A 55,490-nucleotide genomic window follows, 5' to 3' on the forward strand; every position below is an offset into this window, starting at 1 on the left:
GACGGCGGGGACGGCGGGGACGGCGGGGAGGACGACGGCGCTCCCGGGGCCGGGGTCGGTGAGGACGGCGGGGCCGGGGCCGGGGGGATTCAGGCCGACGTGCTGCTGGCGGCCGTACGCGAACCGCTGGCCTCCGGGCTCGCCGACGACGGCCGGCTGACCCTCGGCGTCAGCGCGGCCGTGCGGTCGGCGGAGGGGCTGCGGGGCGCGCTGGAGGAGGCGCGGCACGCCCGCCGGGTGGCCGCGGCCCGACCCGGCCGGGTGTGCGCGGCCGGGCACCACGAGCTGGCCTCGCACGTCCTGCTGCTGCCGTTCGTCCCGGACGACGTACGGCGCGCGTTCACCGCGCGGCTGCTCGACCCGCTGCGCGACTACGACCGGCGCCACCGCGCCGAGTTGGTCCCCACCCTGGAGGCGTTCCTCGACTGCGACGGCTCCTGGACCCGCTGCGCCGCCCGTCTGCATCTGCATGTGAACACGCTGCGGTACCGGGTGGGCCGCATCGAACAGCTGACGGGGCGCGACCTGTCCCGCCTGGAGGACAAGCTCGACTTCTTCCTGGCGCTCCGGATGAGTTGAGCCGGATCCCGGTCCGATCCGGTGACCGTCACCCCGTGCCATGTTGACCGCCGTCACCCGAGGCGGTCACCGGGAGATCCAACTCTCCCGCGCGGACCGGGCGGTGGCCGTCCTCGTGGTGAACTCCCCACCGCCGGGCGGCTGATGGCTCTCCCAGGTCAGCCGGGTGACGGCGGTCCCGGCGGGTCTGCCGGGAGGGGTTTTCGACCATGCTGACGGGGCGTCGAACGGCCCGTTGTCGACCCCTTGTTGACCAAGGCATTGTGAATTTTTTCACCTGACCTATTGGCCCGGCGTGCCGATCCGTGCTGAGATGCGGGAGAACTCAACAGCACAATGGCGCGCTCGGGGAGGGCAATGTGGCGGATACCGCCATGTCTGGTTCCGGTTCCACTGCCGGGGACGACCCACTCCAGACCGCGGTATGGCGGTTGCGCTCGCGCGGCTGTTGGACCGACGCAGCCGCTCTGCTCGCGCCCCATCCGGGAGCCGCCCCCTCTCTCCAGCGGGCGTCGTTGCTGGTGGAGCGCTGTCTGTTCACCGGTGTGGGCTGGCCCGAGGCCGAGGACGCGCTCCGGGTCGCCGAGGCCACCGCGCGGGAGGACGACGAGCGCGGCGGCGCCGCCAGCGAGCGCGGTCATCTCGCGTACGCCGCCACGATCCTCGGTGTGCGCGACCGCGCCGACGAGGCGCGTGCCGCTCTCGGCAGGGCCGCCGCGCTGCTCGCGCCGACGGCGCTCGGCCGGCCGCTGCTGGACTTCCGCCGGGGGCTGATCGCCGAACATCTCTCGGACTCCCCGCAGTCGGCCCTCGCCGCCTACCGGCGCGCCCACGCGGGCGCCACCGCGCACGGACAGACGCTGCTGCTCTCCTTCACCTGGCGCCATCTGGCCGGACTCGCCCTGCGTGAGGGCGAGTTGGCGGAGGCGCGGCACGGTTTCGGCGAGTCGCTGCGGATCCGCGAGGAGCTGGGCTATCTGGTCGGTACGGCTCCGGCGCTCGCCGCGCTGGCCGACGCCGAGCCGGAGCCGGAGGCGTCGCGGCTGCGCGCGGAGGCGGGGCGGCTGTTCCGGCTGCTGGACGGCGTACCGACATGGCTGGCCGCGCAGCTCGCGCCGAGCACCGCCGCCTGAACGCGTCCTGGCGGGGCCCGGTGCTCGGGACGGCCGGAGCCGGGCCGCCGGGCGGGTCGCTCAGGGCTGGGAGATCGAACCGGACGTCGCGGGGGCGGGACCGCCCACCCCCGGCTCCGCCGGCCTGCGCGCCTGCGGCCCCGCCTTCCGCAGCAGCCGCTCCAGCGGATGCTCCACCCACTGGTACGCCAGCCCCGCGAGGGCCAGGCTGAGCACGATCGCCACCAGCCAGAACCCGGCGGTCCCGGCGAGCGACTCCGGGCGGTCGTAGCGGGCGAGCAGCGCGCGGATGACGATCTCGTGCACCAGGTACCAGGCGAACGACCAGTGCCCCAGCCGTACCGCCCACGCCCCGCCGAGCCCCGTACGGCTGCCGCGCTGGTCCGCCTGCGCCGCCGCGCACACCAGCAGGGCGAAGATCGGCGCGGAGAGCAGTTGGGAGGCGCTGTACGGGCTGTACCAGAGGCTGTCGGGCACGGCGTCGCGCCACGGGACGAGCGCCAGATGCCAGAGCACGACCAGCCCGATCGCCGCCGGCAGTCCGACCGGTGAGCGCCACCCTCGCTTGATGGCGAGACCGGCGGCCACGCCGATCACGAACTGGAGCATGCGCGTGGGCGGGAAGTAGTCGAGCAGCCATACGCGGGTGGAGCCGGTGCCGATCAGCGCGCTCGCGAACCACACGCCGACGAGCGCGACGGTCATCGTCACCGCGACCCAGAAGCGGCCCCGGCCGGACTTCAGCAGCGGCAGCAGCATCAGGAGCGGGAAGATCAGATAGAACCAGGCCTCGTCGCTGAGCGACCAGGCCGCCGGGTTCGCGCCCTTCTGGATGACCGCGTCGGGGAACCAGGCGTGCACCATCAGCAGCGTCGCGAGGACGGCCTTCGTGGACACCTCCTTGCCGATGGCGATCCAGACGGCGACGGAGGCCGCCGATGTGACCACGAGCAGGGGCCAGATGCGGGCGAAGCGCCGCCACAGGAAGACCTTCGCGGGCACCCGCTGCCCGTCGTAGGTCCAGGCGAGCACGAAGCCGGAGAGGACGAAGAAGAACGTGACGCCGCTACGCCCGTACCAGGTCGCCTCGCTGAGTCCGGGGATCTCGCCGACCTGCCGCGACAGGTGGTAGAGCACGACGATCAACGCGGCCCAGAAGCGCAGCCCGGTCAGGGACGGCAGCCTGTCCCGGCCCGCGAGACCTGACCGATCGGCAGTGGCGGTGGGCTGACGAACACTGCTGTCGCGCATGACGTCCCGTGGTGTGGGTGGCCGGAAGATGAAGAGTGGATGACGCTACCCGTACACGTGCGCGGTGCCAAAGCGGGGGATCCGTCCCGCGCGCGCCGGTCGCACGACCCGCTCGGGCGCCGGGGCTCCCCGGGGGCCTTTCGGGTACGAGGGGATGTCCCCCGTCAGACACGGGCCAGGGACCCAGGCGCCCGGCGGCCCGGCGGACCGGCGGCCCGGTGGTCAGCCCGCGCCGCCCGTGAAGTGTTCCCGTACGAGCGAGCGCACGACCGGCAGATCCCCCGCGGTCAGCGCGTCCAGCAGGGCGGAGTGCTCGGCGGCGTCCGCGACGAGCGCGGCTCTGACGGTCCTCGGGGCGCCGGCGCGCGGCCACTGCGCACGGCGGTGCAGGTCGTCGGCGACCATGACCAGCTGCCGGTTGCCGGAGAGGCCGAGGAGCGCGCTGTGGAACGCGCGGTCGTGGTCGGCGTACGCGGCGAGATCGCCGGCCGCCGCCGCCGTGACGGTCGCCTCGGCCAGCGGGCGCAGCTCCGCCCAGCGCTCGGCGGCGACGGTACGGGCCAGCCCCAGCACCACCGGGACCTCGATCAGCGCCCGTACCTCGGCCAGCTCGGCGAGGTCGCGGGCGGTGCGCTCGGCGACCCGGAAGCCGCGGTTGGGCACCACTTCGACGGCGCCTTCGAGTACGAGCTGCTGCATGGCCTCGCGTACGGGGGTGGCGGAGACTCCGAAGCGCTCACCGAGCGCGGGGCCGGAGTAGACCTCGCCGGGCACCAGCTCGCCGCTGACGAGGGCGGTGCGGAGCGCTTCGAGGATCTGACCGCGCACTGAGTGACGACGCACCGCACGGCGTACGCCCGGCTCGGACGGGGTGGCGGGCGTGGCGGGCGCGGCGCGGGACTCGTCGTGGGTGTGCTCGCCGCGTGCCTGTTCGGGGACCCTCGGAGCGCCGCCGACCTGCGGCCGGCCGGTGCCGGAGGGCGCCGAGGCGTCGTCGTGCGCACTGCCCCGCGCCATGGCGCCTCCTCCTCCGGTCTGTCGCGTTCGTCCAGCTCATCGCGGTCCGGCTCGCGTGAATCCGGCCTCCGGAGCACCATAGGCGGACAGGGAGACAGTTCACACATCTGTCGTGTCGGGTAAGGTAAGCCTCACCTTCAAACGATCGCGATTCGGTGGTCCCCACGAATGTCTGCGCACGCTCTGCTGCCCGGCCGGTTCATCTCTCCGGTCGCCGATGCCTACCGGCGACTGACCGAGGTGTTCCCCTCGCTGCGCATCGAGGAGCTGACGGACGGTGAGCGGCCGGCGACGGACGACGGCTGGGTCGGTGCCATGGATCTGGCGGCGGGCGGCCCCGCCGTCGACACCTTCCTCGCCTGGGACGAGGCGCAGGTGGTCCGTGACTACGGGCAGCGGGCCCGCCCGGATGTCGTCGCGACCTTCGGACTGCACCGATACGCCTGGCCCGCCTGCCTGTTGATCACGGTGCCGTGGTTCGTGAGCCGCCGGGTGCCGCGGGTGCCGGTGGAGCACGTCTCCTTCCAGCGGGCCCATGGCCGGATGGCCGTGCGGGTCACCGAGTTCGCGTGTCTGCCCGACGACCCGGCCGCCGCCCTGCCGGGCGCCCGGGTCGTACCGGACGAGGAGGCGCTGCGCGCGGAGGTGCGGTCGGCGGTGGCCGAGCATCTCGGCCCGGTGCTGGCCGGGTTCGGGCCGCGCATGCGGCGCCGCAACCACGCCCTGTGGGGCATGGCGACGGACGAGATCGTCGAGGGGCTCTGGTACGTCGCGCATCTGCTGGGCGAGGAGCGGCGCGCGATGGCGGAGCTGGAACTGCTGCTGCCGGGCACCACGAAGCCGTACGTCGGTACGGCGGGCTTCCGTGAACTGCGCGGCCCCGGCGGCGAATCGCTGCCCACCAGGGACCGGGCGAGCTGCTGTCTCTTCTACACGCTGCGACCCGAGGACACCTGCGTGACCTGCCCGCGTACGTGCGACTCCGACCGCGTCCGCCGACTGAGCGCAAACAGCAACTGACGCTCCCGCGGGGTTCGCCGAACCATGCCACTCGTCCGGGTGGCATGAGACCGCGTCATATTCGAACGCAACTCTGCTCCTTCGCCGCTTCGTTCGAGTGGAACTCTCCAATTCGCGTATCCTTGCGCCTCGTTGGCGTTCTCTTGTCCCGAAACCCTCCTGCGCGCAGCCGTGGTTCGGCCAATATGGCGCCCGAGACGCCCCACTGCGATGCAAGGGACACCGCATGCGACTGACCGAATCTCCGCTCAACTGGCTGCTTCCGGGCGGCGTGATGCTCATCGGCGTCCTGGTGGCGGTGGCCTTGATCGTGCGCGGCAAGAACGCCGCCGCCAAGACCGCGGCCGAGGACTCCTGGGAACGCAGCGAGGAGCGCCGCAGAAGAAAAGAAGCGATCTACGGCAGCGCGTCCTATCTGCTGCTGTTCTGCTGTGCCGCGGTGGCCGCCGCGCTCTCCTTCCACGGCCTCGTCGGCTTCGGCCGGCAGAATCTCAACCTCACCGGCGGCTGGGAGTATCTCGTCCCGTTCGGCCTCGACGGTGCGGCGATGTTCTGCTCCGTGCTGGCCGTGCGCGAGGCCAGCCACGGCGACGCCGCGCTCGGCTCCAGGCTGCTGGTCTGGACGTTCGCCGGGGCCGCCGCCTGGTTCAACTGGGTGCACGCGCCGCGCGGTATGGAACACGCGGGAGCGCCGCAGTTCTTCGCCGGCATGTCGCTCTCGGCCGCCGTGCTGTTCGACCGGGCGCTGAAGCAGACCCGCCGGGCGGCGCTGCGCGAACAGGGCCTGGTGCCCCGTCCGTTGCCGCAGATCCGGATCGTCCGCTGGCTGCGGGCGCCCCGTGAGACGTTCGGCGCCTGGTCGCTGATGCTTCTCGAAGGCGTGCGCACGCTGGACGAGGCGGTCGACGAGGTACGCGACGACCGCAGGCAGAAGGAGCAGAAGAAGCACCAGCGGCGCGAGCAGGAGAAGCTGGGCCGGGCGAGGATCAAGGCGCTCAACCGGCAGCACCGGGCCTGGGGGCGCGGCCGTGGCCGCCAGGTCGAGTTGCCCGCGGCGGCGACCGTACCGGCCGTGGGCGCCGGGACCGGCTCACCGCCCGCCGTCGGCGCCGCCTCTCCGGAGCCTGTTATAGGCGGGATCTACGACCCCGGCACCGATCCGTCGATCGTCCGGTCCCAGCCTTCGCTCCAGCCGGTGAAAGGGTACGAGGGGCGCACCGTCGACCTGACCGCCGAGGACGACACCCAGGCGCTGCCCCGGCTCGATTCGCTGGAGCGCAAACTCAAGCATCTGGAGCAGCAGTTCGGCTGAGCACCGCCTGAGCATCGCCTGAGCGGGAATTCCACGACCGGCGTGACGGGTAACCGTCGCGCCGGTCCGCCGTTCAGGTTCAGGGCGGCCGGCCCTCGGCTCAGGCGGCCGTCCCGGCGTTCAGCTCGAACCAGACCATCTTGCCGAGCCCCTGCGACCGTACGCCCCAGGCGTCGGCCAGGCCCTCCACCAGCACCAGCCCGCGCCCGTGCGTCCCGTCGTCCTCGGTGGGCTCGTTCGGCGTCGGCGGGGCATCGACGAAGTCCCTTACCTCGACTCTCAGTTGGGAGTCGGCGACGATGGCCTTGACCACGGCGCCGTGCTCGGTGTGCACCAGCGCGTTGGTCACCAGCTCGCTCGTGAGCAGCTCCGCCACCTCGGCCGATTCCCGGGTGCGCCAGTGGCTCAGCAACTCGCGCAGCGCGTGCCTCACCTCCGGCACCGCCGTGAGATCGGCGCTCTCCACTCTGCGGAGCAACTGCCTCCGCAGCAGTCTCGTCTGCTCCCCCGTGCCTCTCATGTCTCCTGTCCCCCCATGCCGCTCTTGTCTGACCGGGCTCCTTCAGCTGAATGCTCTCCCCGAGATGCATGCCCCACTCGTCACCGGCCACGCATGGCGACCGGGATGGTGTGACAGCGAGTGCCCGGCGCTCCTCGTGGGAAGTGAGGGGTTGCGAGATCGGCGGGACCCCTGGAGTCTGCCGTTCCGGAAGGCTGAGCCGTATAAACGCCGTAGATCTGAGGAGCCTTGATGCACGACGACCGCAGCTTGGTGGAGGGCCGTCTGGAGCGCGCCCTGCGCCAGTTCATCCGCCCCGCGCAGTACGCGGCCAGGACGCCGCTCGCGCTGTCGGTCTGGGAGGTGCCGGGCGAGCCGGTGCCCGTGGGACAGGCTCTGCAAGGGACGTACGCGCCGTTCGAGACCGGCACGCCCTGGGGCCCGCCCTGGTCCACCAGCTGGTTCCGGCTGGAGGGGATCGTTCCCGACGAGTACGCCGGGCGGCGCGTGGAGGTCGTGATCGACCCGGGCTTCACCGGCGAGGGGCCCGGCTTCCAGGCGGAGGGGATGGTGTACGACGCGGCGGGCGTGCCCGTCAAGGGAATCCACCCGCGCAACCGGCACATCCCGGTCGGCTCCCCCGCGGCCGGCGGCGAGGCGGTCCAGCTGCTTCTGGAAGCGGCGGCGAACCCGTCGATGCCGGGCGATTTCATGCCGTCGGCCCTCGGCGATGTGACAACGGCCGGTGACAGCCCGTTGTACACGTTCGCCGCCGCCGACATCGCCGTGCTGGACGAGAACGTGTGGCATCTGGTGCTCGACATCGAGGTGCTGTCCGAGCTGATGGCGGAGCTGCCCGTCGACCGGTCGCGCCGGCACGAGATCCTGCGCGCGCTGGAGTCCATGCTGGACGCGCTCGACCTGCACGACGTGTCCGGTACGGCGGTGGCGGCGCGCGCCGAGCTGGCGGGCGTGCTGGCGAGTCCGGCCGCGCCCAGCGCCCACCGGGTCTCGGCGGCCGGGCACGCGCACATCGACTCGGCGTGGCTGTGGCCGCTGCGCGAGACGGTGCGCAAGGCGTCGCGGACGTTCGCCAACGTCACCGCGCTCGCCGAGGAGTATCCGGAGCTGGTCTTCGCCTGTTCGCAGGCGCAGCAGTACGCGTGGGTCAAGGAGCACCAGCCGCACATCTGGGAGCGCATCAAGAAGGCGGTGGCGGACGGCACTTGGTCGCCGGTGGGCTCGATGTGGGTGGAGTCGGACGCCAACATGCCGGGCGGCGAGGCGCTGGCCCGGCAGCTCGTGCACGGGACGCGCTTCTTCAGGGAGGAGCTGGGCGTCGAGACGGAGGAGATCTGGCTGCCGGACTCCTTCGGCTACACGGCCGCGTTCCCCCAACTGGCCAAGCTGGCGGGGGTGAAGTGGTTCCTCACCCAGAAGCTGTCGTGGAACCAGTCCAACAAGATGCCGCACCACACCTTCTGGTGGGAGGGCATCGACGGGACCCGGGTCTTCACGCACTTCCCGCCGGTCGACACGTACAACGCGCAGTTCCACGCGTCCGAACTGGCTCACGCCGAGCGGAACTTCGCCGACAAGGGACGCGCGTCGCGCTCGCTGGTCCCGTTCGGCTGGGGGGACGGCGGTGGCGGTCCCACCCGCGAGATGCTGGAGAAGGCGCGCCGGCTGAAGTCCCTGGAGGGCTCGCCGCGGGTGGAGATCGAGAAGCCGTCCGCGTTCTTCGCCGCCGCCGAGGAGGAGTACGGCGCGAAGGCACCGGTCTGGTCGGGCGAGCTGTATCTGGAGCTGCACCGGGCGACGTACACGACGCAGGCGAAGACCAAACAGGGCAACAGGCGCAGTGAACACCTGCTGCGGGAGGCCGAGTTGTGGGCGACGGCCGCCGCGCTGCGCACGCCGTCGTACGCGTATCCGTACGAGGAGCTGGACCGGCTGTGGAAGACGGTGCTGCTGCACCAGTTCCACGACATCCTGCCGGGCTCGTCCATCGCGTGGGTGCACCGGGAGGCCAGGGACACCTACGCGGCGGTGCGGGAGGAGCTGACGGCGATCACGGCGACGGCGGTCGAGGCGCTCGGCGGCAGCGGTACGGCGGTGCTCAACTCCTCGCCGTACGAGCGGACCGAGATCGTCGAGACCGACACGGCGGAGATCGCGGAGGGCGCGGCGACGCAGGCGCTGAACAGCCATGGGCGGTCGGCGGCGCTGGTGCGGGTGCCCGCGCTGGGCGCGACGGGACTGGCCGCCGTCGAACCGGTGGGCGGGACCCCGGAGGTGACCACACGCGCCGCGGGCTCCGACATCGTCCTCGACAACGGGCTGCTGCGGGTCACCGTCGACCGGGACGGTCTGCTCAGCTCCGTGACCGATCTGCACGCGGACCGTGAGGTGCTGGCGCCGGGCAGCCGGGGCAATCTGCTCCAGCTGCACCCGGACCACCCCAACCAGTGGGACGCCTGGGACATCGACCGGCACTACCGCAACCGGCACACGGACCTCACGAAGGCGGAGTCGGTGCAGCTGGTCGAGCAGGGTCCGCTGCGGGCGACGGTGCGGGTGGTGCGTACGTTCGGCTCGTCGTGGATCGTGCAGGAGATCCGGCTCGCGGCCGGCAGCGGGCGGGTGGACATCGTCACCGAGGTCGACTGGCAGGAGTCGGAGAAGGTGCTCAAGGCGGCGTTCCCGCTGGACGTGCACGCCGAACGGTCCACCGCCGAGATCCAGTTCGGGCATGTGCACCGGGCCACGCACGCCAACACCAGCTGGGACGCGGCCCGGTTCGAGATCTGCGCGCACCGCTGGCTGCGGGTGGCGGAGCCCGGTTACGGCGTGGCGGTGGTCAACGACTCGACGTACGGCCACGACGTGACGCGCTCCGCGCACGAGGAGGGGCTGGGGACGACCGTACGGCTGACGCTGCTGCGGGCGCCGCACAGCCCGGACCCGGAGACGGACCTGGGCACGCACACGTTCCGCTACGCCCTGGTGCCCGGCGCGGAGGTGACGGACGCCGTCCGGGAGGGGCTGGCGCTCAATCTGCCGCTGCGGGTCGCGGTGGCGCCCCCGACGGCGCCGCTGGTCTCGGTGGACCATCCGGCGATCACGGTGGAGTCGGTGAAGCTCGCCGAGGACCGCAGCGGTGATGTGGTGGTACGGCTCTACGAGTCGGCGGGCAACCGGGCCTCGGGGATGCTGCGGACCGGCTTCCCCGTCGTACAGGCCCATGTCACCGACCTGTTGGAGCGCCCGCTGCACGAGGCGGGGACGGGGGCGGCCGGTCTGCGGGTGGCGCTGCGGCCGTTCCAGATCCTGACGCTGCGGTTCACCTCCGCGTAGTCGAGTGGGGCGGGAGGGGTCAGGGCCGTGGCACGTTGCGCAGGTTGGAGCGTGCCATCTGGACCATGCGGCCCACCCCTCCGTCCAGCACGATCTTCCCGGCGGAGAGCGCGAAGCCCTGCACCATGTCGGCGCTGATCTTCGGCGGGATGGACAGGGCGTTCGGGTCGGTGACCACGTCCACCAGGGCCGGGCCCTGGTGCTTGAAGGCGTCCTTGAGCGCGCCCGCGAGCTGCTTGGGCTTCTCCACCCGCACACCGAACGCCCCGGCGGCGCGGGCGAGGGCGGCGAAGTCCGGGTTGTGGTTGGTGGTGCCGTACGACGGCAGACCGGCCACCAGCATCTCCAACTCGACCATGCCGAGGGAGGAGTTGTTGAACAGGACGATCTTCACCGGGAGTTCGTACTGCACGAGGGTGAGGAAGTCGCCCATCAGCATGGTGAAGCCGCCGTCGCCGGACATCGAGACGACCTGCCGCTCCCGGTCCACGAACTGCGCCCCGATGGCCTGCACCATGGCGTTGGCCATCGAGCCGTGGCTGAACGAACCGATCACACGGCGGCGCCCGTTGGGTGAGAGATAGCGGGCGGCCCAGACGTTGCACATGCCGGTGTCGACGGTGAACACGGCGTCGTCGTCGGCGACCTCGTCCAGCACGGACGCGACGTACTCGGGGTGGATCGGGATGTGCTTGTCGACCTTGCGGGTGTAGGCCTTGACGACGCCTTCGAGCGCGTCGGCGTGCTTCTTGAGCATCTTGTCCAGGAACCGGCGGTCGCTCTTCATCCGTACGCGCGGCGTCAGACAGCGCAGCGTCTCCCGTACGTCGCCCCAGACGGCGAGGTCCAACTGCGAGCGGCGGCCGAGACGTTCGGGCCGGACATCGACCTGGACGATCTTGACGTCGGTGCCGTCGGGCAGGAAGGCGTTGTACGGGAAGTCGGTGCCGAGCAGGATGAGCAGATCGCACTCGTGGGTGGCCTCGTAGGCCGCGCCGTAGCCGAGCAGTCCGCTCATGCCGACGTCGAACTTGTTGTCGTACTGGATCCACTCCTTGCCGCGCAGGGCGTGGCCGATCGGGGACTTGACCCGCTCGGCGAACTCCATGACCTCGGCGTGCGCCCCGGCCGTGCCGCTGCCGCAGAAGAGCGTGACCCGGTCCGCGTCGTCGATCATGGAGACCAGCTTGTCGATCTCCAGGTCGCCGGGCCGCACGGTCGGCCGCGAGGTGACCAGGGCGTGCTCGATCGCCTTCGTCGGGGCCGGCAGGGAGGCGATGTCACCGGGCAGGGTCACGACGCTGACGCCGCCCCGGCCGACCGCGTGCTGGATGGCCGTCTGGACGAGCCGGGGCATCTGCTGCGGATTGGTGATCATCTCGTTGTAGTGGCTGCACTCGTCGAACAGCCGCTCCGGGTGCGTCTCCTGGAAGTAGCCGAGCCCGATCTCACCGGTCGGGATGTGCGAGGCGAGCGCCAGGACCGGGGCCATGGAGCGGTGCGCGTCGTACAGGCCGTTGATCAGATGGAGATTGCCGGGGCCGCAGGAGCCGGCGCAGGCGGCGAGCCTGCCGGTGATCTGCGCCTCGGCGCCCGCCGCGAAGGCCGCCGCCTCCTCGTGTCTGACCTGGACCCAGTCGATGGCCGCGTTGCGCCGGATGGCGTCCACGACGGGGTTGAGGCTGTCACCGACGACTCCGTACAGCCGCTGGACACCCGCGCGGGCGAGGATGTCGACGAACTGTTCCGCCACGTTCTGCCTGGCCATGGAAGCGTGCCCTTCTGCCGTCCGAGGATCCGGGCGGGCCGCCCTGGGGCGTGTCCGGTACCCGCTGTCCATCAACCCACGCCCCGCGCCGTTACGCCTCCCAGACCCCCACGGCCGTCCGGTCGTCGGCGTACCCCTTCGCCCGCAGCCCGACGTCCGTCAGATACGCGGCGAGGCCCGGCGGCTCTTCCGCGGCCCAGCGTGTGACGAGTTCGTCACCCAGGGCCGGCACACCGCGCAGCGGCTCGGCGAGCCCGACGCTGGTCAGCAGGAGCGTGTCGCCCGGACGGGCCACGGAGGCGCGGAAGCGGAACGGCTCGGGCGGGGGCGGTACGGGATCCTCCACGATCGGGCCCGGCGGCTTGGTGATCTCCAGATCCATCGTGAGGCGGTCGCCCTCGGGGGTCTGTTCGGTGGGGGCCGGGGCGCCGGTGGGGGCGGAGCCGTAGCCGACGACCGGTGCGCCCCGGATGTCGGAGGGCTCGGGGACCAGCGGCTCCAGGTCCTGCCAGGCGCCGTCCCTGAGCCGGAACAGTCCCCCGCCGCCGACGCCGAAGAAGACCCGGGTCCGGCAGTCGGGATCGGCGGAGAGCAGCAGACAGCGCAGGCTCGCGGTGTACTCCTCCGGTTCGCGGCCCAACTCGGCGGCGCGGGCGCGCAGCTTGCCGTACGTACGGTCGGTGAGCCGGTGCAGACCCGACTTCAGATCGCCCCGGCGGCCGGCTCTTATGTCCTCGGCGAGCCGGCTGTGGCTGCGGCCGACGGCGCCGCCGATCCACCGGCAGGCGTCGGCGGCGGACAGGTGCGCGCCCTCGGTGGCGCGGGCGCCGGTGGCCACGGCGACCAGGACCAGCGCGTTCGGTCCCACGCCGAAGCGGGCGGTGAGGAGGGCGTCTCGGCGGGGCTCGCCCCGGTAGCGCGCCGAATCGCCGCGCAGGGAGACGGCGCGCAGCGTGTAAGTCCCGTACCGGGCGCCGTCGAGCACGGTGTCGGCGACGAGTTGGTCCAGCTCCTCGACATCGGCGACCGGGAGGGCGGTGGGCTCGGCGTCGTACGTGGGCGGGCTGTCGCCGACGTGGCTGATACGGGCGGCGGGAACGGGAGCGGACGAGGGCGGAGCCGGGTCCGGGGGCCGGGGGTCGGTGGCGCGCGGGTCCCGGGGCGCGGCGGGCTGCTGCGGCCCGGGGTCGTTGGGGTCGAACGCGGCGAGCGGCGGCTCCCACGGGGCGCGTGGCCGGGGTGCGAGCGGGGCGGGCGCGACGGGCGCCGGGCGCGGTGCGGGGGCCTCGGGCGCCGGTGCGGGCTCGGGCTCGGGTGTCCGCTCGGCAGCGGGGGCGGGGGCCGGGTCGGGGGCGGGGGCCGGGTCGGGGGCGGGGGCCCGGGTCACCGGATAGCCGCCTCGCGACTCCCACCAGGCCAGCGGTCGCGAGCCGGGCCCGCCGTCGGCGGCTCCCACACCCAGGCCCTCGTCCTCCTCGTCACCAGTGTCGTCCTCGTCGTCGTCCACATCGATGGCGTCGATCGCGTGCCCGTAACTCCGTGTCGACGGCACGTCGTCCCCGCCGCCGAGCGTGTCCGCCGCCGAGTCGAAGCGGTCGTCGATCGTGTCGTCCCGCGCCCCGGCCGGGCCGGTGTCGCGCGCGGACTCGTCGTACAGCCGGCCCCACCAGTCGTCGGTGGTGGCGGGCCGGTCCCCCTGCTGGCTCATGCTCCTATTGTCGACCGCACAGGGCATCAGAAAACGGGACAGCCCGAAAAATAAGAGGCATGGCGAGATGACGTCATCGCCGCCCGGTCCGAGTCCGCCGGGCGGCCCCACCCCCCACGGGAAGGACGCCCGGCGGACGCTCGGCTGGCCGGGGCGCACCAGGCGCGCCGACCAAGATTCGGGGCCGGAGACCGGTCGTACACCGACCGTACGCCGATTCGAATCGTAGCGACTCGTCGGGGTTCGACGGGAACGTCCGGGTAGTCAGCTTATCCGGCATAAGCAGCCGGGCTCACACCAATGACACCGAGGCATATCCCTCGGGTCTGTTGATCCGGCAATGTCGCCACATTGGCAGAGTGACGCATGGTGCGGGGATGATGTGCGCGGCGGGTTTACGCCGTGGCCGGTATCCGCCACCGCCTGCCGGTTTTGAACACGCGTCCGGGGAGGGGTGCAGGAGTGCTGGGAGCGATAGGTCTCGACGAGAGACAGGAGTCCGCGTATCGCGCGCTGGTGGCGCTCGGCGCCGCCGAGGCGGCCGATCTGGCCCATCGGCTGGCGATACCGGAGCAGGACACCGAACGCGCGCTGCGCAGGCTGGAGCAGCAGGGGCTGGCCGCGCAGTCGTCGGCCAGGACCGGGCGCTGGGTGGCCGCGCCGCCGGCGGTGGCGCTGGGCGCGCTGCTCACCCAGCAGCGGCACGAGCTGGAGCGGGCGGAGCTGGCCGCCGTACTGCTCGCGGAGGAGTACCGCGCCGAGTCGGCGGGGCCCGCCGTGCACGACCTGGTGGAGGTGGTGACGGGTGCGGGCGCGGTGGCGCACCGTTTCCACCAGCTCCAGCTCGGGGCGACCGAGGAGATCCGGGCGCTGGTCACCGGCCGGCCGGTGGTGGTGACGGGGACGGACAACGAGTCCGAGGAGCGGGTCGTGACGCGCGGTGTCCGCTACCGCGTGGTGATCGAGCGCGAGGTGCTGTCGCTGCCCGACGGGATCACCGAGCTGTCGGCGGCGCTCGGCCGTGACGAGCAGGTACGGGTCGTGGACCGGGTGCCGACGAAGCTGATGATCGCCGACCGCGCGCTGGCGATGGTCCCGCTGACGGCGGGCGACGCGGAGCCCGCGGCCCTGGTCGTGCACGCCAGTGGGCTGCTGGAGTCGCTGTCGGGGCTCTTCGAGACGGTCTGGCGCGACGCGCTGCCGCTGCGGCTGGTCCCGGGCGGCGACGGGGCGTCGGTCGTGGCGGACGCGGCCGACGGACCGGGCGAGACCGATCTGGAGGTGCTGTCGCTGCTGCTCGCGGGGATGACGGACGCGAGTGTCGCCAAGCAGCTGGATCTGGGGCTGCGGACGGTGCAGCGCCGGGTGAAGGGTCTGATGGAGCTGGCGGGTGTGACGACCCGGCTCCAGCTGGGCTGGCACGCGTACGAGAAGGGCTGGGTGGCGCGCGACCCACGGGAGTGAGCGCCGGGCCCCGCCCCCCTCTCCCGCCCCACGTGCCGCTTCCCCGGGGATCCTGCACCCTGGGCAGATGGACGTGTGGCAGCTCGTGCTGGTGGGTCTGGTCATGCTGCTGGGCGTCATCGGTGTGCTGATCCCCGGCGTGCCGGGGCCCGCCATCGTCTGGGCCGCCGTGGTCTGGTGGGCGCTGAGCGACACCTCGGGCACGGCCTGGGCGGTACTGATCGGGTCCACCGCGGTCCTGCTGCTCAGCCAGGCGCTGCGACCGCTGCTCCCGTCCCGGCGGACCGGCCGGACGGGCACCCGAAGACGGACCCTGGTGGCCGGCGGGCTGGCGGGGATCGTGGGGTTCTTCGTGCTGCCGGTGGTGGGCGCGGTCGTGGGGTTCGTCGGCGGGATCTACGCGGTGGAGCGCGTCCGGCTGGGCAGCCACCGGGACGGCTGGGCGTCGACGCGCTCGGTGATGCGCTCGGCGGGCTATCCGGTGCTGGTCGAGCTGTTCTGCTGTCTGCTGGTGGCGGGAGCCTGGCTGGGCGCGATGGTGTGGGGCTGAATCCGGACGGGCAGGACGGGCAGGACGGGCCGCGGCGCGGAGTGCGGCCGTCGCCCTCGATTCGTACGGCGGAGAGCGGAGCCATTGATGACGACACCACGGGATCTGTTGATCACCACCCTTGAGGTGGCCGCCGAGCAGCCCCCGGGGGCGGGCGATCTGTCACTGGCACTCGCCGGGGCCGAGCTGATCGATCTGCTCGACGCCGGGGCCGTGGCGCTGGAGGACGACCGGATCGTGCCGGCCGACACCGAGGCGGCGAGTGATCCGCAGCTGGAGGAGGCGGCGTCGCGGCTGGTCCGGCAGGCGCCGTACGAGCCGGTGGAGGACTGGCTGTGGCGCAGGGGCCGGGGCCTGGCCGCCGACTATCTCGCGGCTCTCACGGCGGAGGAGCAGATCACCCGGCGGCACCGCTCGCGCCGGCTTCCCTTCGGCGGCGGCCGGTCCGTACTGGCCGACACCCCCGCCCGCGGCGCGGCGCTGGAGCGCTGGACATCGGAGGAGCCGGTTCTCGCCTGGCTCGGTGCGGCCGTCGGGCTCCGCGACCAGCGCCACGAGGATCCCCTTGAGGTGACCGGTGAGGCGGTGGCGACGGTGCTGGCCGCCGTCGGCAACGCGCTGCGGGACCTGGAGGCCGAACGGCAGCGGAGGTCCATCGAGGAGGCGGCCTTCGACAACGTCTGGCGAGGTTTCTGACGCGACCTCAGAGGAGGGCCGGACGCGTTGGGTCAGGCTCACCAGCGAGGCGGGCGCGCCGTGCGTGGTACTCACGGCATCGAGGGCCCGGTCGACGTGCGTGACCGGTGGGGCCGCCCGCTGGGGTACGAGGAGGAGGCCGACGGGGCCGTCCGTATCTCCCTGGGCAAGGGGGACTCGGCGCTGATCACGGCGGCCGGTGACCGGCCGGTGCCGCGGATCGGGCCGAACGCTCCGGCGGCCCGGTGGGTCTGCCCACCTGAGCCGCCGGTCGTCGGTCGCCCGCTGACGGACCGTCAGCAGAGTGGTACGCCCGGGAGTTGGGCCGCGGGATGGTCGATGTAGATGTTGGAGATGAAGCCGCCCTGGTCGCGCAGCTTGCTCCACCAGTTGTTGCTGTACCCCTCGGCGTTCACGGTGTCGCCCTGCTTCTGGCAGAGCACATGGACGTTGGTGGGGCCGGCCAGCCGGGTCACGACGGCGGCGTTCAGCCGGGCGTCGGCGCGGACGCTGACTCCGGTGCCCCAGGTGGTGAAGGGGGCGCCGCCGCCTCCGCCGCAGCCGTTGTCGCTGGTGAGGTAGTGCTGGTTGTAGCTGCCGGGGTAGGGCAGGCCGCCGCCGTTGATGACGATGTTCTGCCCGACACCGTTGAGCAGCTGCTCGTAGTGCAGATGAGGGCCGGAGGAGTTGCCGCTGGAGCCGGTGGTGCCGATCTGCTGGCCCTGGTTGACGAACTGTCCGCTGGCCACCGAGTAGGAACCGAGGTGGAAGTAGTAGGTCTTCCAGCCGCCGCCGTGGTCGATGGAGATGTAGTTGCCGGCGCCGCTGGGCTGGCTGTGCCGGGTGGCGGTGCCGGCGGCCGACGCGAGGGCCGGGGTGCCGTTGGTGGTGCCGCCGTCGGCGCGTACGAAGTCCAGCGCGCGGCGGACCTCGGCGGAGTGGTGGCTGTAGGTCCACCGCTGGCCGCACGGGTAGGGGGCCTTGAAGTTGGGCCCCGCAGCCGCGGCGGCCGTGTCAGAGGCGCCCGCTTCGGCCGTTTCGGCTGCTCCTGCCGGTACGGTCAGGATCCCGACGAGTACGAGGAGCGCGCCGGCGAATGAGGTCGATAGGCGTCTGAGACGGGTCACGAATGCCTCCGGATGTGGGGGAAGCAGCACTTGTCGGGGCGGCGAGCCGCGACCGCTGCGAGACCCGGCAAAAGTAGGCGCGGGCGCTGGAGGTCACAACGATTCGGCAGCGCCTTTCGTCGGAGAAGAAATGTCTTGCCCCTGACAAGTCGGCCCCTCACCATTGCGGAGTTGACAGTTCCTCACCCCGCACGGGGCCACTCTCCCGGATCGAGCCCGGCACGATCCGGACGACTGGCTCCAGCCCCCCACCGGTGCGCGCAGGTCCAGGACCGCGCGCCTCAGAGCGGAGAGAAGATCGATGACCTTGACGACACGCTGGAAGCGCGGTCAGGCCGCGCTCCTCGGCACCGTGGTCGCCGCGTCGCTGGCCCTCACCGGCCAGAGCGCGGGCGCCGCGCCGTACCCCGGCGGCGCCGCCGGAGCGGACACCGGCTCCGGCACCATGAACACCGCGTTCTCGAAGGCCGCGGCGGAGTTCGACGTACCCCGTGATCTGCTCGTCGCCGTCGGATACGGCGAGACGCACCTCGACGGCCACGACGGCGAGCCGAGCCAGGCGAACGGCTACGGCGTGATGCACCTCGTCAGCCAGCCGGAGCACCGGACGCTGGAGCGGGCCGCGCAGCTGACCGGCGAGTCCGTCGCCGAGCTGAAGAAGGACACGGCGGCCAACATCCGCGGCGCCGCCGCCGTCCTGCGTGCCTTCGCCGACGAGCAGGGCCTGGACGCCACCGAGCGCGACTCGCTCGCCGAGTGGTACCCGGTCGCGGCCGAGTACGGCGCCGCGACGAACGACCGCACCGCGCGGCTGTACGCGGACACCGCGTACGACCTGCTCAACAAGGGTCTACGCGCGCAGGCCGCCGGCAACGAGCAGGTCCTCGTCAAAGCCCGCAAGGTGACGCCCGAACGCGGCAGATACGCGAGCATCGCCTCCGACCTCGGCGTGCGGAGTGACGACTACGGACCGGCGCTCTGGGTCCCGGCGAGCACGTCGAACTACCAGACCGGCCGTACGGCGGCGATCAACAAGGTCGTCGTCCATGTCACCCAGGGGTCGTACGCCGGCTCCATCAGCTGGTTCCAGAACCCGTCCTCGCAGGTCAGCGCGCACTATGTGATCCGCTCCTCGGACGGCCAGGTCACCCAGACGGTCCGTGACGCGAACACCGCCTGGCACGCGCGCTCGGCCAACCCCAGCTCCATCGGGATCGAGCACGAGGGCTTCGTCGCCGACCCGTCCTGGTTCACCGACTCGATGTACCGCTCGTCGGCCGCGCTGACGCGCCACCTCACCGCGAAGTACGGCATCCCGCGCACCCGCGCGGGCGTCGTCGGACACAGCGAGGTACCGGGCAACGACCACACCGACCCCGGCGCCAACTGGAACTGGACCTACTACATGTCGCTCGTCAACGGCGGCACCGGCGACCCGGGCCCCGGCCCCGGCACCTCGTTCCCCACCTGGGGCACCGGCGTGAGCATCCGTCAGGAGGCCACGACCACCTCGGCGCAGGTCGCCTCGCTGGCCGGACCGACATCGGTCAAGGTCCAGTGCCAGAAGCGCGGACAGCTGGTCAACTACCAGGGCTACAGCAACGACGCCTGGTCGTATCTGCCGGACTACGGCGGCTACATCTCGAACATCTTCATCGACGTCTCGGACGCGTGGCTGCCGGGCGTGCCCAACTGCTGACCGGTCCCCTCCGGTCGGGATGACGCATCACCGCCTCAGGGGGCGGGGCCGTCCAGCAAGGCCTTGCCCAGCTGGGTGCGGTGATGCATCATCCGGTTCCCGTGCCGGTGCGAGGTGAGCAGGCCCGCCTCACGCAGTACGGAGGCGTGCCGGCTCGCCGTCGACGGAGCCATCCGCAGCGCCCCCGCCAGACCCGTCGTCGTCATCGGCCGGTCGAGCAGTTCGAGCAGCCGGGCGCGCGAGGTGCCGATCAGCTGGGCCACCGGCGGGGTCGCCTCGCCCAGCCGGTGGCGCACCAGCCAGCCGGGCGCCGGGGAGAGCGGATGGACCAGCACCGGGGGCAGCTCGTCGTCGACGAGTGCCAGCGGTGTACCGACACAGAAGAAGCCCGGTACGAGGGTCAACGTCTGCCCGGACAGCTGGAGTTCACGGCTGACCGGGTACGGCGTGCGCAGGATGCCCTCCTCGCAGCGCCAGCCGGGCATCTCCTCGTAACTGGCCAGCAGCCCCTCCGCTCCCCCGCTGAGCGCCGCCTCGGCACGGTGGGAGCGGTCGGCCGCGGCCTGGGCCCGGATGGCGGGCAGATACGGCACCACGGCGACCGCGTAGTAGCGCCGGAGCGTCGACCCGAGCCAGCGCAGCGTCTCCGTGTCACCCTCGGCCAGCCGCCGTACGGTGGCCGGGACCGGCCCGCGTCTTCGCGCGTAGAGTCGCGTGAGATCGACGAGCAGGCGGCTGCGGGGAGTTGACAGCAACTGGTCCACGGCGATGTCGAGGTCCAGCTCGCCGCGGCCCGGGGTGAGGAAGTCTGGGAAGTACTCGGCCGAGGGGCACAGGAGGGTCAACTCCCGCACCGCGGAGGCGAGTCCCGCGCGCTCCAGGGCGGAGCGGACCTCGCGCCGCCAGGGCGCGAAGGCCGGTGGGACGTGCCGGTTCTGGAGCAGGTGCAGGCTGAGGGCGGCCTCCCACAGCGCGTCGGCCCCGTCCGCCACACGCAGCCGGTTCAGCTCCCGTCCACGGAGATCGACTCGCAGCACGTTGGACTCCCCCGGAAAGCCTGTGCGTTCAGGCCCGGATTGTAGCGGGGCCGGGTTGCGGGGTGATTGCGTCGCGCATGGCCGGGGCGGGCGTGTGAGGCTGGAGTCATGACCGAATTCAACGAGGCCGAGCGGGCGTATCTCTCCACCCAGCGGCTGGGCCGGCTGGCCACCGTCGACCCGAAGGGGCAGCCGCAGGCCAACCCGGTGGGGTTCTTCCCGCAGGCGGACGGCACGATCCTGGTCGGCGGGCACCGGCTCGGCACCACCAAGAAGTGGCGGAACCTCCAGTCCAACCCCCGGGTGGCGCTGGTGGTCGACGACATCGTGAGCCTGACGCCGTGGAAGGTACGGGGTGTGGACATCCGGGGTGAGGCCGAACTGCTCACCGGACCGCACGAGTTGGGGCCGCACTTCAGCGAGGAGCTGATCCGGATCCATCCCCGCAAGATCCATAGCTGGGGGCTGACCGAGACCGGCTGATCGCCCCCGTACGCGGCCGGGCGGCCGTCAGAGGCCCGTCGACACCGTGCGCAGGTGCCGTACCGCGTACGAGCGCCACGGCCGCCACGCCGCGTCGCCGGGCTCGCCGTCCGGTGCCACGTCGGGGTCGCCGAGGCCCCGCATCCGGATCAGCGCGGCCGTCCGCGCCGTCACGCCGGGCACGGTGAGCAGTGCCCGCTCCGCCTCCTCGCGGCCGGCTCCGGGGTCGAGCCGTACGGCGCCCTCCGCGAGGGCGGTGGCCAGCGGACCGGCCACCGGGTCGTCCACCAGGGCGGCCGGTGCGGGAAAGAGCCGGGTGAGGGCGCCGCACGGGCGGTCGACCGGATCCCCGTACGCCGCGACGAGCCGCCGCGCCTCGGCCGGACCCGCGTGGACGCGCAGCGCGTACTCCTCGGGGTCGGCGGCGCCGGGTGCCCGGAGGCCGGGGCGGGCCGCGACGAGAGGGGCGAGGAGCGGGTCGGCGGCGAGGCGTTCGTCCACGGCGTACGGATCGGCGTCGAGATCGAGGAGCCGGCGCAGCCGCCCGACGGCGGTGGTGAGGTCGCGCAGGTCGGTGAGGTGGATCCGGGCCTCCAGCCACCCGGAGCGGGCCGTCGCGGTGGACGGGAGCACTTCGTCGACGGAGACGATTCCGGGGCCGTGGGGCAGGCGGAGCGTACGCCGGTAGGTACGGGCCCCGGGCTCGCCGACGACCTCCTCGACGAAGGGGACGGCCTCGTCGGCGAGCAGGTCGAACATGTCGCGCGCCGCGTAGGCGCCGCGATAGGCGAGCCGGAGCGGGACGCCGGCGTCGGGCGGCGCGGGCGCGGCCCGTCTGCCTCCGCCGTGGGACTCGGCGCGCAGACCGCTCGGCGTACGGGCGTAGATCTGGCGGATCGTGTCGTTGAACTGCCGCACGCTCGCGAACCCGGCGGCGAAGGCGATCTCGGTGACCGGCAGGACGGTGGTCTGGAGCAACGTCCGCGCGGTGTGGGCGCGTTGGGCGCGGGCGAGGGCGACCGGCCCGGCGCCGAGTTCGGCGGTGAGCTGCCGCTGGACCTGCCGGGCGCTGTAGCCGAGGCGCCCGGCGAGTCCGGGGACGCCTTCGCGGTCCACGACGCCGTCGCCGATCATCCGCATGGCGCGGCCGACGACGTCGGCGCGTACGTTCCACTCCGCCGAGCCCGGTACCGCGTCGGGCCGGCAGCGGCGGCAGGCGCGGAAGCCGTTGCCCTGGGCCGCGGCGGCGGTGGGGTAGAAGCGGACGTTCTTGCGCTTGGGGGTGACCGCCGGACAGCTGGGCCGGCAGTAGATGCCGGTGGTCTCGACGGCGAAGAAGAACGCGCCGTCGAACCGTGCGTCGCGGCTGGCCACCGCCTCGTACCGGGTCTCCTCATCCATCACACCGTCCAGTGTGCGCCGTGGCGGGCGCCGGCACTGGCGGAATTCGGACGCGAGGGTGGGCCGGGCTCCCGACGGGGAGCCCGGCCCCGGGCGCTCACACGCGCCCGGCTACCGGATCCGGCCGCGCTTGGCCTCCATGGCCGCGCGCCCCTCCGCGCCCTTGAGGCGCCAGTCGCGCCGGATCTCGGCCCGCAGCCGCGCGTCGGTCTTGGCGACGATGCGCTGGTTCTCCCGCAGCAGCTTGCGGTAGCTCTCCAGCCGCCGCTCGGGCAGCGAACCGTCCGCCAGCGCGGCGAGGACGGCGCAACCCGGCTCGCTGCCGTGGGCGCAGTCGTGGAACCTGCACTCCGCGGCCAGCTCCTCGATCTCGGCGAAGACCTGCCCGACGCCCTGCCCGGCGTCCCACAGCCCAACACCCCGCAGCCCGGGGGTGTCGATGAGCACGCCACCGCCCGGCAGCACGAGGAGGTTGCGGGTGGTCGTGGTGTGCCGGCCCTTGCCGTCGGAGTCACGGGTGGCCTGGACGTTCATGACGTCCTCGCCGAGGAGGGCGTTGGCGAGGGTCGACTTCCCGGCGCCCGAGACGCCGAGCAGCACGCTCGTACCGCCCGCGACGACGGCGGACAGCACGTCGACGCCCTCCCCCGTCGCCGCGCTGACGGCGAGCACCTGCACGCCGGGCGCCGTGGTCTCGACGTCCTCGACGAGATACGACAGCCCGGTCGGGTCCGGGACGAGGTCGGCCTTGGTGAGCACGACGAGCGGTTGCGCGCCGCTCTCCCAGGCCAGGGCCAGGAAGCGCTCCACACGCCCGAGGTCCAGCTCGACGGCGAGCGGGACGGCGATGATCGCGTGGTCGACGTTGGCCGCGAGGATCTGCCCCTCGGAGCGCTTGGACGAGGTGGAACGTACGAAAGCGGTACGGCGCGGCAGCAGCGTCCGCACGTACTGCGGATCGCCGTCGGGGTCGACGGCGACCCAGTCCCCGGTGCACACGACCTTCATCGGGTCGCGCGGCACCACGAACTCGGTGTCGGCCCGCACCGTGCCGGCGGGAGTGGCGACGTCGCACTGCCCGCGATCGACCCGCACGACGCGTCCGGGCAGCAGACCCCGCACGGCGTACGGGGTGAACTCCGCTTCCCAGGCGTCGTCCCAGCCGTACGGGGCGAGCGGATGCGAAACGGAGGAAACCTCGGATGAGGCAGGAGAGAAAGACAAGGGGAAACCCTTCACAAGGGCGGCCCCGGCGCACGCGAGACCCGTGCCGATCAGGCACGGGAGAGGTGAAAGGTCAGCCGGAGACCACGGAAGTGACACGAACGATCAGCTGATTGCGGGCAACGCCCGTCGCGGGGACAGCCATCGGTACACACCTCCCGGATCACACACGGCACGGCCGAAGGACGAACGCGCCCTTCGGAACACGGGGGAATTTAGCGCGTACCCCGCCGGGCTCGCCACTTGTTTTCACGAGCGCGTTCATTGAGCGCGGGGGCGGGGGCGGTCAGGCGGAGTCGAGGGCTTCCTGGAGTCGGGCCCGGAAGGGCAGGACCCGGCCGGTGAGTGAGGGGACCGCGCGGGTCAGAAGGGTCAGATCGGTCACCGCGTCACCGAGCAGCTCCCGCTCCGGCCGGCACGCCAGGAACTCGGCGAGGGCGGCCTCCGCGTCCTCCCATGCCTCCAGGGCGCAGTGGGCGACCACGAGATTCCCGCGGCCGAGCCGGGCGTCGAAGCCGCCGGATCCGGCGTCCCGCGTGAAGAGGTCGACGGCTCGCGTCAGATCGTCCCTCCAGTCGGACCCGCCCAGCCGGCGCCGGGCCAGTGCCCTCTCGTAGTGGATCCAGCCGTCAGGAGTGCCCCGCAGTGCGATGGCACGGTCCAGATCGGGGACCGCCTCCTCGTAACGCCCCAACGCCCCGTACACCTGGCCGCGGGCGGCGAGGGTCCAGTTGTCGGCCGGGTCGAGCTCGATCGCCCGGTCGAGGTCGGCGAGCGCTTCCTCGTACCGCCCCAGCAACCGGTGCGCCTCGCCCCGCTGGGACAGGGCGTGTTCGTTGGCGGGGTCGAGTTCGACCGCCCGGTCGAAGTCGGCGAACGCCTCGTCGTAGCGCCTCAGCAGGCGGTACACCGCGCCGCGCAGACTGTGGGCGCCGGAGGAGGCGGGGCTGAGCGTGATCGCCCGGGTGAAGTCGGCGAGCGCCTCGTCGTAACGCGCCAGAGCCGCCTTCGCATGGCCGAGGACGGTCAGGATCCATTCGTCGGCGGGGTGCAGTTCGAGCACCCGGTCGAGATCGGCGAGCGCCTCCTCGTACCTCTCCAGTGCCCCGTAGACCTGCGCCCGGCAGGTGAGGGACCACCGGTGGGTCGGGACGATGTCGATCGCCCGGTCGAGGTCGGCGAGCGCTTCCGTGAACCGGCCGGTCCTGCGGTACGCGTGGGCCCGCCAGGAGTGCGCCCACGCGTAGGCGGGCCTGATCTCGATCGCCCGGTCGAAGTCACGGAGCGCCTCGTCGTACCGCGCGAGACCGACATGGGCCTGCCCCCGGCACGCGAAGGCGAGCGCGTAGCCGGGGTCGATCTCGATCGCCCGGTTCATGTCGTCGAGCGCGTCGTCGTGACGCCCCGTCAGGAGATGGGTTCTGCCGCGCCCGACGTAGGCGCGCGGGTCGTCCGGGGCGAGGGTGAGGGAGGTGTCGTAGTCCGCGAGGGCCCGGTCGTAGCGGTCGGCGGTGCGGTGGGCGCGGCCTCGGAGCCGGTGTGCCTTGGCGCGGGCCGCGGTGTCCAGTCGGCCTTGGTCGATGAGCAACGTCAGTGCGGCCAGGCCGAGTTCCTCCGTGTCGAGCGCGGCGAGCAGCCGCTCACCCCATTCGGCCGTCGCGCGTGCGTCGCCGTCGCGGCCGGCCTCCACCAGTGTCTGGGCCCAGCGTCGGAGCGTGGTCTCGCGGGTGCAGGCGTCGACCAGCTCCCGCAACGCGTCCGGCAGCGCCCCGCGCGGGTCCGCGCACAGCCGGTGGTACGCCTCCTGGAGGCGGAGCCGCAGCCAGTGGTCGTCGTACCACCAGCCGCCGTCGGGCGCCGCGCCCCGCTCCACCGACGCGCGCCGCTCGGCGAAGGCGTCCGCGATCCGGGTGTGCTGCCGCTGCCACGCCTCCGGGGAGCGCCGGCGTTGCAGCCGCAGCATCATGGCGCGTACGACCTGGTGATAGTGGTACTGGCCCGCGCGGTCCGTCACGAACGGCATCGTGCGCAGCCACGGCAGTTGGTCCGGGGCGTCGGGTGGCGCGGCGGCGCGGTAGACGTCGGCGTCGAACTGTCGCGGGAGGGCGCAGGCCAGGGCGACCGCCCTGCGGTCGGGGTCGGGTTCCCACTTGAGGAAGCGCTCCACCGCCGTGCCGCTGGGGTCGCCCACGTCGTCCAGGGAGGCCGGGCTGTTCTCGGCGAGGGTGGAGACCAGCACCGGGAGGCGCTCGGAGAGTTCGAGGATGAGAGCCACGACGTGCTCGTCGGTGACGCTCTTCTGTGTGAGCAGCCGCCGCGCCTCGTCCTCGCTGAAGATGTCCAGCGGCCAGTCGGTGACCAGGTCCAGACAGTCGCCCCACACGGCCGGCGCCAGTCCCGGCTGGCCGGCCAGGACGGTCAGGACGTTCGGGGGAAGCGCCCCGTACCGCCCGCTGATGAGCAGATCCCGCAGCCAGACGTCCAGCAGCGGGCCGATGCGTTCGTAGGTGTCGAAGAACCACACGATCGAAGGCGCGCGCCGCGCGGCCTCCGCGAGGTCTTCGAGGAAGACCGGGCCGAGCACCCGTAACGGCGAGAGGACGAGCTGGATGTCCTCCGGGCTGCGCCGGGACTGGAACAGCGCCCTGACCCTGTCGGCGCCCGCCGCCACCTGGAGCGGGTCCACCGCTCCGGTGAAGGCGCCCACGCCGGGGATCATGCCCAGTCCGACCAGGCCGACCTGCGAGGCGACGACGCTGGAGGGCGAGGGCGCGGGCACCGGCGCCGGCTCGCCCTCGGCCGCCGCCGGCGGCGGGCCCGTCGCCGCGCCCGCCGTGGCCTCGTGGCGCAACTGCCGGTAGGCGGCGAGCCGTTTGTCGAACGTCTTCAACGCCGCGCCCTGCCTGGCCATTTGGGCGCTGATGGCCTCCATCGCCTCGACCACGTCCGCCACCGACTCGTCCAAGTAGACGGTGACGGCGCCGTTCTCCCCGGCGACGGTCTCCAACTGGCGTACGAGGGTGGACTTCCCCACCCCGGCGGGGCCGTGGATGTGGAACAGGAACTGCTCCGTCTCCTCGTCGACCTGCCGCAACACCTCACGGAACGCGGCGATCTCCCCCTGCCGCCCCACGAACCCGTCCTGCCGCCTGCGCCTGATCAGCTCCTGCCGCGAGGGCCGTTGCCTCACCACTGAACACCCATGGCGTCATCATCTCCCGGCCCGCCCGGCCGGGGAGCGGTATCCGCGCGTTCGGTGGCGGAACCACGACGCGCGGGATCAGCCGGCCACGGCCAGCTCGATCAGGTCGGTCACCTCTCCCGGGCGGGAGGCCAACGACGCGTGACCGGCGGGGAGTTCGATGGTCTTGCGGGGGTCCATCCGCCGGGCCATACGGCGTTCGTTGTCGGGGTGGATCATGCGGTCCTCGGTGGAGACCTGGTACCAGCACGGCTTCGAACGCCACGCGGGGGTGGTGACGTTGTCGCCGAAGGCGGAGGCGAGCGGCGCCTTCTGGGTGACGGCCATGACCAGGGCCTCGTCGGCGGGCAGGTCCTGGCAGAAGCTCTCGTAGTACTTGTCCTGCTTGATCCACAGATACCCGTCGGAGTCCGGGACGAGGTTGTCGGCGGCGGCGGGCGGCATCTCCTGGGTGATCCCGCCGGGGCTCTCCCCGGCGTCCGGGGCGAACGCGGCGACATAGACGAGGCCGGTGACGTTCGGCAGGCCGCCCGCCTCGGTGATGACCGCGCCGCCGTAGGAGTGGCCGACCAGCAGCACGGGCCCCGGGATCTGGCGGACCATCTTGGCGGTGCGCTCGGCGTCGTCGGCGAGCGAGGTCAGCGGCAGTTCCACCGCGTGCAGCGAGCCGTGGCCGCGGCGGTTCAGCTCGGTGATGACATGGCCCCAGTGGGCGGCTCCGCCCCAGAAACCGTGGACCAGGACGATCGCGGGCTTGTCAGCCATCTCGCTACTCCCTCTACAGGTCGGCACAGCCCCCACCCGACCACGCTAGGACCGCTCCCCCACGGCGGCGAGTCGGCTTACTGTGGAGGACGAGCAGACTCCGAGGAGGTCCCCGTGACCGTCGTCGTCGTCAGCCGCCCGGTGGTGCGCACAGCGCCGTACTGGGTGAGCACCGAAGAGATTGCCGGTGATCTTCGCGAGCGCCATCCCGCCCACCCCAGGCTCGCCCTGTGGCTGCGGATGCTGGGGCATACGGGGGTGCGGACCCGGCCCTGGGTCGCGCCCCTGGCCGAGGCCGGGGCCGACAGGGGTGTCGGTGAGCGGTCGCGCGCGGCGTACGAGGGCGCGCGTCCGCTGGCGGTGGACGCGGCGCTGGAGGCCCTGCGCGGGGCGGGGGTGGCCCCGGGGGAGGTCGACTGCCTGGTGACGACGCACACGACGTCCTGGACGGTGCCCGGACTGGACGTCGACCTGATACGGCTGTTGGGGCTACGGCCGGACGTGTCGCGGGTGGGGCTGGCGACGGTGGCGTGCGCCGGGGGCGCGCACGCGCTGGTCCAGGCGGCCCGCTTCGTACGCGGGCACCCGGGGGCGCGGGTGCTGGTCGTCGCGGCGGAGGCGCTGAGCACGCTCTACCACCCTCGTACGCTCAGCCTTCAGACCGTGCTGTACGGCGGCCTCTTCGGGGACGCGGGCGGCGCCGTCGTGGTGCGCGACGCCGACGCCGGCGCGGATGCGGGCGCGGATTCCGGCGCCGGCCGGCCGGTGCCGGACGGTCTGCTGGAGGTCACCGGGACCTGGGAGTTCGTCCTGCCGGACAGCCAGGACGCGTACTGGGGCGTGATCGACAGGGACGGGCTCTTCTTCGACTCGGGGCCCGACGCGAAGAAGGCGGCGGGACGCGTCCTGCCGTATCTGACCGAGTGGCTGGACGGGCACCCGGTCGGCTGGGCCGCCGTACATCCCGGCGGGCCGGGGATCGTCCGGGGCACCCTCACCGGGCTCGGCCTCGACCCGGACACCGGCGGTGCGCACTCCCTCGCGTCCCTCGCCCGGGGAAACCTCGGCGGCGTCGCGCTGCTGGACGTCCTCGCCCGGACGCTCGACGCGGGGATCCCGGGCGGCGAAGGGGTCGCGGTCGCCTTCGGGCCGGGCTTCACCACTACCGCGCTGCGGCTGCGGGCCGTGGCGGGGGCGGCGGACCCAGCGGCAGCTCCGGCTCCGTGAAGTCGACGGGGATACCGACGATCATCCGAATGCCCGGGTGGGCCAGCGGCGCCAGCGCCTGGACCGACACCTGGACGGGGCCGGTCAGCGGCAGCTCCATGGGGCGCACCGTGGCGTAGGGGTGCAGGCTCATCTCGGCGCGCTCGTCCCCGTCCCACACGCGCCGCACCTCGGCGGACCGCCGTACCCGGCGGACCACCCGCTGGATACCGTCGTTGTCCAGGTCCACGACGGCGCTGCGGCGCAGCTCGGCGACCATGTAGGGCGCCCAGTGGGTCTCCCAGCTCCGGCACTGCGCACGGCCCTGGGAGGAGGGGGCGAGCAGTTCCTCCATGATGTTGGCGCCGGGCCGCTGCATCCACGGCCAGTGCCAGGCGGCCCGCCGGTTGTAGGCGAGAACGGTGTACGTGTCGTCGCTCCAGTAGGCGCCGTGGCCGACCCGGTGCAACATCCCGAGCAGGTCGTCCGGGACGCCGGGGTGTTCCGGGACGGCCGGCCGCGGGGGCTGGTGACCGGACCAGACGTACAGGGCGGACGCCTCGGCCGGGTTCAGGCCCAGGATCCGGGCGCACTCCCCGACCAGGTCCTTGCTGATCCGCCCCTCGCCGTGTTCGAGGCGCCGGTAGTGCCGCTCGTCGACGCCGAGCAGGTCGGCCATGATCGCCTGGGTGAGCCGGCCGCGCCGGTGCCGGTGGCGGGGCAGGGCGCTCATGCCGGGGATGTCGTCCAGATTCCGGCGGGCCCGCCAGGTACGCATGATCTTCGGCATGTCCGCCTGAGGGGGCAGTTCCGCTCTCCCCATCTCGCACCTCCGGGCCCCTCGCGCACTGCGGCGTCGCTGCCGGTACGCGCTCTCCATCGTGCCTCTCCGGGGCCGTGGCGGCGCGCCGAGGGACCGGACACGGAGATGTCCGGTCACCGCGCGACCCTTCCGCGAAGTGACGGGAGACGGTTCCGTGGGACTCGGAAAGTTTCGTCCCCAGGAGAGGATCATGGAAATTCTGGCCGCTCAGTCCACCGCACTGAGCCTGCTTCCCACCGCGGACCGGCATGTCTGGTCCCTGCCGGACACCGATCTCGCGCAGGCCGCTCATGCCCGCAGAAAGGCTGCCGGTGTACTGGAGCGGTGGCGGCTGCCGCGTGCCACCGTGGACGACGCCGTGCTCGTCGTGTGCGAGTTGGTGACCAACGCGATACGCCACGGGCGAAGTCCGGTTCACATCGCGCTCCACCGGGGCCAGGGAGCGGTGACGATCAGCGTCAACGACCAGGGCCACGTCCCCTTCCCGACGAAGGGTCCCGAGCCGGATCTGGATTTCGATCTGGAGCTGGATCACGGCGGGGAGCCGGGACTGGACCAGGAGCACTCCGGCGAATGCGGGCGTGGTCTGTCCATCGTCGCCGCCCTGTCGCACGCCCATGGCTACGAAGGGGGAGACTCGACCACCTTCTGGGCCCGGCTGCACACGCGGCCGGCCGACCACGGGTAGCGGCCCCGTGATGTGATGGTGCCGTGGGCCGCGCCGTGGAAGAGACCAATCGCCGCATGCTCCGCGTACGGGACGCGATGGACCGCGACTACGCGCAGCCGCTGGACGTACCCGCGCTGGCCCGGATCGCCCATGTCTCGCCGGCGCACTTCACCCGGACCTTCCGCGCCACGTTCGGCGAGACGCCGCACCGCTATCTCCAGCGCAGACGGGTCGAGCGCGCGATGTTCCTGCTGCGGGAGACCGAGCGAGGCGTGACGGACATCTGCTTCGAGGTCGGCTTCGGCAGTCCGGCCACCTTCAGCCGCACCTTCCACGACATCGTCGGCCGACCGCCCAGGACCTACCGCAAGGACCACCGGGAACGCCAGGACGCGGCCCGTGCCGCCCTGGGTGTACCGACGTGCTTCACGATGGCGTGGACACGGCCGAGCGCCTGACCGCGGCGGGGTCCGGGGGCGGCCCGTGACTGAGCAGTTCTGGACAAGTTTTCGCACCCCGTGGCCAGTAGCGTGAAGAACATGTTCAACGCAATCACGCACTCGCAGATTTACGTCCTCGACCAGGACGAAGCACTCGACTTCTACGTCGGCACGCTCGGTCTGGAGGTCGGCGCCGACATCGACATGGGCTTCATGCGCTGGCTGACCGTCCATGTCCCCGGCCACCCCGACCGCCAGATCCTGCTGGAGCGGCCGGGTCCCCCGGCGATGTCCGAGGAGACGGCGAAGCAGGTCCGCGAACTGGTGACCAAGGGCGCCACGGGCGGCTCGCTCATCTTCAGCACGGACGACTGCCGCAAGACGTACGAGACGCTGCTGGCCCGCGGCGTCGAGTTCACCGAGGAGCCCACCGAGCGCCCGTACGGCATCGACTGCGGTCTGCGCGACCCGTTCGGCAACAGCATCCGCTTCACCCAGCCGAAGGCGTAACCGGTCCCGAGGGAGCACGGGGAACGGGGAACCGGGTCGCGGAGCGCCCGGCGGCGACGGCAGGATGAGCCGTATGACTGGCAGCGACGCATCCACCGCGCACACGGCCGCCGGGGCTCCGGCGCACCCCGCCCCGGCCCCCGCCCCCTACACCGCCGACGACTACCGCGCCCGGATGGACCGCGCGGTGCGCGACGCCGTGGGCGCCGGGCTGGCCGGGGTCCTCGTGGCGCCCGGCCCCGACATGATGTGGCTGACCGGGTATCAGCCGCCCGCCGACACCGAGCGGCTGACGCTGCTGGTGCTCACCCCGGACGCCGGACCCGTTCTCGTCGTGCCCAGGCTGGAGGCTCCCGACGCGGAGAAGGCCGTCGGCGCGCCCGCGCTGACTTTGCGCGACTGGACGGACGGCGTCGATCCGTACGGTGTGACCGCCCCGGCGCTCGACCCCACCGGTCGCTACGGCATCAGCGACAACACCTGGGCGCTGCATCTCATCGGTCTCCAGGAGGCCCTGCCCGGCACCTCCTACGCGCCGTTGACGAACGCGCTCCCGATGCTGCGCGCGGTGAAGGACGCGCGCGAGGTGGAGCGGCTGGCGGCGGCGGGCGCGGCGGCCGACGCCGCGTACGAGGAGATCAAGAAGGTGCCCTTCGCGGGCCGCCGGGAGACCGATGTCGCCGCCGACCTGGCCGGTCTGCTGCGCGGGTTCGGCCACTCGCAGGTCGACTTCACCGTCGTGGGCTCCGGCCCCAACGGCGCCAATCCCCACCACGAGGCGGGGAGCCGGGTCATCGAGGACGGCGACATGGTCGTGCTCGACTTCGGCGGTCTGTGCCAGGGGTACGGCTCCGACACCTCGCGCACCGTGCATGTCGGCGAGCCCACCGAGGAGGAGCGGCGCGTCCATGAACTGGTGCACGCGGCGCAGCGCGCCGCCTGCGAGGCGGTGCGGCCCGGCATCGCCTGCCAGGACGTGGACCGGGCGGCCCGCGCGGTGATCATCGACGCCGGGTACGGGGAGTACTTCATCCACCGCACGGGCCACGGCATCGGCGTCACCACCCACGAGCCGCCCTACATGGTCGAGGGCGAGGAGCTGCCGCTCGTACCGGGCATGTGCTTCTCCGTGGAGCCGGGCATCTATCTGCCGGGCCGGTTCGGTGTGCGGATCGAGGACATCGTGACGGTCACGGAGAGCGGCGGGCGCCGACTCAACACCACGGAGCGGGAGTTGGCGGTGGTCGGCTGACGCCGTGCCCCCGGGCCGGGCGGCGCGGCACGGTGCGGATCGCACCCCACACTCAAAGTGACGCTACGATCACGGTATGTTCCCGGCCCTCCGCGTCTCACGCCCGCTCCGGGCCCGCCGTCGAACGGCGGGCCCGGAGCGGGCGTTGTGGCTGGCCGTGCTGCTGCTGGCGCTGCTGTACACGCATGGCGTCAACGGTCACAACGCCGTGGCGCACGCGTCTCCCCTCGCCGCGATGACCGAGGTGGCCGAGGCGGCGTCGGCGGCGTCGGCGGCGTCGGCGACCGAGACGGAGTCGGTGCCCGAGGCGGCGCCGACCGCGTCGACGGATTTCGCCGGTCATGACGTCGCGCCCGCCCAGCACGACGGCGACGAGGCCGAGCACGGGTCGGAGAGCTGCGCGTCCGGCCAGCCTCCGTACCGCGCCGACCTGCCCGCCCGCGGCACGACACCGCTGGGCCTCGCGGCACCGACGCGGTGCCAACTCCCCTTGTCCACCGTGCCGTCCGACGCGGTCGCCGCGTCCGCCACCTGGAGAGATCCGGCGATTCTGCGGGTGTAGACCGCCCTTTCCCGAACCGGTCGCCCCCCGTCCGAGCGCGGCACACACCCGCTCGGTCCGGCCTCTTCGCGCCGTCCGGCCCGTCCGGCCCGCGCGCGACCCGTTCGGCGAGTTACGCGTACCCCCGCATCCGCGACTCCGGCGTCCGCAGCCACAGCTACAGCTACAGCCGTAGCCGCTGCCGCGACGTCGCGCACCCACGCGAACGAAAGCGAACACCATGCGCCCCCATACCCCCACCGTCCCCACGCGCCCCCTCTTCCCCCGCACCGGATCGCTCCGGGCCGCCAGCCCCCAGGCCGGCCACAGCCTCTCGGGGCTGGTCGGCAACACCCCGATGCTGCGGATCGGCGAACCCTTCGCCCCGGCCGGGCGAGGCTTCTGGGCCAAGCTGGAAGGCTTCAACCCCGGCGGCATCAAGGACCGGCCCGGCCTCCACATGGTCGAACGGGCCCGCGCGCGGGGCGAGTTGGCGCCCGGCGGCCGTATCGTCGAATCGACCAGCGGCACCCTGGGACTGGGCCTCGCCCTCGCCGGAATCGTCCACGGCCACCCGGTCACCCTCGTCACCGACCCGGGGCTGGAGCCGTCGATGACCCGGCTGCTCAGGGCGTACGGCGCCGAGGTCGACACCGTCGCGCAGCCGCACCCGGCCGGCGGCTGGCAGCAGGCACGCCGCGAACGGGTGGCGCGGCTGCTGGAGCGGTATCCCGGCTCCTGGTGCCCGGACCAGTACAACAACCCGGACAACACCGCCGCGTACACCCCTCTCGCCCTCGAACTCGCCTCCCAGCTCGGGCACATCGACACCCTGGTGTGCAGCGTGGGCACCGGCGGCCACTCCGCCGGGATCTCGCGGGTGCTGCGCCAGCTCTACCCTCAACTGCGGGTCGTCGGCGTGGACACCATCGGCTCGACGATCTTCGGACAGCCGGCCAGGGACCGGCTGATGCGCGGTCTCGGGTCGAGCATCCATCCGCGCAACGTCGCCTACGAGACCTTCGACGAGGCGCACTGGATCGCGCCGTCCGAGGCGGTGTGGACCTGTCGCCGGCTCGCCACGTCCCACTACGCCACCGGCGGCTGGAGCGTCGGCGCCGTCGCTCTGGTGGCGGGCTGGCTGGCCCGCACCGCCGCCGCCGACTCGCGGATCGTCGCGGTCTTCCCCGACGGGCCGCAGCGCTATCTCGGCACGGTGTACGACGACGAGTACTGCGTCGCACACGGACTGCTGGACTCGGCCCCGGCGGCCGAGCCGGAGGTGATCGGCCGCCCCGACGAGAAGGAGGTCGCCCGCTGGACCCGGTGCGCCGATGTGGTCGACCCGCTCACTCTGACCGGCTCCGTCAGCGCCACCAACTCGGCCCAGAGGAGCGCCCGGTGAAGGGAGTGGTCCGGCAGGTCCGCACGTACGAGCGCGGCGTCCAGTTGCTGATGGTCAATCAGTTCACCATCAATCTGGGCTTCTACATGCTGATGCCGTATCTGGCCGCCCATCTCTCCGGGACCCTCGGGCTGGCGGGCTGGCTGGTCGGATTCGTCCTGGGCGTACGGAACTTCAGCCAGCAGGGGATGTTCCTGGTCGGCGGGACGCTGGCCGACCGGTTCGGCTACAAGCCCCTCATCGTCGCCGGATGCGTCCTGCGTACGGTCGGCTTCGCGACGCTCGGCCTGGTGGACTCGCTGCCCGCGCTGTTCGCCGCGTCGGCGGCCACCGGCTTCGCCGGCGCGCTGTTCAACCCGGCGGTCCGCGCCTATCTCGCGGCCGACGCGGGCGAGCGGCGGGTGGAGGCGTTCGCGCTGTTCAATGTCTTCTACCAGGCGGGCATTCTGCTCGGTCCCCTGGTGGGCATGGTGCTGACGGGGGTCGACTTCCGGGTGACATGCCTCGTCTCGGCGGGGATCTTCGCGCTGCTGAGCGTCGTACAGATCCGGGCCCTGCCCGCCCGCGGGGCCGACGACACGCAGGTGCGCGACGGGGACGGCAGGCGCACGGGCACGCTCACCCAGTGGCGCTCGGTGCTGGCCAACCGGCCCTTCCTGCTCTTCGCGGGGGCGATGACCGGCTCGTACGTGCTGACCTTCCAGGTCTATCTGGCCCTTCCGCTGGAGGTACGACGGGTGGGCGGCGACGGGGAGTTCGGCGCCGCCGCCGTGGCGCTGCTCTTCGCCGTGTCCGGGCTGAGCACCATCCTGTTCCAGACCCGGGTGACCGCGTGGTGCGTGGCCCGCATGGCGCAGGGGCGCGCGCTGAGCCGGGGACTGGCCGCCATGGGGTGCGCGTTCCTGCCGCTGCTGGCCGCGACCGCGATTCCCGTACCGGAGACGGGAGTTGGCAGGTGGGCGCTGGCGGCCCTGCCGCCGGCGGTCGCGGCACTGCTGCTCGCGCTGGGGACGATGATCGCGTACCCCTTCGAGATGGACACCATCGTCCGGCTCGCCGGTGACCGTCTCGTCGCCACCCACTACGGGCTCTACAACACCATCTGCGGTATCGGCATCACGGTCGGAAATCTGCTCACCGGGGCGGCACTTGACGCGGCGCGGGGGGCCGGTGTCCCGGCACTCCCCTGGTTCGCGCTGTTCGCGCTCGGGCTGGCGTGCGCCGTGGCGCTCGACGGGCTGCGTCGTGGCGGGCGGCTCGCGGCGCCGGCCCCGCCCGGGGCGGTCTCCGCGTCCGCTTGAGCACGCCGGCCGGGGGTGGCGGGACCGCGCCCCGCCACCCCCGCCGGTTCAGCAGTTCGGTACGCCGGGCAGCCACGCCTCCACCACGTCGATGAAGATGTTGGAGATGTAGCCGCCGAAGGCCGGCAGATAGGACCAGCCGTCATTGGTGATGCCGTCCACGGTGATCCGCTGGCCGTGGACCTGGCACTTGACGTTGACCGTCGTGGGGCCGGGCAGTCGTGCCACCTCGGCGGACGCGGTGGTCGCCTGCTGGCGGATCCGGACGTCCGTGCCCCAGGTGGGGAAGGACTTGCCGGTCTGGTCGCCGGTCCACAGATAGGTGACGGTCACCCAGCCGTTGTCGTTCAGGCCGACGTTGTAGAAGGTGCCGTCGGCGAGGTCGATCCCGGCCGGGTTGAGCACGGTGCGGCCCGACCCGTCCTTGCCGCCGTTGTAGCCGTCCTCGTACGCCGCCTGGGCCTCGGGCTTGCCCTGGGGCAGGTCCTTGAACATCTCGCGGGTCGGGGACGGGTTCCAGTAGTCGTCCTTGGTGTTCCACGGGCCCACGTCCCACACGGGCGCGGTCTCGCAGCGGGCGGGGCCGCAGACCTGTACGGAGTACTGGCCGCTGCCGTTGGGCGACAGGCCCCGGCGGGAGGGCAGCGCGACGAAGTGGTCGTTGGGCTGGATGATGTGGCCGTTGGCGGTCGTACCGCCGACGAGTCCTTCGCGGGTGGCGAAGACCCGTGCGCTGAAGGCGGTCGCGCCCGCCGAGGTACGCGGCGCCGCGCCCTTCTCGGCCGTCAGCCGCAGACCCGTGACACGTGCCTCTCCCGTCTCGTCCCAGAGGGTGATCCGGGCCTGCACGGTGGTGACGGCGCGGGGCAGGACCGCCGGGCCCCGGTCCGCCGGTACCCACTCGGTCCAGCTGCCGCCCGTCGAGCGCCCGCGTACGTCGACCACCACCTCGGCGTCGGCGCCCGAGGGGGTGTCGGCGGTCAGTTCGGCGTCGACGCGGTTGACCGGGGTGTCGAGTTCCCTGGGGGCGAGCACCTGGGTGCCGTAGCCCCGGCCGGTCTCCGCCGACGCGGGGCGGAAGGTGGTGCTCCGTACGCTCAACGCGCCTTGTGTGTAACGGACGTTGACGTCGTCGGAGGTGATGCGTGCCAGATCCGCCGACCAGGTGGTCGGGGAGGGTGCTACGCGCGTGGATTTCTGGGCGTCGGCCGCCCCTGCGGGTGGCGTGGCCACGGCGACGCCCACGCAGGCGAGCAGCGCGAGGGCTGCGGTGATCCGACGCCGGTAAGCGGGTCTCGCTCGGTCCTTCATGCCGGTCTCCTCCTGTGGGGGATGGAACCCGGCACACGCTAGTGATGCTGTCATGTAACCGACAAGGGTTCAGAGTTGGCCGATGGAGGCCGACGGAGGGCGACGGAGGCTTGTGGAAGTCCGGCGCGGTCCGGCGCGAGCCGGAGCTCACGGCGGATCAGAGCGCGGGGGCACCGGCGGGCGTGTGATGGCTCAGCGCCGCGTGCGGATCGGCCTCGTCGGGGGCGGCCTCGGGGTCGGCGTGGACCAGGGCGGCGGTCAGCTTCGGTACGGCGTGCAGCAGGGCGTGCTCGGCCTCGACGGCGACGTGGTGTGCCTGACGTACCGTCAGCTCACCGTCCACCACCACCGCGACCTCGGCGCGCAGCCGGTGCCCGATCCAGCGCAGCCGCAACTCCCCCACCGCCCGCACACCGGGGACCGCCCGCAGGGCCACTTCGGCGGCGTCCACGAGCGCCGGGTCGACGGCGTCCATCACCCGGCGGAACACCTCCCGGGCGGCGTCGCGCAGGACGAGGACGATCGCGGCGGTGATGAGCAGACCGACGACCGGATCGGCGAGCCGCCAGCCGATCGCGGCGCCGCCCGCGCCCAGCAGGACGGCGAGCGAGGTGAAACCGTCGGTACGGGCGTGCAGTCCGTCGGCGACCAGGGCCGCCGAGCCGATCTCGCGGCCGACCCGGATGCGGTAGCGGGCGACCCACTCGTTGCCGACGAAACCGACGACGGCGGCGGCGGCGACGGCCGGGAGGTAGCTGATCCGCTGCGGGTCCAGCAGCCTGTCGACGGCGGTCCACGCGGCGAACACCGCCGACGCGGCGATGGTCAGCACGATGACGATGCCGGCGACGTCCTCCGCCCGCCCGTAGCCGTAGGTGAACCCCCGGGTGGCCGCGCGCCGCCCCAGGACGAACGCGACGGCGAGCGGCAGCGCGGTCAGCGCGTCGGCGGCGTTGTGGACGGTGTCGCCCAGCAGCGCCACCGAGCCGGACAGGATCACCACCACCACCTGAGCGAGCGCCGTCGCGCCGAGCACGGCCAGCGAGACCCACAGCGCGCGCATGCCCTTCGCGGACGATTCGAGGGCGGGGTCGGTCTTGTCGGCGGACTCGTGGGAGTGGGGCGCCAGGAGGTGGCGGGCGCTGTGCCGCAGCCGGGCGAGGCGCCCGCCGGCGCGCTCGGGACCGTCATGCGCGTGGGGACGAGGGTGGGGGTGGGAGTGGCCGGCAGGGGCGTAAGGGTGGGGCCGAGGGTGGCCGTGCGGGTCGTTCATGGGGGTGACCTTCCGACGCGCGGGCAGGGGGCCTGACAGGAGCAGAAGGGGTCCGGAGGTCGGCCGGGACGGCTGGGGACAGCCGGGCGCACCGCCGGGTGGACAGGAGCGTGACCCGTTCGCCATTATGTGCATATGAACGCACGCATGCAACTGTCACCTGCGCATGATGCGCACCCGCCCAACCCGGGCGAGGAGCAGTTCACCCTCGCCGCCGAGGTCTTCGCCGTCCTCGCCGACCGGACCCGGCTGGTCCTGCTGCACGCGCTGGCAGGCGGCGAGGCGGACGTGACCACGCTGACGGAGGTGTGCGGGGCGGCCCGCCCCGCCGTCAGCCAGCACCTCGCCAAGCTCCGGCTCGCCGGGCTCGTCGTCACGCGCAAGGAAGGCCGCCGGGTCGTCTACAGCCTCCGCGACGGCCATCTGCGGCGTGTGATCGACGAGGCGCTGAGCCTGGCCGACCACCAGCTCGACGGCCGCCCCTCGCACGACTGAGGACATTTCGCGTACAGCTTCCGTACAACCGTTCGTTCCCGGTAGGTGTCTTCCCTTCCATATCCGGCTCGCCACCCGGTGCGAGCGTCCTCGGAGGGGCACATGACATCTGCGTCGAAGACCAAGGCACACACCCCGTCGCGGACACTGCGGCTCACAGCGGGAGCGGTCGTCGCCGCGGCGGCCGGCTGGTCGCTGGTCGCCGCCCCGGGCGCCGCCGCCGAACAGGCCGCGCCCGGGGCCGAGTTGGTCTTCGAGCAGACAGCCGCTCCCATCGAGGACGTGCGGCCGGGAGACTCGGCCGAGGTGTCGTTCGCGGTGAAGAACAAGGGCGACGCGCCCGCCACCCGCGTCGTGCTCTACCTCGGCGGCTCGCAGGGACTGGCCTACGCCAAGAAGTACTCCAACTGCGTGTACGAGGAAGCACCCGCCCAGGACGAGGGCCCTGCGCAGACGAACGCGGTGTGCGACATCGAGCAGACCCTGGAGCCCGGCACCGTCTACGTGCCGAACGAGCCCGTCGGCCTGAAGCTCCAGGACCGGGCGCTGTACGAGCGGCTGGACGTCCACATCCTCTCGGGCGTGGACACGTTCCCCGACGGCACACAGCACGGCGGCGGCGCCGACCCGGTGCTGAAGCTCGTCGAGCGGACCACGCCCGAGGCGCCCGGCACCGTCCACGGCTCCGAGCTGGGCGTCGACATCACCGCCGAGAACACGGCGGACTTCGCGCTGACCGGGTCGAAGGTACGGGGCGCGGCGGGCCGGACCGTGGACGCGACCGTCACCTTCGCCAACAAGGGCCCGGCCTGGGCGAGGAACGACGTCTACGGGCCGATCGGCGTCTTCGAGGTCAAGGTCCCCGAGGGCACGAAGGTCACCAAGGTCCCCGAGTTCTGCGAGCCGGCCGAGGCGGCGGCGACGTACCGCTGCACGACGCCGTACAACTACGCCGACGAGGACAGCGAGCGAGCGTACGTCTTCGGGCTGCGGATCGAGAAGGTCGTCGCGAACGCCACGGGCAAGGTGGCCTTCGTCAAGGGCGACGGCCGGTGGGGGACGCTTCCGTTCGACAAGAACCGCACCAACAACACGGCCGAGATCGTCGTGAACGCCTCGGGCGGCGGGGCGAGTTCGGGCGGCGCGAGTTCGGGCGGAACGAACGGTGGCGCGAGCGGCGGTACGGCCGGAGGTACGGACGGCGGTACGAGTTCCACGGGCGGCACCGGCGCGGGCACCCAGCTCGACGAACTGGCCGAGACCGGCACCGACGGCACACTCCTCGCCGGCGGTGCCGCCGTCGTCCTGCTGGCGGCCGGCGGGGCCGCCGTCGCGATGCGGCGCCGTACGTCCTGACCCGGCGCGGTGACGGGCCCGGCGGGGCCGTCCCGACCACCGTCCGGACGAACTGTTCGATTTCGGTGCGGAGCGGCCTCCCGCCCGGCCATCACCGCCGCCGAGGGCCGGTCACCCCCGCGAAAAGACCCTCGGCACACCTCCTGGAGAGGAGGCGGATCCCGGCATCGCGCCATACGCTCATCCCCATGAGCATCGACCGGCGCGTGCTGCTTCGTGGCATGGGCTGGGCCGCCGCAGCGGGTGCGGGCCTCACCCTGGCCGCCGACGCCGCCGGGAGAGCCGGCGAGGACGGGCCCGCCCCTCGCTCGCGCCCGCAGGCACGCCCGGAGCGCCCGCTGCGCTGGGCCAGCGCGCCGCCCGCCGTCGAGCCCCGGACGTTCTGGCAGGAGAAGCCCCCGCCCCGGCGCAAGCCGGAGCTGACGGCGGACGCGGTGAAGGCTGTCTTCATCCATCACACCAGCGGCCCCAACGACTACACACGCCCCGAGGTCCCCGGCCTGATCCGTACCTTCGCCGTCGACCACGTCGACAACCGGCAGTGGGACGACATCGGCTACAACTTCCTCGTGGACCGGGGCGGCGTCATCTACGAGGGCCGTGCGGGCGGCATCGACAACCCGGTCGTCGGCGCGCACACCCTGGGCTTCAACGTCGCCACCGTCGGCATCGCGGCGATAGGGGACTTCAGCGACGGCTCGCCGGTGCCCGAGCCCATGGTCGACGCGCTCGCCAAGCTGATCGCGTGGAAGCTCGGCCTGTACGGGGTCGATCCGCGCGGCACGACGACACTGGTGTCCACCAACGACGGCAGCCGCTACAAGAAGGGCACCCGGCAGATCTTCCGTACGGTGTCGGGTCACCGGGACGGCTACTCCACCCACTGTCCGGGCGGCGCGCTGTACGCCCAGCTCCCCCGGATACGCGAACGCGCCGCACGCCTCCAGGGCCGCCCCGAGGACTGATCCGTCTCCTCGGGGGCCGGGTCAGAGCGCGCGATGCATGATGTGCAGCCCGACATAGCCGTGCACCGGATGGCGGAAGCCCTCGGGGAGGGTGCCGAGCACCGTGAAACCGAGCGCCTCGTACAGCTTCACCGCGTGTGTGTTGGTCTCCACGACGGCGTTGAACTGCATCGCGCGAAACCCCGCCGTCCGTGCCCACTCCAGGCTGTACTCGCACAGCGCCCGGCCCACGCCCCGGCCCGTGTGCGCCGCGTCGACCATGTAGCTGGCGCTGGCGATGTGCGCGCCGTTGCCCATGTGGTTGTTGTTCATCTTGGCGGTGCCGAGGACCGTGCCCGCGTCGTCGACGGCGACGACCGTACGGTTCGGCGGGGCGAGCAGCCACCAGTCGCGCGCGTCGTCCTCGGCGAGGTCGGTCGGATAGGTGAACGTGTCGCCGGCGGCGACGATCCGGTGGAAGAACGGCCAGATGGCGGCCCAGTCCGCGCGGGTGGCTTCCCTGATCAGCATGGGCCCAGCATGCCGGGGCGGCGACCACGGCCGCCAGCGCTTTCCCCGGCCGCGCCGGGCCGGGCCGCCGCGCCGCACCGTGTGCCGCCGATGACAGCGGGTACACGCGAGGGCATGGTTGAGAAGACGAGTGTCCTTGTCCTGGACTGTGCCGAACCGATGGAACTGGCCGAGTTCTACGCCGGTCTGCTCGACGCCGAGATCCGGCCGTGGGGCGACCCCGACTATCTGGAGGTCGTCGGCAACAACGGCGTCCATCTGGCCATACACCGCGACCACGGCTACGCGCCGCCGAGTTGGCCCCGGCCCGACGACTCCCAGCAGGCCCATCTGCGCATCCTCGTGAACCGGGGTGACATGGACGAGGCCGAGCGCGAGGCGGTCGGGCTCGGCGCCAGGCCGGTGGAGGCGAAGAACAACAGCGGGCCGCGCGACGTGCGGACGTACTCCGACCCGGCGGGCCACTCGTTCACACTCGCCGTGTCGCCGGAACCGGCGCGGCAGCCCGACCCGGTCGGCGGCGGCCCCAACACCGAGAACGTCTCCGGCCTCGGCGGTGACGTATAACGGGACCGTCCTGTCGAGTGCGGCGCGGCGTCCGCGGCGCGAGATGAAGGTGGTTTCCGGATGAGGCTCACGGTCCTCGGCGGCGGGGGCTTCCGCCTCCCCCTGGTGTACGGCGCGCTCCTCGGCGACCACGCCGCGGGCCGGGTCACCGAGGTGGTTCTCCACGACGTGGACGGCGCCCGGCTGACCGCGATCGCCCGTGTGCTCGCCGATCAGGCGGCGGGGGTGGCCGACGCGCCGCGGGTCACCGTCACCACCGATCTGGACGAGGCGATCCGGGGCGCCGACTTCGTGTTCTCGGCGATCCGGGTCGGCGGTCTCGAAGGCCGCGCGGCCGACGAGCGGGTGGCGCTCGCCGAGGGGGTGCTCGGTCAGGAGACCGTCGGGGCGGGCGGAGTCGCGTACGGGCTGCGCACCGTGCCCGTCGCCGTGGACATCGCGCGCCGGGTCGCCCGGCTCGCCCCCGACGCCTGGGTCATCAACTTCACCAACCCCGCGGGGCTGGTCACCGAGGCGATGGCCCGTCATCTGGGCGACCGTGTCATCGGTATCTGCGACTCCCCCGTGGGCCTCGGCCGCCGCGTGGCGCGGGTGCTGGGCGAGGACCCCGGCACCGCCTTCATCGACTACGTCGGCCTCAACCATCTCGGCTGGCTGCGCGGTCTGCGTATCGACGGCCGCGACCAACTCCCGCGCCTGCTCGCCGATCCCGAGCTGCTGGGCTCGATCGAGGAGGGCCGGCTGTTCGGCGCGGACTGGCTGCGCTCGCTGGGCTCGATCCCCAACGAGTATCTGCACTACTACTACTTCAACCGCGAGACCGTACGCGCCTACCGCGAGGCCGAGCGGACGCGTGGCGCGTTCCTGCGCGACCAACAGGCCGGTTTCTACGCGGAGATGGAGCGGCCCGGCGCCCCCGCGCTGGCGACCTGGGACCGTACCCGCGCCGAGCGCGAGGCCACGTACATGGCGCACAACCGGGAGGCGGCCGGCGCGGGTGAACGGGCCGTCGAGGACCTGGAGTCGGGCGGGTACGAGAAGGTCGCCCTCGCGCTGATGCGGGCCGTCGCGCACGACAGCCGGGCGACCCTCGTCCTCAACGTCCGCAACGGCACGACGCTTTCGGTGCTGGACGCCGACGCCGTCATCGAGGTCCCGTGCCTGGTGGACGCGAACGGTGCCCATCCGGTGGCGGTGGCGCCGCTGCCGTACCACGCCACCGGTCTGGTGTGCGCGGTGAAGGCGGTCGAGCGCGAGGTGCTGGCGGCGGCGGAGAGCGGTTCGCGTACGACGGCGGTGAAGGCGTTCGCGCTGCATCCGCTCGTGGACTCGGTGACCGTGGCGCGGCGGCTGATGGACGGCTACGCGGACGCCCACCCCGGCCTCGCGTATCTGCGCTGAACAGCCCTGTCAGAGCCCGGCGATCAGCACGGCGCCCGACACCGTCGCGAAGACCAGCACGAAGATCCGCAGCCGCGCGGCGTCGACACGGTGGTGCACCAGACGGCTCAGCCGGACGCCGAGCGCCACGGCGGGCAGGAGCAGCAGGGCGGGCAGCGCCTGGTCCGGGCCGCCCCGGCCGCCGGCGAACAGCAGCCCCAGTGAGGCGACTTCGCCGACGAGGAAGCAGACGGCGACCGTCGCCCGCAGTTCGGCCGGTGGCCGGTGCTGGTAGACCAGTGCCAGCGGCGGGCCGCCGACGCCGGTCGCCGTCTCGGTGACGGCGGTGACCGCTCCGGCGCCGAGGTACGCCGCCCGGCCGGGGGTGAACGCGGGCAGCAGCAGGCTCGCCAGCGCGGCCAGCAGCGTGGCGGCCCCGACGACCACGCCCAGGTGGCGTTCGGGGACGGCCCACAGCAGCAGGAGCCCCAGGGGCGTGGCCGCCACCCGGGCCGCCGAGATCCAGCCGGCGCCCCGTACGTCGATGCTGTCGCGCTCGCGCCAGGCCACATACAGATTCAGCGGGATCATCGAGGTGAGCAGGAACACGGGCAGCAGTCCCGGGTCGACCATGCCGACGACGGGCGCGACGATGAGGGCGAAGCCGAGGCCGCTCGTGCCCTGGACGAACGCGGCGGCCGTCACCACGACGGCGAGGAGCACGATCACCCCGCCGCCCGGTCCCTGGCTCAGCCCTTCGATCACACGGCTCCCCGGCGCACCGTCACTCTCCGTGCGCCACTATCGGTATCTCCTGCCAACCGAACGCGATGAAGGACGGTACCTGCCTCAACTGGCCGGGGTCGACGGCCAGTCGCATCCGGGGGAAGCGGTCGAAGAGCGCGGGCAGGGCGGTCAGTGCCTCCATCCGGGCGAGCGGCGCGCCGATGCAGCGGTGGACGCCGACGCCGAACGACAGATGCTCGTCCGCGCCCCGGTGGACGTCGAACGCGGCGGCGTCGGTGCCGTACCGCAGCGGGTCGTGGCCTGCCGCGGCGTAGGTGGTCACGATGGCGTCGCCCGCCGGGATGGTGACGCCGTCGACGGTGATGTCGGTGACGGCGTAGCGCAGCGGGAGGTTGGCGATGGAGGGGTGGACGCGCAGGACCTCCTCGATCACCCTCTCCCAGCTGACCCGGCCGGCGCGGACGGCGGCGAGCTGGTCGGGGTGGCTGAGGAGGGTGACGACGGCGTTGCCGATGAGATTGACCGTGGTCTCGAACCCGGCGCCGATGATCAGCATGATGGTGTAGAGGAGTTCGTCGTCGGCGAGCCGGTCGCCGTCCTCGTCGTGCACCCGGATCAGCTCCGTGGCCAGGTCGTTGCCGGGGTGTTCGACCTTGTACGCGATCAGCGCGGGCAGCACCGTGCCGATCTGCTGCTGGATGGAGGCGGCGTGTTCGGGGCTGGGGTCGGAGGTGTCGAAGACGTCGACCATCAGTTTGACGGCGGCGCCGCGCAAGTGGTCGGGCACGCCCAGCAGTTCGCAGATCAGCCGCATGGGCAGCGGGTGGGCGTAGCCGGCCCGCAGATCGATCGGCTCGCCCGGGGCGGCGGCGGCCTGTGCTTCGAGCCCGGCGAGGAGGTCGGCGGTGATCGCCTCGACTCGTTCGCGCATCGCGTCGGTGCGCCTGCGGGTGAAGCTGGGCGCGACGAGCTTGCGCAGCCGGGCGTGGTCGGGGCCGTACGCGTTGAGCATGTTGCGTACGCCGACCCAGCCGAGCATCCAGCTCCACTCGGGCCTGCTGTTGACCTCCTCCCACAAGGACCAGTGCAGTTGGGGGTCCTTGCTGACGTGGGGGTCGAGGATGAGGGCGCGCAGCGAGGCGAAGCCGGTGGGCGCCCAGGCGGGTACACCGCCGGGCAGTTCGACGGGCACGACGGGGCCCAGCGCGCGCAGTCGGGCGGTCTCGGCGGCGATGTCCGCGCCGAACGGGTCGAGGGTCACCCGGGTGATCTCTGTCGTCATGTCCGGTCTCCTGACTTCTCGGACGGGGTCGTGTCGCGGAGGTGAAGACGGTGGGGCGCCGGGACTTCGTCAGGGGGTGGCGACGGTGGTGTCCGGCGTACGGGGGGTGAAGCGCACCGGCAGGGACTTGAGGGAACGGACGAACGGGCCCGGCCGCCAGGTGAGTTGGTCGCGCGCCGTGACCAGCTCCAGATCGGGCAGCCACTGGGTGATCCGCTCGATGGCCTCGGTGGCGATGAGCAACGCGTGCTGTTTGACGGGGCACTTGTGGGCGCCCGCGCCCCAGGAGAGATGGGAGGCGTCGTGCGGGTGGTGCGGCGCGTCTCCGGCGTCCTGTTCGGAGAAGTAGCCGAGCGCCCCGTACGAGACGATGACGGGCACGGCCTTGCGTACCCAGACACCGTGGAAGCTGTGCGACTCGCGGGCGTAGAGGATGCCGTAGTTCGCCAACGGCGTCTCGTGGCGCAGGACTTCGAGAACGGCGTCCATGACGGGGCGGGAGCCGCTGGTGAGGGTGGAGTAGTAGGCGGGGTTGCCGAGCATCCGCGACAGGGCGTTGGCGACGAGGTTCGCGGTGGGCTCGTGGCCCGCGCCCATGGTGAGGAAGACCTGCCAGACGACTTCCTCGTAGGTGAGGTCGGCCGGGTGGTCGATCAGCCAGCTGGTCAGGTCGTCGCCGCGTTCGAGGGTCTTGGCGGTGACGAGTTCGGTGACGTACTCGCCGTACTCCACATCCCCGGCGGCGGCCTCGGCGCCGCCTTCCATCAGCCGGCCGAGCGAGTTGTTGAGGCGGGCGCTCTGGCTGTCGGGCAGGCCGAAGAGGTTGTTGAAGATCAGCGTCATCAAGGGGCGGGCGAAGTCGTCCACGAGGTCCGCGCCGCCCACCGGCCCGAACCGGCCGACCAGCAGGTCCACGGCGCGGTGCACGCGCTCGCGCAGGTCGTGCGGCTCGACCAGGTCGAAGCCGTCGACCAGCGCCGTCCGGTAACGCCCGTGCACGGCCCCGTCGGTGAACAGGGGGTTGGGGCGCCATCTCAGCATGCCGAAGATCGGCGAGTCGGGGGCGGCGGTGGCCTCCCACTCCCTGGAGTCGCGGGACCAGGTGTCGGGGTCGTGCAGGATGTCGAGCGCGGCCCTGCGGTCGGTGACCATGTACGCGGGCTCGCCGGGGGCGAGTTCGCCCCAGCCGACGGGGCCCTGTGCCCTCAGTGCCTCGTAGCGGCCGTGCGGGTCGGCGGCGAAGCCCTCGTCCCAGAGCCGGACCGGCGCCGACAGGGAGAAGGCCTTCGCGGGCGCGGGATAGGAGGAAGTCACCAGGTCACCCGGTCTCCGTGGTGGGGCCGGCGCCTTCGGCGTGACCCGCTGTCAGATGCTGCACGAGTGCGAGCAGCGCGTCGATGGAGGAGTTGGTGTCGCGCGCGTCGCAGACGACCATGGGCGTGCCGGGTTCCAGGTCGAGCGAGCCGCGTAACTGCTCGCGTGTGTAGGAGCGCGCGTCGGGAAAGGTGTTGAGCGCGACGGCGTACGGCAGCCCCGACTCCTCGACCAGTCCGAGCACGTCGAAGGAGTCGTCGATCCGGCGCGTGTCGATGAGGACGAGCGCGCCGAGCGCACCGTGGGCGATGTCCGCCCACAGCGCGCGGAAGCGCTCCTGTCCGGGGGTGCCGAACAGATAGAGCACGATCCCGGCGTCCAGGCTGATGCGCCCGAAGTCGATGGCGACGGTCGTGGTGGTCTTGTCGCGTACGCCGGCGAGGTCGTCCACGGCCACGGACGCCTCGGTGAGATGTTCCTCGGTGTGCAGCGGGCGGATCTCGGAGACCGAGTCGATCAGCGTGGTCTTGCCGACGCCGAACGGGCCGGCCACCAGGATCTTCACCAACTCCCGGGTGGTGTCGGGCAGATGCAGCCCGACGCTGCCGTCGGTGTCATTGCTTGAGGGCGCGGAGGCCATCGGCCACTCTCTTCAACAGGTCGGGTGCGGGCAGGGCGGCCGGGGGCACCGGCGCGCGGAGGCTGACCAGCCCCTGGTCGGCCAGCTCGGCGGCGAGTACGCGTACGGCGGAGACCGGCAGCTCCAGCAGGGCGGCGGCCTCCACGAGGGTGAGCGTCCCGCCGTCGAGCACGTCGAAGAGGGCGTGCCGGGCGGCGGGCAGCCCGTCGGGGGCGGGCCCGGTTCCCCCGGTCAGCAGCGAGAGCCGCTCCAGTTCGGTGTGGCTCGGCCGAGCCACACCGCCGGTGGACAGGTAGGCGGGTACGAGTGGGCGACCGCTCCTGCGGCCGGTCATACCGGAGCGCCGCCCTCCGCCGCGCGTGGTGCGGCGGTCATCGTTTTCTCACCGAGTCTGACCACCTGCGAGTGCACCCGGTGGGCGAGCAGGTCGAGCCGTACCTCGGTGCCTCCGTACGCGGCCACACAGGTGCCGTGCGAGGTGGGCGCGACCAGGATGTAGCCGTGGTCGGACTCGATGACGATCTGGCGGATCTCGGCGTCGTCGTGGTCGGCGAAGGCGGCGGCGGCCGTACGGCACGCGCCATGCACGGTGCTGATGATCGCCGCCGTGCGTTCGGCGGTGGCCTGGGTCAGCGCGTCCGTGTAACCGGAGACGAGGCCGTCTCTGGTGAGCAGGACGGCTGCCCGCACATGCGGGATTTCCAGGATCGGATCAAGCACCCACGCCGTTTCGCCGGCGTCGCGGCTTTTCATCGCGGGTCGTTCCCTTCGGGGTCGGCGGTGGATCGTGCCGCTGCGGTACCGGACTGGAGCGCACCGAGCGCCGCGGCGGCGTGTTCGGGGGTACGGGCGGGCGGCTGGGCCTGCTCGGGGACGGGTCGGGCGGCCGGGACCGGGGCGGGGGCCTCGGCGCCGGTGCGGACGGTGCGGCGGCGCCTGCGCTGGGGCAGGATCTCGTCGCCGGGCCCGGTGTCGTGGTCGGGTGGTGCGATGTCGCGATCGGGGCCGGCGCCGTCGTCGGGCGCGCGGCCGGGGTAGGGGGCGTCGCCGCGGGCGGAGTCGGGGTGCGGGGTGGTGTCGGGGGCCGCGGGCGGTGCGGACAAACGGCCGTTCGTCCGCAGGGCCCGGGAGGCGGCGGCGGTCCGGACGGGCAGCTTCCCGAGTGTCTCCGGCCGGGCCGACAGCTCCGGCGCCCCGGCGGGGCGGGTGGAGCGGGGGGCGGCGGCGGCCGGCGGCCTCAGGGCCGGGTCGACATGGCTGAGCAGATGGTTGCTGACCAGCAGCACCGCGCGTACGCCGCCGTACGGCGAGGGGGTCGACAGGTCGACGGAGAGGTCGAACTGCCGGGTGAGCTGGCCGATCGCGGCGAGTCCCATCCGGGGCGGGTCGCCGAGGTCCGACAGCAGGATCGGCTCGCTGCTCGCCACCATCCGCTGCGCGTAGGCGCGTTCGTCGGTGGACATGCCGACACCGGCGTCGTCGATGGTGACGGCGGCCCCGTGGTGGGCGCGTTCCAGGTTGACGGTGACGTCGGTGTCCCGTGAGGAGTGCCGCAGCGCGTTGTCGAGGAGTTCGGCGACGATGATCGCGACCGGCTCGACGGCGTGCGAGACGAGCGCCGTGCCCGGCTCCAGATGGTTGTTGACGCGGACGCGGTGGTAGCCGACGATCCGTGACTGGCCACCGGTGACCGCGTCCACCAGGTGCGACTCCTCGCGGGCGAGGCCCACCCAGGCGCCGCACACCACCGCGGCGACCTGTGCGCGCCGCAGCGACTGCTCGTTCTCGTGGTCGAGTTCGAACAGGGTCTGTGCCAACTCGGGCTCGTCGTACTGCTGTTGCAGTCCTCGGAGCACGTCCTGGAGCCGGTAGAGCCCGGCCTGGATCTCGCGGGTGGTGCCGCGCATACCGGCGCGCGCCGCGGCGTCGACCCGCTTGCGCTCCTGCTTCATGACGGTCAGCAGGCCGTCGATGACGCCGTCCAGGGCGGCGCCGGGGCCGGTGCGGGCGAACTCGGAGTTGAGCGGTCCCGGCACCTGGACGTGGGGGTGCGCGGCGCGGGTCGCCACGGCGGGAACGCGTTTCTCGGCGAGATGCGCGATCTCGGCGGTGACCGCGTCGGACGCGCGCCCGGCCTTCGACCGCTCGCTGTCGAGGCGGTCCCGCAGGCCCGCGATCTCCTCGTGGAGTCCGGCCCGGTCGCGACGGGACCGGAGGAGTACGGCTGCCAGGACGAGCGCCAACAGAGTCCCGGTGGCCAGGCCACTCGCGGCCAGGACCGTTATCTCGATCATCGGACGACCTCGGAGGATCGGGGAAGACTGGGTCCGGATACAGCGGCCGAGGGCAGCGTTCACCCTCACCGAGGTAACCGACGGCGCAACTCGCACTACGCACCGTGAGCGCACACTACCGCTCTCCGAGTCGGCGATCTCACCTTTCACTCACCCGTGTTGGCGGGCCGACTGTCCGGCGCGGAAGGGGAGTTCCGCGCCGGGCAGCGGCCGTACCGGGGGCGCGCGCCGGGGTACGAGACGGCTTCCCGAGGCCGGTCGCCGGACCTCGGTCTCGTGGGGAACCGGCGTCCGACGAGGCCGTCTTCCGAGGCGCGCGCCGGTTCAGCCGATCGTCACCCGGAAGATCTTGTCCGATCCGGCGGGCTCACCGCCGTTGCCGTCCACGTTGGTCGTGGAGAGCCACAGCGCGTTGGCGCCGGGCACCTTGGTGACGCCGCGCAGTCGCCCGTACGTGCCGACGTAGTGCGCCTGCGGGGTGCCGACGTTCTCGTTGCCCGCGTTGACCGGGATCCGCCAGAGCCGTTCGCCGCGCAGCGACGCCATGTAGACGGCGCTGTCGACGACGGCGATACCGCTGGGCGATGCCTCGGCGGTGGTCCAGGTGGCCTTGGGGTTGGTCATCCCGGCGGTGGAGCAGTTGCCTTCGCAGACGGGCCAGCCGTAGTTGTTGCCGGCCTTGACGAGGTTGAGTTCGTCCCGGGCGTTCTCGCCGAGTTCCGCCTCCCAGAGACGGCCCTGCGGGTCGAAGGCGATGCCCTGCGGGTTGCGGTGCCCCAGGCTGAAGACATGGTTGCCGAAGGGGTTGCCGGGGGCCGGGGCGCCGGTCGTCGTCATCCGCAGGATCTTGCCGTTGAGCGAGTTCCTGTCCTGGGCGAGGGCGGTGTTCTGGGCGTCGCCGGTGGTGGCGTAGAGATAGCCGTCGGGGCCGAAGGCGAGCCGGCCGCCGTTGTGGTACCTGTTCTTCGCGATGCCCTTCAACAGGGCGGTGTAGCCGGTGAGTCGGGTGCCGTCGTAGGTCATCCGGGCGATGCGGTTGCCCTCGGACGAGGTGTGCATGAAGTACACGAAGTGATTGCTCGCCCAGTTCGGGTCGACGGCGACGCCCATCAGACCGCCCTCGCCGCCGGTGGTCTGGGACTCGGGGACGGAGCCGACCTCGGTCCGCTGTCCGGTCGGGGTCACCTTGAAGACCTTGAACGTGTTGCGCTCGGTGACCAGGGCCGATGAGTTGTCGGGCAGCCAGTGCATGCCCCAGGGGATCGAGTAGCCGGTGGAGATGGTTGTGATGTCGGTCGGTACACCGGCCGGGGCGGCGGGCGCCTTCGCGGTGGACCGGGTCGTGGTGGACGCCTCGGCCGCGCCGGACTCGCTCGCGCCGGCGCTCTGGACGAGTCCGGCGACGAGCGCCGCGGCGGCGGCCGTGGCCGCCGCCGTCCTGACGAGGGTCTTCGTCGGCTTGCTGCCGTGCATGGGTTCCTCCGGATGGAGTGGGGGGTGGGGAGTGGGAGGTGGTGCGGGAAAGGGAGTTCTAAGGGTGATCCGGTGCCGCCACGGGTTCTCCGGCGGTGTGCTCCCGGGGGTGTTCGCGGTAGATGTACGGGGGCGCCGCCCCGGCCGTGCGGGCGTCCACCAGGTCGCGTACGAGCGCGTGGTCGGGCGACAGCCGGCAGGCCGGGTCCGTCCGGGTGGCGTCGCCGGTGAGGGCGTGGGCCTGACAGCGGCAGCCGCCGAAGTCCTTGGCGCGCAGCTCGCAGCCGCGGCACGGGTCGCGCATCCACTCCTCGCCCCGATAGAGGTTGAAGGCCGTCGACTCGTGCCAGATCCACTCCAGGGAGTGGTCCTTCACGTTGGGCGCGTGGAGTCCGGGCAGGGTGGCGGCGGCCGGGCAGGGCAGGACGGTGCCGTCGGGCGCGACCGTCAGCGAGACGGCGCCCCAGCCGCCCATGCAGGGCTTGGCCGTCCCGTCCACGTAGTCCGGCACGACCCACACCAGGTCCAGCCGCCCGGCCAGCCGTTCCCGCCAGCGCTCGACGGACTCCCGGGCCCGGGAGATCTGGGCGCGGTCCGGCAGCAGCGCGGCGCGGTTGCGCAGCGCCCAGCCGTAGAATTGGGTGTTGGCCAGTTCGATACGCTCCGCGCCCCAGGCCAGGGCGAGTTCGACGAGATCGTCCAGGGCGTCGAGGTTGGCGCGGTGCAGTACGACGTTGAGGCCGAGCGGCACGTCGGCCGCGCGTACGAGTGCGGCGGCGCGCTCCTTCGCGGCGAACGAGCGTGCTCCGGCGATGAGTTCGGAGGCGGCGGGGTCGGCGTGCTGCACCGAGAGCTGGACGCTGCGCAGCCCGGCGTCCAGCAGCGCGGCGAGCCGTTTCTCGTGCAGGCCGACACCGCTGGTGACGAGCTGGGTGTGGATCCCGGCGCCGTCGGCCGCGGCGACGATCCCGGTCAGATCGCGGCGCAGCAGCGGTTCACCGCCGGAGAGATGGCTCTGTACGACGCCGAGGGCGGCGGCCTGGCGGAACACCCCGGCCCACTGATCGGTCGTCAGTTCGCTGTCTCTGCCAACCAGTTCGAGAGGGTTGGAGCAGTACGAGCAGCGCAGCGGGCAGCCGTGGCTCAGCTCGGCGAGCAGCGCCCAGGGCGGGTCCGGCCGACCGGGTGGGCTCATAAGAGCCAGCCTTTCGCGCGCAGGCGCCCGAGAAAGACCGGCACTTCGTCGGCGACGGGGGCGCCGGGGTGCCGGGCGGCGAGAGTGGCGACGATCGCGCCGACGTCGTTGGCGCCGTCGCAGAGGCGCAGGACGGCGCCGGCGTTGCCCTGGAGCACGACGACGCGCTCGGGCAGGACGAGGAGGTCCGTGTCCCGTACCCGGTCGTGCCGGAAGACCACCGACCGGGAGAGCACCGGTTTCCAGGCGTTGTCGACGCCGGCCGTCGGTCCGGTCGTCATGGCCGCTCCCGCACGCCATGGTCGACGGCGTCCAGCAGGGACCAGAGCACGTCGCACTTGAACCGGAGCGCGGCGACGGCCGCTTCCTGCTCCCGCCGGGTGGTGGCCCACGCGGTGACCAGGGCCAGGGCTTCCCGGCTGTCCCGCCCGCCCTGGCCGACGCGGTCGCGGAAGTAGATCAGTCCGTCGGCCTCGATCCACCGGTAGTGGCGTTCGAACGCCTCGATCCGGGTGCGCATGATGCCGGGCGCCGCGAGTTCGGTGAGGGAGGCGGCGACGGCTTCGAGCGGGGTGCCCAGCCGGCAGAAGTTGACGTAGCCGTCGACGGCGAGGCGTACGCCCGGCAGGACCTCCGCGCCCGAGGTGAGCCGCGCGCGGTCGATCCCGGCGGCCTCGCCGAGCCGCAGCCAGCGCTCGATCCCGCCCTCGCCCTCCACCGGGCCGTCGTGGTCCTGGATACGGCGCAGCCAGGAGCGGCGGAGCGAGGAGTCGTCGAACTTGGCGAGGATCAGGGCGTCCTTGACCGGGATGTGCCGCTGGTAGTGGAAGCGGTTGATGATCCAGCGGCGCAACTCGCCCGGCTCCAGGGTGCCTTCGTGCATCCGTACGTTGAACGGGTGGCGGTCGTGGTAGCGCTCGGCGGGGACGGCGCGCAGCCGGTCCGTGAACTCCTCGGGGCTCCAGGGTCCGCCGGTGCGGGTCGCGGTCGGGGCGGCTGTGCTCACAGCTCGATCACCATTCGGTCGGCGGCGACCTCCAGGCCCCACTCCCCGAGCAGCGTGTGCTGTGGGGCGTCGGGGTCGCCGAGGGGGTTCGTGTTGTTGAGGTGCGTGTAGAGGCAGCGGGCGCGCAGCCCGGAGAGCCTGCGGGCGGTGCCGCCGGGCCCGGCGATCGGCAGATGCCCCATGGCGGTGGCGGTGCCGGCCGAGATGCCGGTCCGTACGGGTTCGTCGTCGTCCCAGAAGGTGCCGTCGACGATCACGCAGTCGGCGGCCTCGACGGCGTCCTGGAAGGTGTCGGTCCAGCGGGCGAGGGCGGGCGCGTAGACGAGGCTGCGGCCGGTGGCGCTCTCGCGCAGCCGCAGGGCGACGACCCAGGTGTGGTCGTCGTCCCGGCCGCCTCGGGCCACCGCGTAACGCGGGCGTTTGGGCGAGACGGGGACGGCGTCGATCTCGATGCCCCCGCCCTTGGTGAGCGGCAGGGGCCGGGCGCCCAACTCCCGCCATTCCACCCGGGTGTACGGGGCGAGGATGTCGTCGAGTCGCATGAGCCCGGTCAGGGCGCCGTGGACGGGCGGGGTGGCGAGGACGTCGAAGCCGTCGGCCTCGCGGAGCCGGGCGATGCCGAGGGTGTGGTCGAGTTCGGCGTCGGTGAGGATCACTCCGGCCACGGGGGTGTCGCGCGGTCCCGGCCCCGGACGCAGTGCGGGGGTGTCCTCGATCTGGTCGCCGATGTCGGGGGTCGCGTTGACGAGGTACCAGCGGTCCTCGTCGGCGCGCAGGGCGAGTGAGGCGTGTCGGCGGCGCCGGTGGGGGTGGGCGCGTGCCCCGGCGCAGCCGGGACACGCGCAGTTCCACTGGGGCAGTCCGCCGCCCGCCGCGGTGCCGAGCACCTGCACCAGCACGGCGGCGGGGTCTACCGGTCGGTCAGGGCGTAGGCGGTGACCTCGAGCGCGGTCTCGACGACCAGGAAGTCGGGGGTCTGCCAGTTGATCGTGGCGTCCGCCGCTTCTCGCGCCGGTTCCTGTGAGTCCTTCATGAGCCGTTGCCTGCCTTCCTGAGATGTGGGGGTTTCAGGGAGTGACTTCTCGTTGGCGCACGATGACGCATGGCGGGACGCTCCGCACTCATTCATATGAGTGTCCGGCGTTCAGCCATGTGTGACAGCGTTACGCCTCGGTGGGGCCCGGTCAATGGTGCGGACCCCACCTCCATCGGACCACATCTCGCCGCGTCCGGGGGGTCGCCGGTGCGTCAACTACCCGTGCGGGTGGCGAGTTGTCGTCGTCGGCGCGGGTCCGGGGCGGACCCTGAGAACCATCTCCGGGCGGTCCCACATCACCGCGGGCGGGTTCGCCGCCACCGTACCGACGCGTTCGGCGCCCACCGCGCGGTAGAAGCCCTCGGCGGGCGGGTGCGACACCACGCGTACGGCGTCGACGCCGGCTTCCCGCGCCCGCTCCTTCATGTGCTCGACCAGCAGCCGGCCGACCCCGAGCCCCTGTGCGGCGTCGGCGACGAACATCAGGTCCAGCTCGGGCGGGGCGAGCAGCAGGGCGTAGAAGCCGAGCAGCCGCCCGTCCGGGCCGGTGGCGAGAAAGACCTGGTGGGTCTCGATGTAGTCGGGCCCCACGCGGTAGCCGGCGATCATGGGTGCGTACGGGCCCTCGTAGGCGGCGGACCCCTGGATGAGCCGGGTCAGCCGCCGGGCGTCGCGCACGGTGGCCCGCCGGACGGTGGCGGCCGTGGCGGACCGGGTGACGCGTGGGGTCATGATCCGAGTATTACGTACCTGACGGGCCCGACCGGTCCGTGTCCGGCCCGGCACCGGCCTCTTCCGCCCTGGCACCGTCGCGGCGGGCCCAGGCCGGCAGGACGAACCAGCAGAGCACGAACCATCCGACGAGTCCCGCGACGATCCACAGCGCGACGGCGTTGTGGAGTGCCACGCGCAGGATCAGCAGCAGGGCCGACGCCATGGTGCACAGCAGGAAGACCAGCCCGACGACGGTGAGCCGGGACGCCCACTCGACCATCTGGGGCTTCAACTGCCGTCCCGTGACCATCCGGTGGAAGGAGACGGGCGCTATGAGCGCGCCGGTGGTGACGGCGCCGAGCACCACCGTCGCGAGGTAGATGTTGGTGTCGGTGTCCGACAGGTCGGTGAAGCGCGGCTGGAAGACCACGGTGAGCAGGAAACCGAAGAGGATCTGCACCCCGGTCTGGGCGACGCGTACCTCCTGGAGCA

54 protein-coding genes (2 of these 54 only partly in view) are annotated in these 55,490 nt (G+C 72.5%); 24 read left to right on the forward strand and 30 right to left on the reverse strand.

The window, feature by feature from the left end; all coding sequences use genetic code 11:
• Both ACFYNU_RS04325 and ACFYNU_RS04330 read left to right on the forward strand, forming a co-directional pair.
• Positions 1–579 carry the end of a PucR family transcriptional regulator ligand-binding domain-containing protein gene (locus ACFYNU_RS04325; RefSeq protein ID WP_356584736.1) on the forward strand. 1,170 nt of this gene lie to the left of the window's left edge, so only the last 579 of its 1,749 coding nucleotides appear in the window; its start codon lies off the left edge, out of view; its stop codon occupies positions 577–579.
• Positions 580–953: 374 nt separating this feature from the next.
• Positions 954–1,712: a hypothetical protein gene (locus ACFYNU_RS04330; protein WP_356584735.1), complete on the forward strand. Its 759-nt coding sequence runs from the start codon at positions 954–956 to the stop codon at positions 1,710–1,712.
• 60 nt (positions 1,713–1,772) lie between these two features.
• Here ACFYNU_RS04330 and ACFYNU_RS04335 read toward each other — a convergent pair whose 3' ends face one another.
• Together ACFYNU_RS04335 and ACFYNU_RS04340 are read right to left on the reverse strand one after the other, a co-directional pair.
• The gene (locus ACFYNU_RS04335; protein WP_356584734.1) at positions 1,773–2,963 is read right to left on the reverse strand and encodes an acyltransferase; all 1,191 of its coding nucleotides are present in this window, start codon (positions 2,961–2,963) and stop codon (positions 1,773–1,775) included.
• 222 nt (positions 2,964–3,185) lie between these two features.
• Entirely contained in the window at positions 3,186–3,980 is a 795-nt protein-coding gene (locus tag ACFYNU_RS04340) for a GntR family transcriptional regulator (RefSeq protein WP_356584733.1), read from the reverse strand.
• A 168-nt stretch (positions 3,981–4,148) separates the two neighbouring features.
• On the opposite strand from ACFYNU_RS04340, the gene ACFYNU_RS04345 reads away from it, so the two are divergent.
• Both ACFYNU_RS04345 and ACFYNU_RS04350 read left to right on the forward strand, forming a co-directional pair.
• Positions 4,149–5,000 carry a (2Fe-2S)-binding protein gene (locus tag ACFYNU_RS04345; RefSeq protein WP_356584732.1) on the forward strand — a complete coding sequence of 284 codons (852 nt, stop codon included), beginning with the start codon at positions 4,149–4,151 and terminating at the stop codon, positions 4,998–5,000.
• A gap of 226 nt (positions 5,001–5,226) precedes the next feature.
• Complete coding sequence (locus ACFYNU_RS04350) at positions 5,227–6,312, forward strand: DUF2637 domain-containing protein (protein WP_356584731.1); 1,086 nt, start codon at positions 5,227–5,229, stop codon at positions 6,310–6,312.
• A gap of 100 nt (positions 6,313–6,412) precedes the next feature.
• Here ACFYNU_RS04350 and ACFYNU_RS04355 read toward each other — a convergent pair whose 3' ends face one another.
• Positions 6,413–6,832, reverse strand: coding sequence for an ATP-binding protein (locus ACFYNU_RS04355; RefSeq protein WP_356584730.1), 420 nt, complete (start codon positions 6,830–6,832; stop codon positions 6,413–6,415).
• 231 nt (positions 6,833–7,063) lie between these two features.
• Between ACFYNU_RS04355 and ACFYNU_RS04360 the strand changes: the two genes are divergently transcribed.
• The gene (locus tag ACFYNU_RS04360) at positions 7,064–10,168 is read left to right on the forward strand and encodes a glycoside hydrolase family 38 C-terminal domain-containing protein (RefSeq protein WP_356584729.1); all 3,105 of its coding nucleotides are present in this window, start codon (positions 7,064–7,066) and stop codon (positions 10,166–10,168) included.
• A 19-nt stretch (positions 10,169–10,187) separates the two neighbouring features.
• On the opposite strand, the gene ACFYNU_RS04365 is transcribed toward ACFYNU_RS04360, so the two are convergent.
• A complete protein-coding gene (locus ACFYNU_RS04365) occupies positions 10,188–11,936 on the reverse strand; it encodes a pyruvate dehydrogenase (protein WP_356584728.1) in 1,749 nt (582 codons plus the stop codon).
• A 91-nt stretch (positions 11,937–12,027) separates the two neighbouring features.
• The gene (locus ACFYNU_RS04370; RefSeq protein ID WP_356584727.1) at positions 12,028–13,644 is read right to left on the reverse strand and encodes a protein phosphatase 2C domain-containing protein; all 1,617 of its coding nucleotides are present in this window, start codon (positions 13,642–13,644) and stop codon (positions 12,028–12,030) included.
• A gap of 462 nt (positions 13,645–14,106) precedes the next feature.
• Here ACFYNU_RS04370 and ACFYNU_RS04375 point away from each other — a divergent pair, with 462 nt between their 5' ends.
• The 4 genes from ACFYNU_RS04375 to ACFYNU_RS04390 all read left to right on the forward strand — a co-directional run bounded on the left by ACFYNU_RS04375 (position 14,107) and on the right by ACFYNU_RS04390 (position 16,699).
• Positions 14,107–15,108, forward strand: coding sequence for a helix-turn-helix domain-containing protein (locus tag ACFYNU_RS04375; protein WP_356584726.1), 1,002 nt, complete (start codon positions 14,107–14,109; stop codon positions 15,106–15,108).
• 67 nt (positions 15,109–15,175) lie between these two features.
• A complete protein-coding gene (locus tag ACFYNU_RS04380; RefSeq protein ID WP_356584725.1) occupies positions 15,176–15,658 on the forward strand; it encodes a DUF456 domain-containing protein in 483 nt (160 codons plus the stop codon).
• An 87-nt stretch (positions 15,659–15,745) separates the two neighbouring features.
• Positions 15,746–16,354, forward strand: coding sequence for a GPP34 family phosphoprotein (locus tag ACFYNU_RS04385; RefSeq protein WP_356584724.1), 609 nt, complete (start codon positions 15,746–15,748; stop codon positions 16,352–16,354).
• Positions 16,355–16,414: 60 nt separating this feature from the next.
• Positions 16,415–16,699 carry a hypothetical protein gene (locus ACFYNU_RS04390; RefSeq protein WP_356584723.1) on the forward strand — a complete coding sequence of 95 codons (285 nt, stop codon included), beginning with the start codon at positions 16,415–16,417 and terminating at the stop codon, positions 16,697–16,699.
• On the opposite strand, the gene ACFYNU_RS04395 is transcribed toward ACFYNU_RS04390, so the two are convergent.
• A complete protein-coding gene (locus ACFYNU_RS04395; protein ID WP_388765064.1) occupies positions 16,651–17,481 on the reverse strand; it encodes a M23 family metallopeptidase in 831 nt (276 codons plus the stop codon). The two genes, ACFYNU_RS04390 and ACFYNU_RS04395, sit on opposite strands and share 49 nt — an antisense overlap.
• 301 nt (positions 17,482–17,782) lie before the next feature.
• On the opposite strand from ACFYNU_RS04395, the gene ACFYNU_RS04400 reads away from it, so the two are divergent.
• A complete protein-coding gene (locus ACFYNU_RS04400; protein ID WP_356584722.1) occupies positions 17,783–19,180 on the forward strand; it encodes an N-acetylmuramoyl-L-alanine amidase in 1,398 nt (465 codons plus the stop codon).
• Positions 19,181–19,215: 35 nt separating this feature from the next.
• Here the strand turns inward: ACFYNU_RS04400 and ACFYNU_RS04405 are convergent, their stop codons facing one another.
• The gene (locus tag ACFYNU_RS04405; RefSeq protein WP_356584721.1) at positions 19,216–20,217 is read right to left on the reverse strand and encodes a helix-turn-helix domain-containing protein; all 1,002 of its coding nucleotides are present in this window, start codon (positions 20,215–20,217) and stop codon (positions 19,216–19,218) included.
• A 108-nt stretch (positions 20,218–20,325) separates the two neighbouring features.
• Between ACFYNU_RS04405 and ACFYNU_RS04410 the strand changes: the two genes are divergently transcribed.
• Entirely contained in the window at positions 20,326–20,700 is a 375-nt protein-coding gene (locus ACFYNU_RS04410) for a PPOX class F420-dependent oxidoreductase (protein WP_356584720.1), read from the forward strand.
• A gap of 27 nt (positions 20,701–20,727) precedes the next feature.
• Here ACFYNU_RS04410 and ACFYNU_RS04415 read toward each other — a convergent pair whose 3' ends face one another.
• From ACFYNU_RS04415 to ACFYNU_RS04430, 4 genes are all read right to left on the reverse strand, one after another.
• Positions 20,728–22,101 (reverse strand): AlkA N-terminal domain-containing protein, encoded by a 1,374-nt coding sequence (locus ACFYNU_RS04415; protein WP_356584719.1) that lies wholly within the window; start codon positions 22,099–22,101, stop codon positions 20,728–20,730.
• A gap of 111 nt (positions 22,102–22,212) precedes the next feature.
• Complete coding sequence (rsgA, locus tag ACFYNU_RS04420) at positions 22,213–23,325, reverse strand: ribosome small subunit-dependent GTPase A (RefSeq protein WP_356584718.1); 1,113 nt, start codon at positions 23,323–23,325, stop codon at positions 22,213–22,215.
• A gap of 286 nt (positions 23,326–23,611) precedes the next feature.
• Positions 23,612–26,515: a tetratricopeptide repeat protein gene (locus ACFYNU_RS04425; protein ID WP_356584717.1), complete on the reverse strand. Its 2,904-nt coding sequence runs from the start codon at positions 26,513–26,515 to the stop codon at positions 23,612–23,614.
• Between the two features lie 90 nt (positions 26,516–26,605).
• Complete coding sequence (locus tag ACFYNU_RS04430) at positions 26,606–27,292, reverse strand: alpha/beta hydrolase (RefSeq protein WP_356584716.1); 687 nt, start codon at positions 27,290–27,292, stop codon at positions 26,606–26,608.
• Between the two features lie 114 nt (positions 27,293–27,406).
• Here ACFYNU_RS04430 and ACFYNU_RS04435 point away from each other — a divergent pair, with 114 nt between their 5' ends.
• Positions 27,407–28,519, forward strand: coding sequence for a PhlD (locus ACFYNU_RS04435; RefSeq protein WP_356584715.1), 1,113 nt, complete (start codon positions 27,407–27,409; stop codon positions 28,517–28,519).
• Here the strand turns inward: ACFYNU_RS04435 and ACFYNU_RS04440 are convergent.
• On the reverse strand, positions 28,455–29,321 hold the full coding sequence (locus tag ACFYNU_RS04440; protein ID WP_356584714.1) for a helix-turn-helix domain-containing protein: 867 nt from the start codon (positions 29,319–29,321) through the stop codon (positions 28,455–28,457). The two genes, ACFYNU_RS04435 and ACFYNU_RS04440, sit on opposite strands and share 65 nt — an antisense overlap.
• A 190-nt stretch (positions 29,322–29,511) precedes the next feature.
• On the opposite strand from ACFYNU_RS04440, the gene ACFYNU_RS04445 reads away from it, so the two are divergent.
• From ACFYNU_RS04445 to ACFYNU_RS04475, 7 genes are all read left to right on the forward strand, one after another.
• A complete protein-coding gene (locus ACFYNU_RS04445; protein ID WP_356584713.1) occupies positions 29,512–30,009 on the forward strand; it encodes an ATP-binding protein in 498 nt (165 codons plus the stop codon).
• Positions 30,010–30,032: 23 nt separating this feature from the next.
• Entirely contained in the window at positions 30,033–30,449 is a 417-nt protein-coding gene (locus ACFYNU_RS04450) for an AraC family transcriptional regulator (protein WP_356584712.1), read from the forward strand.
• An 81-nt stretch (positions 30,450–30,530) separates the two neighbouring features.
• Positions 30,531–30,941, forward strand: a complete 411-nt coding sequence (locus ACFYNU_RS04455) for a VOC family protein (RefSeq protein ID WP_356584711.1) — start codon at positions 30,531–30,533, stop codon at positions 30,939–30,941.
• A gap of 175 nt (positions 30,942–31,116) precedes the next feature.
• The gene (locus tag ACFYNU_RS04460) at positions 31,117–32,193 is read left to right on the forward strand and encodes an aminopeptidase P family protein (protein WP_356584887.1); all 1,077 of its coding nucleotides are present in this window, start codon (positions 31,117–31,119) and stop codon (positions 32,191–32,193) included.
• A gap of 76 nt (positions 32,194–32,269) precedes the next feature.
• Positions 32,270–32,755, forward strand: a complete 486-nt coding sequence (locus tag ACFYNU_RS04465; protein WP_356584710.1) for a hypothetical protein — start codon at positions 32,270–32,272, stop codon at positions 32,753–32,755.
• A 220-nt stretch (positions 32,756–32,975) separates the two neighbouring features.
• Positions 32,976–34,139, forward strand: a complete 1,164-nt coding sequence (locus ACFYNU_RS04470) for a PLP-dependent cysteine synthase family protein (RefSeq protein ID WP_356584709.1) — start codon at positions 32,976–32,978, stop codon at positions 34,137–34,139.
• Positions 34,136–35,440 carry an MFS transporter gene (locus ACFYNU_RS04475; RefSeq protein WP_356584708.1) on the forward strand — a complete coding sequence of 435 codons (1,305 nt, stop codon included), beginning with the start codon at positions 34,136–34,138 and terminating at the stop codon, positions 35,438–35,440. The genes ACFYNU_RS04470 and ACFYNU_RS04475 overlap by 4 nt, the downstream gene beginning before the upstream one ends.
• A gap of 48 nt (positions 35,441–35,488) precedes the next feature.
• Here ACFYNU_RS04475 and ACFYNU_RS04480 read toward each other — a convergent pair whose 3' ends face one another.
• Both ACFYNU_RS04480 and ACFYNU_RS04485 read right to left on the reverse strand, forming a co-directional pair.
• Positions 35,489–36,751, reverse strand: coding sequence for a hypothetical protein (locus tag ACFYNU_RS04480; RefSeq protein WP_356584707.1), 1,263 nt, complete (start codon positions 36,749–36,751; stop codon positions 35,489–35,491).
• A 157-nt stretch (positions 36,752–36,908) separates the two neighbouring features.
• Positions 36,909–38,024 carry a cation diffusion facilitator family transporter gene (locus ACFYNU_RS04485; RefSeq protein WP_356584706.1) on the reverse strand — a complete coding sequence of 372 codons (1,116 nt, stop codon included), beginning with the start codon at positions 38,022–38,024 and terminating at the stop codon, positions 36,909–36,911.
• 135 nt (positions 38,025–38,159) lie between these two features.
• Here ACFYNU_RS04485 and ACFYNU_RS04490 point away from each other — a divergent pair, with 135 nt between their 5' ends.
• The 3 genes from ACFYNU_RS04490 (at position 38,160) to ACFYNU_RS04500 (ending at position 40,840) form a co-directional block, all read left to right on the forward strand.
• Positions 38,160–38,519, forward strand: coding sequence for a metalloregulator ArsR/SmtB family transcription factor (locus tag ACFYNU_RS04490; protein ID WP_356584705.1), 360 nt, complete (start codon positions 38,160–38,162; stop codon positions 38,517–38,519).
• Positions 38,520–38,621: 102 nt separating this feature from the next.
• A complete protein-coding gene (locus ACFYNU_RS04495; RefSeq protein WP_356584704.1) occupies positions 38,622–39,875 on the forward strand; it encodes a hypothetical protein in 1,254 nt (417 codons plus the stop codon).
• 188 nt (positions 39,876–40,063) lie between these two features.
• Entirely contained in the window at positions 40,064–40,840 is a 777-nt protein-coding gene (locus tag ACFYNU_RS04500; protein WP_356584703.1) for a peptidoglycan recognition protein, read from the forward strand.
• 21 nt (positions 40,841–40,861) lie between these two features.
• On the opposite strand, the gene ACFYNU_RS04505 is transcribed toward ACFYNU_RS04500, so the two are convergent.
• Positions 40,862–41,350, reverse strand: a complete 489-nt coding sequence (locus tag ACFYNU_RS04505; protein ID WP_356584702.1) for a GNAT family N-acetyltransferase — start codon at positions 41,348–41,350, stop codon at positions 40,862–40,864.
• 114 nt (positions 41,351–41,464) lie between these two features.
• On the opposite strand from ACFYNU_RS04505, the gene ACFYNU_RS04510 reads away from it, so the two are divergent.
• Positions 41,465–41,917, forward strand: coding sequence for a VOC family protein (locus tag ACFYNU_RS04510; RefSeq protein ID WP_356584701.1), 453 nt, complete (start codon positions 41,465–41,467; stop codon positions 41,915–41,917).
• Positions 41,918–41,977: 60 nt separating this feature from the next.
• Positions 41,978–43,318, forward strand: a complete 1,341-nt coding sequence (locus tag ACFYNU_RS04515) for a 6-phospho-beta-glucosidase (RefSeq protein WP_356584700.1) — start codon at positions 41,978–41,980, stop codon at positions 43,316–43,318.
• A gap of 9 nt (positions 43,319–43,327) precedes the next feature.
• Here ACFYNU_RS04515 and ACFYNU_RS04520 read toward each other — a convergent pair whose 3' ends face one another.
• From ACFYNU_RS04520 to ACFYNU_RS04590, 15 genes are all read right to left on the reverse strand, one after another.
• The gene (locus tag ACFYNU_RS04520; protein WP_356584699.1) at positions 43,328–44,062 is read right to left on the reverse strand and encodes a sulfite exporter TauE/SafE family protein; all 735 of its coding nucleotides are present in this window, start codon (positions 44,060–44,062) and stop codon (positions 43,328–43,330) included.
• 19 nt (positions 44,063–44,081) lie between these two features.
• Positions 44,082–45,326: a cytochrome P450 gene (locus ACFYNU_RS04525; RefSeq protein WP_356584698.1), complete on the reverse strand. Its 1,245-nt coding sequence runs from the start codon at positions 45,324–45,326 to the stop codon at positions 44,082–44,084.
• A gap of 69 nt (positions 45,327–45,395) precedes the next feature.
• Positions 45,396–46,643 carry a cytochrome P450 gene (locus ACFYNU_RS04530; RefSeq protein ID WP_388765143.1) on the reverse strand — a complete coding sequence of 416 codons (1,248 nt, stop codon included), beginning with the start codon at positions 46,641–46,643 and terminating at the stop codon, positions 45,396–45,398.
• A 1-nt stretch (position 46,644) separates the two neighbouring features.
• Positions 46,645–47,280 carry an ATP/GTP-binding protein gene (locus ACFYNU_RS04535; RefSeq protein WP_356584696.1) on the reverse strand — a complete coding sequence of 212 codons (636 nt, stop codon included), beginning with the start codon at positions 47,278–47,280 and terminating at the stop codon, positions 46,645–46,647.
• A complete protein-coding gene (locus ACFYNU_RS04540; RefSeq protein WP_356584695.1) occupies positions 47,255–47,614 on the reverse strand; it encodes a DUF742 domain-containing protein in 360 nt (119 codons plus the stop codon). Before ACFYNU_RS04540 ends, ACFYNU_RS04535 begins: the two co-directional genes overlap by 26 nt.
• A complete protein-coding gene (locus ACFYNU_RS04545) occupies positions 47,611–48,033 on the reverse strand; it encodes a roadblock/LC7 domain-containing protein (protein ID WP_356584694.1) in 423 nt (140 codons plus the stop codon). Before ACFYNU_RS04545 ends, ACFYNU_RS04540 begins: the two co-directional genes overlap by 4 nt.
• Positions 48,030–49,574 carry an ATP-binding protein gene (locus tag ACFYNU_RS04550; RefSeq protein ID WP_356584693.1) on the reverse strand — a complete coding sequence of 515 codons (1,545 nt, stop codon included), beginning with the start codon at positions 49,572–49,574 and terminating at the stop codon, positions 48,030–48,032. The genes ACFYNU_RS04545 and ACFYNU_RS04550 overlap by 4 nt, the downstream gene beginning before the upstream one ends.
• A gap of 324 nt (positions 49,575–49,898) precedes the next feature.
• Positions 49,899–51,047, reverse strand: a complete 1,149-nt coding sequence (locus ACFYNU_RS04555; protein WP_356584692.1) for a PQQ-dependent sugar dehydrogenase — start codon at positions 51,045–51,047, stop codon at positions 49,899–49,901.
• Positions 51,048–51,105: 58 nt separating this feature from the next.
• Positions 51,106–52,242, reverse strand: coding sequence for a pyrroloquinoline quinone biosynthesis protein PqqE (gene pqqE, locus ACFYNU_RS04560; protein ID WP_356584691.1), 1,137 nt, complete (start codon positions 52,240–52,242; stop codon positions 51,106–51,108).
• Positions 52,239–52,523: a pyrroloquinoline quinone biosynthesis peptide chaperone PqqD gene (gene pqqD, locus ACFYNU_RS04565; RefSeq protein ID WP_356584690.1), complete on the reverse strand. Its 285-nt coding sequence runs from the start codon at positions 52,521–52,523 to the stop codon at positions 52,239–52,241. Before pqqD ends, pqqE begins: the two co-directional genes overlap by 4 nt.
• A complete protein-coding gene (gene pqqC / locus ACFYNU_RS04570) occupies positions 52,520–53,248 on the reverse strand; it encodes a pyrroloquinoline-quinone synthase PqqC (RefSeq protein ID WP_356584689.1) in 729 nt (242 codons plus the stop codon). Before pqqC ends, pqqD begins: the two co-directional genes overlap by 4 nt.
• Positions 53,245–54,147, reverse strand: a complete 903-nt coding sequence (gene pqqB, locus ACFYNU_RS04575; RefSeq protein ID WP_356584688.1) for a pyrroloquinoline quinone biosynthesis protein PqqB — start codon at positions 54,145–54,147, stop codon at positions 53,245–53,247. Before pqqB ends, pqqC begins: the two co-directional genes overlap by 4 nt.
• Positions 54,148–54,158: 11 nt before the next feature.
• Positions 54,159–54,281, reverse strand: a complete 123-nt coding sequence (gene pqqA / locus ACFYNU_RS04580) for a pyrroloquinoline quinone precursor peptide PqqA (RefSeq protein ID WP_356584687.1) — start codon at positions 54,279–54,281, stop codon at positions 54,159–54,161.
• A gap of 219 nt (positions 54,282–54,500) precedes the next feature.
• Positions 54,501–55,016, reverse strand: coding sequence for a GNAT family N-acetyltransferase (locus tag ACFYNU_RS04585; RefSeq protein WP_356584686.1), 516 nt, complete (start codon positions 55,014–55,016; stop codon positions 54,501–54,503).
• A gap of 10 nt (positions 55,017–55,026) precedes the next feature.
• Positions 55,027–55,490: the 3' portion of a DUF6328 family protein gene (locus ACFYNU_RS04590; protein WP_356584685.1), read on the reverse strand. Its footprint extends 100 nt past the window's final position; the window shows 464 of its 564 coding nt (coding positions 101–564); the start codon falls outside the window, past its right edge; its stop codon occupies positions 55,027–55,029.

This window comes from Streptomyces sp. NPDC006643, from assembly GCF_042870175.1.
Classification (GTDB): domain Bacteria; phylum Actinomycetota; class Actinomycetes; order Streptomycetales; family Streptomycetaceae; genus Streptomyces.

Coding starts and splice junctions, on each gene's coding strand:
- ACFYNU_RS04415 (WP_356584719.1), bottom strand. CDS start 22,101: ATGGATGAGGAGACCCGGTACGAGGCGGTGGCCAGCCGCGACGCACGG.
- pqqD (WP_356584690.1), bottom strand. CDS start 52,523: ATGACGACCGGACCGACGGCCGGCGTCGACAACGCCTGGAAACCGGTG.
- ACFYNU_RS04355 (WP_356584730.1), bottom strand. CDS start 6,832: ATGAGAGGCACGGGGGAGCAGACGAGACTGCTGCGGAGGCAGTTGCTC.
- ACFYNU_RS04485 (WP_356584706.1), bottom strand. CDS start 38,024: ATGAACGACCCGCACGGCCACCCTCGGCCCCACCCTTACGCCCCTGCC.
- ACFYNU_RS04365 (WP_356584728.1), bottom strand. CDS start 11,936: ATGGCCAGGCAGAACGTGGCGGAACAGTTCGTCGACATCCTCGCCCGC.
- ACFYNU_RS04400 (WP_356584722.1), top strand. CDS start 17,783: ATGACCTTGACGACACGCTGGAAGCGCGGTCAGGCCGCGCTCCTCGGC.
- ACFYNU_RS04540 (WP_356584695.1), bottom strand. CDS start 47,614: ATGACCGGCCGCAGGAGCGGTCGCCCACTCGTACCCGCCTACCTGTCC.
- ACFYNU_RS04480 (WP_356584707.1), bottom strand. CDS start 36,751: ATGAAGGACCGAGCGAGACCCGCTTACCGGCGTCGGATCACCGCAGCC.
- ACFYNU_RS04535 (WP_356584696.1), bottom strand. CDS start 47,280: ATGGCCTCCGCGCCCTCAAGCAATGACACCGACGGCAGCGTCGGGCTG.
- ACFYNU_RS04360 (WP_356584729.1), top strand. CDS start 7,064: ATGCACGACGACCGCAGCTTGGTGGAGGGCCGTCTGGAGCGCGCCCTG.
- ACFYNU_RS04490 (WP_356584705.1), top strand. CDS start 38,160: ATGAACGCACGCATGCAACTGTCACCTGCGCATGATGCGCACCCGCCC.
- ACFYNU_RS04550 (WP_356584693.1), bottom strand. CDS start 49,574: ATGATCGAGATAACGGTCCTGGCCGCGAGTGGCCTGGCCACCGGGACT.
- pqqA (WP_356584687.1), bottom strand. CDS start 54,281: ATGAAGGACTCACAGGAACCGGCGCGAGAAGCGGCGGACGCCACGATC.
- ACFYNU_RS04335 (WP_356584734.1), bottom strand. CDS start 2,963: ATGCGCGACAGCAGTGTTCGTCAGCCCACCGCCACTGCCGATCGGTCA.
- ACFYNU_RS04440 (WP_356584714.1), bottom strand. CDS start 29,321: ATGGGGAGAGCGGAACTGCCCCCTCAGGCGGACATGCCGAAGATCATG.
- ACFYNU_RS04430 (WP_356584716.1), bottom strand. CDS start 27,292: ATGGCTGACAAGCCCGCGATCGTCCTGGTCCACGGTTTCTGGGGCGGA.
- ACFYNU_RS04350 (WP_356584731.1), top strand. CDS start 5,227: ATGCGACTGACCGAATCTCCGCTCAACTGGCTGCTTCCGGGCGGCGTG.
- ACFYNU_RS04345 (WP_356584732.1), top strand. CDS start 4,149: ATGTCTGCGCACGCTCTGCTGCCCGGCCGGTTCATCTCTCCGGTCGCC.
- pqqE (WP_356584691.1), bottom strand. CDS start 52,242: ATGAGCCCACCCGGTCGGCCGGACCCGCCCTGGGCGCTGCTCGCCGAG.
- ACFYNU_RS04340 (WP_356584733.1), bottom strand. CDS start 3,980: ATGGCGCGGGGCAGTGCGCACGACGACGCCTCGGCGCCCTCCGGCACC.
- ACFYNU_RS04370 (WP_356584727.1), bottom strand. CDS start 13,644: ATGAGCCAGCAGGGGGACCGGCCCGCCACCACCGACGACTGGTGGGGC.
- ACFYNU_RS04385 (WP_356584724.1), top strand. CDS start 15,746: ATGACGACACCACGGGATCTGTTGATCACCACCCTTGAGGTGGCCGCC.
- ACFYNU_RS04500 (WP_356584703.1), top strand. CDS start 40,064: ATGAGCATCGACCGGCGCGTGCTGCTTCGTGGCATGGGCTGGGCCGCC.
- ACFYNU_RS04330 (WP_356584735.1), top strand. CDS start 954: ATGTCTGGTTCCGGTTCCACTGCCGGGGACGACCCACTCCAGACCGCG.
- ACFYNU_RS04380 (WP_356584725.1), top strand. CDS start 15,176: ATGGACGTGTGGCAGCTCGTGCTGGTGGGTCTGGTCATGCTGCTGGGC.
- ACFYNU_RS04505 (WP_356584702.1), bottom strand. CDS start 41,350: ATGCTGATCAGGGAAGCCACCCGCGCGGACTGGGCCGCCATCTGGCCG.
- ACFYNU_RS04525 (WP_356584698.1), bottom strand. CDS start 45,326: ATGACGACAGAGATCACCCGGGTGACCCTCGACCCGTTCGGCGCGGAC.
- ACFYNU_RS04545 (WP_356584694.1), bottom strand. CDS start 48,033: ATGAAAAGCCGCGACGCCGGCGAAACGGCGTGGGTGCTTGATCCGATC.
- ACFYNU_RS04515 (WP_356584700.1), top strand. CDS start 41,978: ATGAGGCTCACGGTCCTCGGCGGCGGGGGCTTCCGCCTCCCCCTGGTG.
- ACFYNU_RS04410 (WP_356584720.1), top strand. CDS start 20,326: ATGACCGAATTCAACGAGGCCGAGCGGGCGTATCTCTCCACCCAGCGG.
- ACFYNU_RS04510 (WP_356584701.1), top strand. CDS start 41,465: ATGGTTGAGAAGACGAGTGTCCTTGTCCTGGACTGTGCCGAACCGATG.
- ACFYNU_RS04555 (WP_356584692.1), bottom strand. CDS start 51,047: ATGCACGGCAGCAAGCCGACGAAGACCCTCGTCAGGACGGCGGCGGCC.
- ACFYNU_RS04495 (WP_356584704.1), top strand. CDS start 38,622: ATGACATCTGCGTCGAAGACCAAGGCACACACCCCGTCGCGGACACTG.
- ACFYNU_RS04445 (WP_356584713.1), top strand. CDS start 29,512: ATGGAAATTCTGGCCGCTCAGTCCACCGCACTGAGCCTGCTTCCCACC.
- ACFYNU_RS04460 (WP_356584887.1), top strand. CDS start 31,117: ATGGACCGCGCGGTGCGCGACGCCGTGGGCGCCGGGCTGGCCGGGGTC.
- ACFYNU_RS04455 (WP_356584711.1), top strand. CDS start 30,531: ATGTTCAACGCAATCACGCACTCGCAGATTTACGTCCTCGACCAGGAC.
- ACFYNU_RS04465 (WP_356584710.1), top strand. CDS start 32,270: ATGTTCCCGGCCCTCCGCGTCTCACGCCCGCTCCGGGCCCGCCGTCGA.
- ACFYNU_RS04585 (WP_356584686.1), bottom strand. CDS start 55,016: ATGACCCCACGCGTCACCCGGTCCGCCACGGCCGCCACCGTCCGGCGG.
- ACFYNU_RS04470 (WP_356584709.1), top strand. CDS start 32,976: ATGCGCCCCCATACCCCCACCGTCCCCACGCGCCCCCTCTTCCCCCGC.